Annotated in this window: 51 protein-coding genes and 1 riboswitch (1 of these 52 running past the window's edge); of the genes, 13 read left to right on the top strand and 38 right to left on the bottom strand. The window is 59.9% G+C overall.

Annotated features, from left to right (window positions below):
* Window positions 1-727: the 3' portion of a 2-oxoglutarate dehydrogenase complex dihydrolipoyllysine-residue succinyltransferase gene (gene odhB, locus RBI05_RS06810; RefSeq protein WP_310550534.1), read on the top strand. The gene continues 563 nt to the left of window position 1, outside the view; only the last 727 of its 1,290 coding nucleotides appear in the window; its start codon lies off the left edge, out of view; the stop codon is at window positions 725-727.
* 126 nt (window positions 728-853) lie between these two features.
* On the opposite strand, the gene RBI05_RS06805 is transcribed toward odhB, so the two are convergent.
* Window positions 854-1,693: an alpha/beta fold hydrolase gene (locus RBI05_RS06805; RefSeq protein WP_310550533.1), complete on the bottom strand. Its 840-nt coding sequence runs from the start codon at window positions 1,691-1,693 to the stop codon at window positions 854-856.
* A gap of 245 nt (window positions 1,694-1,938) precedes the next feature.
* Here RBI05_RS06805 and RBI05_RS06800 point away from each other — a divergent pair, with 245 nt between their 5' ends.
* Window positions 1,939-2,898, top strand: a complete 960-nt coding sequence (locus RBI05_RS06800) for a helix-turn-helix transcriptional regulator (RefSeq protein WP_310550532.1) — start codon at window positions 1,939-1,941, stop codon at window positions 2,896-2,898.
* Window positions 2,899-2,953: 55 nt separating this feature from the next.
* Entirely contained in the window at window positions 2,954-3,541 is a 588-nt protein-coding gene (locus RBI05_RS06795; protein ID WP_150458878.1) for a GNAT family N-acetyltransferase, read from the top strand.
* Between the two features lie 108 nt (window positions 3,542-3,649).
* Here RBI05_RS06795 and RBI05_RS06790 read toward each other — a convergent pair whose 3' ends face one another.
* On the bottom strand, window positions 3,650-5,080 hold the full coding sequence (locus RBI05_RS06790) for an NAD(P)/FAD-dependent oxidoreductase (protein WP_310550531.1): 1,431 nt from the start codon (window positions 5,078-5,080) through the stop codon (window positions 3,650-3,652).
* A gap of 48 nt (window positions 5,081-5,128) precedes the next feature.
* Window positions 5,129-5,228, bottom strand: a riboswitch (purine riboswitch).
* A gap of 213 nt (window positions 5,229-5,441) precedes the next feature.
* Between RBI05_RS06790 and RBI05_RS06785 the strand changes: the two genes are divergently transcribed.
* Window positions 5,442-6,536 (top strand): GGDEF domain-containing protein, encoded by a 1,095-nt coding sequence (locus RBI05_RS06785; RefSeq protein ID WP_310550530.1) that lies wholly within the window; start codon window positions 5,442-5,444, stop codon window positions 6,534-6,536.
* A 92-nt stretch (window positions 6,537-6,628) separates the two neighbouring features.
* On the opposite strand, the gene RBI05_RS06780 is transcribed toward RBI05_RS06785, so the two are convergent.
* Window positions 6,629-9,745, bottom strand: a complete 3,117-nt coding sequence (locus RBI05_RS06780; RefSeq protein ID WP_310550529.1) for an EAL domain-containing protein — start codon at window positions 9,743-9,745, stop codon at window positions 6,629-6,631.
* A 300-nt stretch (window positions 9,746-10,045) separates the two neighbouring features.
* Between RBI05_RS06780 and RBI05_RS06775 the strand changes: the two genes are divergently transcribed.
* Both RBI05_RS06775 and RBI05_RS06770 read left to right on the top strand, forming a co-directional pair.
* Window positions 10,046-10,186, top strand: a complete 141-nt coding sequence (locus tag RBI05_RS06775; protein ID WP_191089590.1) for a hypothetical protein — start codon at window positions 10,046-10,048, stop codon at window positions 10,184-10,186.
* Window positions 10,187-10,331: 145 nt separating this feature from the next.
* A complete protein-coding gene (locus RBI05_RS06770) occupies window positions 10,332-12,656 on the top strand; it encodes a TPM domain-containing protein (protein WP_310550528.1) in 2,325 nt (774 codons plus the stop codon).
* Between the two features lie 109 nt (window positions 12,657-12,765).
* Here the strand turns inward: RBI05_RS06770 and RBI05_RS06765 are convergent, their stop codons facing one another.
* Window positions 12,766-13,632 (bottom strand): LysR family transcriptional regulator, encoded by an 867-nt coding sequence (locus tag RBI05_RS06765; protein ID WP_310550527.1) that lies wholly within the window; start codon window positions 13,630-13,632, stop codon window positions 12,766-12,768.
* A 157-nt stretch (window positions 13,633-13,789) separates the two neighbouring features.
* Here RBI05_RS06765 and RBI05_RS06760 point away from each other — a divergent pair, with 157 nt between their 5' ends.
* Window positions 13,790-14,245: a rhodanese-like domain-containing protein gene (locus tag RBI05_RS06760; RefSeq protein WP_310550526.1), complete on the top strand. Its 456-nt coding sequence runs from the start codon at window positions 13,790-13,792 to the stop codon at window positions 14,243-14,245.
* A gap of 107 nt (window positions 14,246-14,352) precedes the next feature.
* On the opposite strand, the gene RBI05_RS06755 is transcribed toward RBI05_RS06760, so the two are convergent.
* From RBI05_RS06755 to RBI05_RS06710, 10 genes are all read right to left on the bottom strand, one after another.
* Window positions 14,353-15,141 (bottom strand): formate/nitrite transporter family protein, encoded by a 789-nt coding sequence (locus RBI05_RS06755; protein ID WP_150458871.1) that lies wholly within the window; start codon window positions 15,139-15,141, stop codon window positions 14,353-14,355.
* Between the two features lie 112 nt (window positions 15,142-15,253).
* Window positions 15,254-15,991 carry a TerC family protein gene (locus RBI05_RS06750; protein WP_150458870.1) on the bottom strand — a complete coding sequence of 246 codons (738 nt, stop codon included), beginning with the start codon at window positions 15,989-15,991 and terminating at the stop codon, window positions 15,254-15,256.
* A 171-nt stretch (window positions 15,992-16,162) separates the two neighbouring features.
* Entirely contained in the window at window positions 16,163-16,885 is a 723-nt protein-coding gene (locus tag RBI05_RS06745) for an amino acid ABC transporter ATP-binding protein (RefSeq protein WP_150458945.1), read from the bottom strand.
* 12 nt (window positions 16,886-16,897) lie between these two features.
* Window positions 16,898-17,545, bottom strand: coding sequence for an amino acid ABC transporter permease (locus RBI05_RS06740; protein WP_150458869.1), 648 nt, complete (start codon window positions 17,543-17,545; stop codon window positions 16,898-16,900).
* A 12-nt stretch (window positions 17,546-17,557) separates the two neighbouring features.
* The gene (locus RBI05_RS06735; RefSeq protein ID WP_191089588.1) at window positions 17,558-18,382 is read right to left on the bottom strand and encodes a basic amino acid ABC transporter substrate-binding protein; all 825 of its coding nucleotides are present in this window, start codon (window positions 18,380-18,382) and stop codon (window positions 17,558-17,560) included.
* Window positions 18,383-18,647: 265 nt separating this feature from the next.
* Window positions 18,648-19,523: an N-carbamoylputrescine amidase gene (gene aguB, locus RBI05_RS06730; RefSeq protein WP_150458868.1), complete on the bottom strand. Its 876-nt coding sequence runs from the start codon at window positions 19,521-19,523 to the stop codon at window positions 18,648-18,650.
* A gap of 47 nt (window positions 19,524-19,570) precedes the next feature.
* The gene (locus tag RBI05_RS06725; protein ID WP_310550525.1) at window positions 19,571-20,599 is read right to left on the bottom strand and encodes an agmatine deiminase family protein; all 1,029 of its coding nucleotides are present in this window, start codon (window positions 20,597-20,599) and stop codon (window positions 19,571-19,573) included.
* Window positions 20,600-20,712: 113 nt separating this feature from the next.
* On the bottom strand, window positions 20,713-21,258 hold the full coding sequence (gene yfcE / locus RBI05_RS06720) for a phosphodiesterase (RefSeq protein ID WP_310550524.1): 546 nt from the start codon (window positions 21,256-21,258) through the stop codon (window positions 20,713-20,715).
* Window positions 21,259-21,486: 228 nt separating this feature from the next.
* Complete coding sequence (locus RBI05_RS06715) at window positions 21,487-22,971, bottom strand: glutamate synthase subunit beta (protein ID WP_310550523.1); 1,485 nt, start codon at window positions 22,969-22,971, stop codon at window positions 21,487-21,489.
* 176 nt (window positions 22,972-23,147) lie between these two features.
* Complete coding sequence (locus RBI05_RS06710) at window positions 23,148-25,505, bottom strand: bifunctional diguanylate cyclase/phosphodiesterase (protein ID WP_310550522.1); 2,358 nt, start codon at window positions 25,503-25,505, stop codon at window positions 23,148-23,150.
* Window positions 25,506-25,853: 348 nt separating this feature from the next.
* Between RBI05_RS06710 and RBI05_RS06705 the strand changes: the two genes are divergently transcribed.
* Window positions 25,854-26,651: a helix-turn-helix transcriptional regulator gene (locus RBI05_RS06705; RefSeq protein WP_310550521.1), complete on the top strand. Its 798-nt coding sequence runs from the start codon at window positions 25,854-25,856 to the stop codon at window positions 26,649-26,651.
* Between the two features lie 61 nt (window positions 26,652-26,712).
* Here the strand turns inward: RBI05_RS06705 and RBI05_RS06700 are convergent, their stop codons facing one another.
* The 7 genes from RBI05_RS06700 to RBI05_RS06670 form a co-directional block, all read right to left on the bottom strand.
* Entirely contained in the window at window positions 26,713-27,153 is a 441-nt protein-coding gene (locus RBI05_RS06700; protein ID WP_310550520.1) for a hypothetical protein, read from the bottom strand.
* A 563-nt stretch (window positions 27,154-27,716) separates the two neighbouring features.
* Window positions 27,717-28,061 (bottom strand): hypothetical protein, encoded by a 345-nt coding sequence (locus RBI05_RS06695; RefSeq protein WP_310550519.1) that lies wholly within the window; start codon window positions 28,059-28,061, stop codon window positions 27,717-27,719.
* A gap of 388 nt (window positions 28,062-28,449) precedes the next feature.
* Window positions 28,450-30,444 (bottom strand): type I pullulanase, encoded by a 1,995-nt coding sequence (gene pulA, locus RBI05_RS06690; RefSeq protein ID WP_310550518.1) that lies wholly within the window; start codon window positions 30,442-30,444, stop codon window positions 28,450-28,452.
* 101 nt (window positions 30,445-30,545) lie between these two features.
* A complete protein-coding gene (locus RBI05_RS06685) occupies window positions 30,546-31,163 on the bottom strand; it encodes a C39 family peptidase (RefSeq protein WP_150458861.1) in 618 nt (205 codons plus the stop codon).
* A complete protein-coding gene (locus RBI05_RS06680) occupies window positions 31,160-34,162 on the bottom strand; it encodes a PAS domain S-box protein (RefSeq protein ID WP_310550517.1) in 3,003 nt (1,000 codons plus the stop codon). Before RBI05_RS06680 ends, RBI05_RS06685 begins: the two co-directional genes overlap by 4 nt.
* 188 nt (window positions 34,163-34,350) lie before the next feature.
* Entirely contained in the window at window positions 34,351-35,307 is a 957-nt protein-coding gene (locus RBI05_RS06675; protein WP_310550516.1) for a glycosyltransferase family 2 protein, read from the bottom strand.
* Between the two features lie 117 nt (window positions 35,308-35,424).
* Complete coding sequence (locus RBI05_RS06670; protein WP_150458858.1) at window positions 35,425-36,192, bottom strand: YheC/YheD family protein; 768 nt, start codon at window positions 36,190-36,192, stop codon at window positions 35,425-35,427.
* A gap of 176 nt (window positions 36,193-36,368) precedes the next feature.
* Here RBI05_RS06670 and RBI05_RS06665 point away from each other — a divergent pair, with 176 nt between their 5' ends.
* A complete protein-coding gene (locus tag RBI05_RS06665) occupies window positions 36,369-37,520 on the top strand; it encodes a glycosyltransferase family 4 protein (protein WP_310550515.1) in 1,152 nt (383 codons plus the stop codon).
* A gap of 129 nt (window positions 37,521-37,649) precedes the next feature.
* On the opposite strand, the gene RBI05_RS06660 is transcribed toward RBI05_RS06665, so the two are convergent.
* The 3 genes from RBI05_RS06660 to RBI05_RS06650 form a co-directional block, all read right to left on the bottom strand.
* Window positions 37,650-38,891: a DUF445 domain-containing protein gene (locus RBI05_RS06660; protein ID WP_310550514.1), complete on the bottom strand. Its 1,242-nt coding sequence runs from the start codon at window positions 38,889-38,891 to the stop codon at window positions 37,650-37,652.
* Window positions 38,892-38,988: 97 nt separating this feature from the next.
* The gene (locus RBI05_RS06655) at window positions 38,989-41,544 is read right to left on the bottom strand and encodes an FtsX-like permease family protein (protein WP_310550513.1); all 2,556 of its coding nucleotides are present in this window, start codon (window positions 41,542-41,544) and stop codon (window positions 38,989-38,991) included.
* 4 nt (window positions 41,545-41,548) lie between these two features.
* Window positions 41,549-42,262: an ABC transporter ATP-binding protein gene (locus RBI05_RS06650; protein WP_310550512.1), complete on the bottom strand. Its 714-nt coding sequence runs from the start codon at window positions 42,260-42,262 to the stop codon at window positions 41,549-41,551.
* A gap of 205 nt (window positions 42,263-42,467) precedes the next feature.
* Here RBI05_RS06650 and RBI05_RS06645 point away from each other — a divergent pair, with 205 nt between their 5' ends.
* Both RBI05_RS06645 and RBI05_RS06640 read left to right on the top strand, forming a co-directional pair.
* The gene (locus RBI05_RS06645; RefSeq protein ID WP_191089650.1) at window positions 42,468-43,376 is read left to right on the top strand and encodes an ArsR/SmtB family transcription factor; all 909 of its coding nucleotides are present in this window, start codon (window positions 42,468-42,470) and stop codon (window positions 43,374-43,376) included.
* A 20-nt stretch (window positions 43,377-43,396) separates the two neighbouring features.
* The gene (locus tag RBI05_RS06640; RefSeq protein ID WP_310550511.1) at window positions 43,397-44,614 is read left to right on the top strand and encodes an MFS transporter; all 1,218 of its coding nucleotides are present in this window, start codon (window positions 43,397-43,399) and stop codon (window positions 44,612-44,614) included.
* Between the two features lie 128 nt (window positions 44,615-44,742).
* Here the strand turns inward: RBI05_RS06640 and RBI05_RS06635 are convergent, their stop codons facing one another.
* The 9 genes from RBI05_RS06635 to RBI05_RS06595 all read right to left on the bottom strand — a co-directional run bounded on the left by RBI05_RS06635 (window position 44,743) and on the right by RBI05_RS06595 (window position 51,707).
* A complete protein-coding gene (locus RBI05_RS06635; RefSeq protein ID WP_310550510.1) occupies window positions 44,743-45,195 on the bottom strand; it encodes an AraC family transcriptional regulator in 453 nt (150 codons plus the stop codon).
* Window positions 45,196-45,284: 89 nt separating this feature from the next.
* Entirely contained in the window at window positions 45,285-46,055 is a 771-nt protein-coding gene (locus tag RBI05_RS06630; protein ID WP_408638314.1) for a DUF6492 family protein, read from the bottom strand.
* A 178-nt stretch (window positions 46,056-46,233) separates the two neighbouring features.
* The gene (locus RBI05_RS06625; RefSeq protein WP_408638313.1) at window positions 46,234-46,449 is read right to left on the bottom strand and encodes a DUF6953 family protein; all 216 of its coding nucleotides are present in this window, start codon (window positions 46,447-46,449) and stop codon (window positions 46,234-46,236) included.
* 167 nt (window positions 46,450-46,616) lie between these two features.
* On the bottom strand, window positions 46,617-46,796 hold the full coding sequence (locus RBI05_RS06620) for a hypothetical protein (RefSeq protein WP_150459794.1): 180 nt from the start codon (window positions 46,794-46,796) through the stop codon (window positions 46,617-46,619).
* A 137-nt stretch (window positions 46,797-46,933) separates the two neighbouring features.
* Window positions 46,934-47,704 carry an ABC transporter permease gene (locus RBI05_RS06615; RefSeq protein ID WP_150459795.1) on the bottom strand — a complete coding sequence of 257 codons (771 nt, stop codon included), beginning with the start codon at window positions 47,702-47,704 and terminating at the stop codon, window positions 46,934-46,936.
* Window positions 47,701-48,516 (bottom strand): ABC transporter ATP-binding protein, encoded by an 816-nt coding sequence (locus tag RBI05_RS06610; protein WP_150459796.1) that lies wholly within the window; start codon window positions 48,514-48,516, stop codon window positions 47,701-47,703. The genes RBI05_RS06615 and RBI05_RS06610 overlap by 4 nt, the downstream gene beginning before the upstream one ends.
* A gap of 36 nt (window positions 48,517-48,552) precedes the next feature.
* Complete coding sequence (locus RBI05_RS06605; protein WP_310550508.1) at window positions 48,553-49,608, bottom strand: ABC transporter substrate-binding protein; 1,056 nt, start codon at window positions 49,606-49,608, stop codon at window positions 48,553-48,555.
* 59 nt (window positions 49,609-49,667) lie between these two features.
* Window positions 49,668-51,119, bottom strand: coding sequence for an aryl-sulfate sulfotransferase (locus tag RBI05_RS06600; RefSeq protein ID WP_310550507.1), 1,452 nt, complete (start codon window positions 51,117-51,119; stop codon window positions 49,668-49,670).
* Between the two features lie 45 nt (window positions 51,120-51,164).
* Window positions 51,165-51,707: a MarR family winged helix-turn-helix transcriptional regulator gene (locus RBI05_RS06595; protein WP_150459799.1), complete on the bottom strand. Its 543-nt coding sequence runs from the start codon at window positions 51,705-51,707 to the stop codon at window positions 51,165-51,167.
* Between the two features lie 382 nt (window positions 51,708-52,089).
* On the opposite strand from RBI05_RS06595, the gene RBI05_RS06590 reads away from it, so the two are divergent.
* Both RBI05_RS06590 and RBI05_RS06585 read left to right on the top strand, forming a co-directional pair.
* On the top strand, window positions 52,090-53,058 hold the full coding sequence (locus RBI05_RS06590) for a DUF4183 domain-containing protein (protein ID WP_310550506.1): 969 nt from the start codon (window positions 52,090-52,092) through the stop codon (window positions 53,056-53,058).
* Window positions 53,059-53,217: 159 nt separating this feature from the next.
* Window positions 53,218-53,613, top strand: coding sequence for an SUI1 family translation initiation factor (locus RBI05_RS06585; protein WP_310550505.1), 396 nt, complete (start codon window positions 53,218-53,220; stop codon window positions 53,611-53,613).
* 68 nt (window positions 53,614-53,681) lie between these two features.
* Here RBI05_RS06585 and RBI05_RS06580 read toward each other — a convergent pair whose 3' ends face one another.
* The 5 genes from RBI05_RS06580 to RBI05_RS06560 all read right to left on the bottom strand — a co-directional run.
* Window positions 53,682-54,464: an ABC transporter permease gene (locus RBI05_RS06580; RefSeq protein ID WP_310550504.1), complete on the bottom strand. Its 783-nt coding sequence runs from the start codon at window positions 54,462-54,464 to the stop codon at window positions 53,682-53,684.
* Window positions 54,461-55,378 (bottom strand): ABC transporter ATP-binding protein, encoded by a 918-nt coding sequence (locus RBI05_RS06575; protein WP_150459803.1) that lies wholly within the window; start codon window positions 55,376-55,378, stop codon window positions 54,461-54,463. The genes RBI05_RS06580 and RBI05_RS06575 overlap by 4 nt, the downstream gene beginning before the upstream one ends.
* Entirely contained in the window at window positions 55,375-55,578 is a 204-nt protein-coding gene (locus RBI05_RS06570) for a PLD nuclease N-terminal domain-containing protein (RefSeq protein WP_310550503.1), read from the bottom strand. The genes RBI05_RS06575 and RBI05_RS06570 overlap by 4 nt, the downstream gene beginning before the upstream one ends.
* Window positions 55,578-56,696 (bottom strand): helix-turn-helix domain-containing protein, encoded by a 1,119-nt coding sequence (locus RBI05_RS06565; protein ID WP_310550502.1) that lies wholly within the window; start codon window positions 56,694-56,696, stop codon window positions 55,578-55,580. Before RBI05_RS06565 ends, RBI05_RS06570 begins: the two co-directional genes overlap by 1 nt.
* 819 nt (window positions 56,697-57,515) lie before the next feature.
* Window positions 57,516-57,671, bottom strand: a 156-nt coding sequence (locus RBI05_RS06560; protein WP_310550677.1) for an IS3 family transposase, incomplete at its 5' end; no start/stop codon positions are given.

Raw genomic sequence — 57,671 nt, 5'->3', positions numbered from 1 at the left:
GGAGAGCGCAGCGCCGTCCGGCGGCAAGGAGGCCGAGCGCAAGCGCATGTCGCGACGCCGGTTGACTATTGCGAGCCGGCTCGTCGAGGCGCAGCATACGGCAGCCATGCTGACCACCTTCAACGAGGTGGACATGACGGCCATTCTCGACATCCGCAAGCGGCGCAAGGACAGCTTCAAAGAGAAGCACGATGTCGGTCTGGGCTTCATGTCCTTCTTCACCAAGGCGGTAATCGGAGCCCTGAAGGCGTACCCGCTGCTTAACGCGGAGATCGACGGCGAGGATTTGATTATCAAAAAATACTATGATATCGGCATCGCCGTCGCCGCCAAGGAAGGCTTGGTCGTTCCGGTCGTACGGGACGCCGACCGGCTCAGCTTCCCGCAGATCGAGCGGGAGATTGGCGAGCTGGCCGCCAAGGCCCGCAGCAACACGCTCAGCCTCTCCGAGCTTCAGGGCGGTACGTTCACCATTACCAACGGCGGCGTCTTCGGCTCTCTGCTGTCTACGCCGATTCTGAACACGCCGCAGGTCGGCATTCTCGGCATGCACAAGATCCAGCTTCGGCCGATCGCGCTCGATGAGACGACAACGGTCAACCGGCCGATGATGTACATCGCGCTCTCTTACGACCACCGGATTGTCGACGGCTCCGAAGCCGTCAGCTTCCTGGTCAAAGTCAAGGAGCTGCTGGAAGATCCGGAATCGCTGCTGCTGGAAGGCTGAAGTACGCAGAATAGACACGAAGCCAGAAAGGGGCTGTCCGCGAGGACGCCCCTTCTTGCCGTTGCTGCATGGCCGCAGCAGTTCTTCCCTCCGCCTCTTCGCTAAGGCTAGTCTGCCTCCCTAAGGCTAGTCTGCCGCCGCCGGGCCGAACTGCTCCCGCTCCACCCGGTCCAGCCATTCGTGTACCAGCGCCTCGAAGAGCTCCGGCTGCTCGAATTGGAGATTATGGCCTGCGGTGTCCAGCACCGCATAAGTCAGGCGCGGATAACGTTCCAGCAATTCCAGCGCGTCCCGGTAACCGACAGAGGCATCCTGGCGGCCGGCCACCAGAAGTCCGGGCTTGTCCATGACCGCTGTCTCCAGCGGAAAGCTGAAGCCGTAGCGCTCCCGAATCCCGTCGAGGAACCGGGTGTCCCCGAGGCGCAGGCCGGGTAACACATCCTCTATGTATCGGCGCCATGTCCGGGCGTTCGCCACAACCGCCATCTGGCGGAAATCGTCGAAGTCCGGTCCGGCGGCCGATTCCGCAAGCGACACGTCTTCGCGGAGAATCCGGTGCTCCGGCAGCTGCCGATCGTCGTGAGCGGGCAGGATCATCGGACAGATCAGCCCGAGGCCGGCCACCGATTCGGGGCTGCGCTCGGCAATTCCCCGGGCAAGGTAGCCGCCGTACGATTCGCCGGCCAGACAGAACGGTTCGCCGCCCGGCAGCCATTGCCGGATAGCCGCCAGCACAGCGTCCAGCATACCGTCCGAGTCCGTTATCCCTTCATAGCTTCTTGTGCGTCCCATCCCGGGCAAATCAAGATAAAGCCGCTTCCAGCCCGGCCGGGCGGCAAATACAGGCTCCATGCAGCCCTTCATCAAGCGATGGTCGATTGTGAAGCCGTGAAGCAGCACAATCGGACGCCCCTCCCCGATTTCTTCATAATACAGCTCTGCCGTTTCTGTTCTGAAGTAAGGCAATTCAATCCCTCCTCAATTTACCAAGGCAGGAACACAAGTTCCCTTTCTCCTATCTTATCAGCTGCCGCTCCGATCCCAAAGAGCCTATTTAAGAAGAATAGGTGACGGATTGCAGCGATGCCTCCACAAGATGCCCGCAAGACGGATCGGCAGAGCGTTATCCGCTTCGTTCGTATTGAACCCCCGGCTGAATTATGTCATGGTTAGCTGTAGAACTTCCATATCCGGATTTAGGGGGGAGCAGCGTGAAGACCGACCGGCTGTTAGGCATTGTAATCTACTTACTGAACCGCGAGCGGGTGACCGCCCGGGTGCTGGCCGAACACTTTGAGGTGTCGGTCCGGACGATTCAGCGGGATATCGAGTCACTGGGCATGGCGGGCATTCCGGTTGCCGCCGCCCAGGGAGCCGCGGGCGGGTACTATATTCTGGACGGATTCCACCTAAGCCGCCAGCCTCTGGGCAGCGAGGATTTCCGCTGGATTGCAGCCGCTGTGAAGGGATTGGAGTCCGGGTTCAGCCATTCAGGGCTGGAGGCGGCGGCGGAGAAGATGACGGCGGCCTTCGGCGGCATAGAACCGCCGCCCGTCCAGTTCGACCTTGGGGCGTACCGCGAGGGACGGAGCATTCAGGAAGTTCTTCCTCCGCTTGTTCAGGCGGCGCTGGCCCGGCTGGCCGTCGAGTTCGACTATTACAGCGCTCAAGGCGTTCTCTCCCGCAGATGCGCAGAACCGGTCCAGCTTCTGATGAAGTGGAACGCCTGGTACATGCTGGCCTACTGCCGCCGGCGCGAAGACTACCGGCTGTTCCGTCTGTCCCGGATGCGGAATCTTCGCCCTACGGCTTCGCCGTTCTCCCGGAGCCACCCCCCGGCCGATACACTCTTGAAGGATCGGCCGGACGAACGGACTTACCTGGACGTCCGGCTTCGCTGCCCGGCACCGTGGCGGATACCCGCCGAGGAAGCTTTTCCGAATGCATCGGTTACCGAAGAGCCGGACCAGGGAGCGCTCCTCTCCTTCAGCGTGCCGGAGGAAGAGAGCGGATGGTTCGGGCGCCTGCTGGCGCTTGCGCCGCATGTGGATATTCTGGGTCCGCCGGCCCTTCAGCGGCGGATTGCCGACCACGCCCGTTCGATCCTAACCCGCCAATCCGCAGAAGCAGCAGGCAAAGACGACATACAGGTGTCGTCTTTCCTCCGTTAAGATAGAGTCAGTCCATCCGGCCAAGAGCCGATAACCAAGGAGGAATTCGATACTTATGCAGCTGCCATCCGCCCATCCGTCGCCCTATGTTCAGAGTCCCGTCTATGAAACCGCACACTTCCGGTACCGTCTGGTCCGGCCGGAAGACGCCGCCGAGCTGCTTGACTGCTATTCCGATCCCGCCGCGGTTCCGCTGTTCAACAGCGACAACTGCCACAGCGACTTTCACTTCCGCACCGAGGAGGAAGTAAGCGCCTGCATCCGCTGCTGGCTGGACGCTTACAGCTGGCAGGCTTATGTCCGCTTCAGCGTGATAGACAAAGTCCTGCAGAAGGCGGTGGGAACGTTAGAAATCTTCGTCAGAAGCGATGCTCCCCAATCAGAGGATGGAGCGGAAATCCCTACCGCCGTTCTCCGGCTCGATCTGGCTTCCGCCTATGAGAGAGAAGATCTGCTTGAAGAAATCGCCGGGCTGGCCGTTGCCGGGCTCTACGAAGATTTCCCGGCCGACCGGATGATTACCAAGATCGTCCCCGCGGACGCGCCAAGAATCCGCGCCTTCATGAAGCGCGGATTCGCGGAGGTTCCGGCAGGGTCGCTGCCATTCGATCATTATTATGTCCATATCCGGCCAGGTATCTAGGCGGCGGTTCTCCGTTCCTGGGGACGCGCCTCTGCCAGAGGAGCGTCCCTCAGTCAGAGGCGCGTCCCTCAGCGAGGGGAGCGTCCCTTACAGGCTGAGGAGCGTCCTTTAGGCCCGCTCCAGCATGCCCCGGGCGATCCAGACGCCGGCTGCGCCGGCCTGGGCCAGACCGCGCGTGATGCCGGCTCCGTCGCCGCCGCAGTACAACCCGGCGATCTCCGTCTCAAGCGAAGCTGTCAGCTTCGGACGGGCGGAATAGAACTTGGCCTCTACGCCATAGAACAGCGTGTGTTCGGAGGCAATGCCCGGCGTTACCTTCTCCAGCGCTTCCACCATTTCGATCAGACTCTTCATCGTGTTGTAGGGAAGCACCAGGCCGAGATCGCCCGGCACTGCCTCCTTCAGTGTCGGCTCCAGGAAGCCTTCGTCGATCCGGCTTCGCGTTGAGCGCCGCCCCCGGAGAATGTCTCCGTATTTCTGAACAATGACGCCGCCGCTCGACAGGTCGTTCGCCCGCTTGCAGATTTCCCGGGCATATTCATTCGGCTTGTCGAACGGCTCCGTGAATTTATGGGAGACCAGCAAGGCAAAGTTCGTATTCTTGGAGCCCAGCTCGGGGTCCTTGTAGGAATGGCCGTTCGCGGCCATGACGCCGCTATGGTTCTCTACCACGACATGTCCCGACGGATTGCTGCAGAAGGTCCGCACCCGGGTTCCGACTGAAGTGTTGAAGATGAACTTGCCCTCGTACAGATTCTCGTTGATCTCCCGCATCACGACATCCGAAGTCTCGACCCGTACGCCGACATCCACCTGATTGTTGTACATCTTCAGCCGCCGCTTCTTCAGCACTTCCGTCAGCCAGGCAGAACCGTCCCGTCCGGGAGCGATCATGACCCGGTCGGATTCATACACTTCCCCGCTCTTGAGCATGACGCCTGTTACCCGGTGTCCTTCCTCTCCCTTGACCGTCACGATGTCCTGAACCTCGCTCTTGAACGCCATGTCGATCCGGGTCTGCAAATATTCATAGATGGATTTCAGAATCTCCAGGTTCTGTTCGGTGCCCAAATGCCGCACTTCGGCTCTCAGCAGCTTCAGTCCGGCCGCGTAGCCGCGCTGCTCGATCTGCCGGATATGCTCGGTGGTCGGGTCGGTGACGGCTTCGGTTGCGCCATGCTTCAGATTCAGGGCGTCGACATAGCGGATCAGTTCCAGCACTCTGGAAGGCGGCATATAGTCGGTCAGCCAGCCGCCGAACTCCGTCGTAATATTGAATTTCCCGTCGCTGTAGGCTCCTGCCCCGCCGAAGCCGGCGGTGATGGAGCAGGCCGGAAGACAGCCGGCGAATTCCTTGCGTCCGCTTGCAGGGGGACAGAGCTGAATCTTCTCTTCCAGAATCGGACAGCGGCGTCGATAAATATCATGCCCCTTATCAAGCAGCAGCACCTTCCAATGCGGGGCTCTCAGTGTCAGTTCGTAACAGGCGAAGATACCGGCCGGACCGGCCCCCACGACAATTGCATCATACTTGCTCATCGCTTCCTCCTTAATGAATGACAAAAAAATTCCCGGCTCTACACAGGTATGCGAAAGCACCCTGTCCGTAGCCGGGAATTTAAGGTTCCCTGTAGAGACCCCCGTCCCATATTGCCGGGGATATACGAACAATTCTTGCCGTTTTTTCACGGCCATTAGCGATTGTACCTAAATCAGCCGAACGAGTCAATGATAATCCTAATAATCATTCGTGTTTTATTTCATTTTTCGCAGATTTATTAATAAATATTGACTTCGTGTATGCAGAATACGAACATTTTTGCATTGGTTAATTCGGGAAGGAATACCATGTTTTTTGGCGAATATAGTAGATATCTGTCTTTGAAATGAGGCACTTCTTATGTCCAAGTCACCTCCCGCTCCTCGTCAATTGAATTGGAACCGGTTGCTGATCAACGCGCTCTGGGTTGTCATGTTCGTCCAGCTCTTCATCCAGCTCTTCATTCTCTGGTCAGTCTGGGGGCAATCCGCTTTTCACAACGGCAATTCCGTATCCCGCAGCCATGCGCTCCTGACCGATACGCTGCTCCTGGCTCTGCTGGTCCTGCTTGAGTTCATCAATGCGCGCAGACCGGATCTGTCCGAAGGGGCTATCGCGGCAGGCAGCCATGTATTTGCCATCCTTCTAATCATGTTCATGAGCCCCGATATTCACGCCAAGCCGCTGCTGCTGCTGCTCCCGATGCTGGTTACGATTCTGTACATGCGAATGGGCTATTTGGCTGCCTCCGCCTGTGTCTGCCTGCTGTATATGCTGTTTCTGTTCGGCACGTCTTCCCAGTATGATTACGCGCTTAGAATCGAACACTTGATTTATACGTTTGTTTTTCTTTTGTCCGCGCTTACAGGCTATGCCGTCATCCTCCGCGAGCGCGATCTGACCCGTTCGCTGGCCAATTCGGTCAAGGCGGAGCAGGATCTGCGCATCCAGAACATCATCATGGACCGTCTGTCCAAGATCGACCCGCTGACGGATCTCTATAACCACAAGACCTTTCATGAATATTTCGGCTGGCTGATTGAACATCAGCAGTCGAATCCGTTTCCGATGCAGCTCGCCATTCTGGACATCGACAACTTCAAGAAGGTCAATGATACATACGGCCATTGGGTGGGAGACATCGCTCTGAAGCAGGTCGCCGCTACCATTCTGAAGCACATCGACTCCGACGATTTCGCGGCAAGATACGGAGGCGAGGAGTTTGTCGTGATCCTGACTTCCAAGAGCCTGGATCATTCCCGGCTGCTGATGGAGAGCGTCCGCATCGGGATTATGGAACTGCCGGTCGATGAAATGGAAGGCAAATCCGTCACCGTCAGCATCGGCATGCATGATTTCAACGGCTCCGACTCCAAGAGCTTTGTCTTCCAGAAAGCCGATGATGCCCTCTATGAAGCCAAGAAGACCGGCAAGAACAAAATCGTGGTGCTTTGACCGATCCGTCAACCGTGCAAGAGGGGCACTTTCCCGGCAGACAGCCGTCCACCGGGAAATGCCCCTCTTTTCTTCTGGTAACCTATTACCGCTTAGCAAACCTTGCCGTTCCCAGGGCCATTCAGCAATTCGAGCGCATGTTTCTCCGGAACGGGACGGCTGATTAAATAACCCTGTACTTTGTCGCAACCGGTGTGCTCCAGAATCTCGAGCTGGCTGGACCGCTCTACCCCCTCGGCGACTACTTCAAGTCCCATATCGTGTCCAAGCGCCACAATGGTCCGGATGAACGTCTGGCTGTAGGCATCCTCGGTCAGCGGATCAATGAATGCCTTGTCCACCTTCAGCGTGGACAACGGAAGCTGCTGCAGATAACTCAGCGAAGAGTATCCTTTGCCAAAATCGTCAAGAGCGATCCGGAAGCCCTCCGCCTTCAGGCGTTCCAGCTTGCCTACAATCCGTTCGTAGGACTCCATGAATACGGATTCAGTAATCTCCAGCTCCAGGCAGCCCGGCTCAATTCTGCTCTCCTGCGCGGCATCCAGCACGATCTCCACAAAATCATCCTGCAGCAGCTGAATCACCGAAATATTGACCGAGATTTTGTACGTGCAGCTCTTCTTTGCCTGCACATCGCCGAGAAAACGGCAGGCCTCCCGGAGCACCCACTCGCCGATAGGAACAATCAGACGCGAGTCCTCCGCGATCCGGATAAAGGCCAGCGGGGAGACAAAGCCGAGCTCGGGACTATTCCAGCGAATCAGCGCTTCAAAGCCGGAAATCTGACCGCCGGCAATATCGACCTGGGGCTGATAGAACAGCTCGAACTCCTTGTTCTCCAGCGCTCCCCGCAGATGCTTCTCCAAATGAAGCCGTTCGTTGAATTCGGTATGCATCGTCTTGTCATAGACAACATACCGGTTCTTGCCCGAATCCTTCGCCCGGTACATGGCGACATCCGCATTCTTCAGAATCTCCTCGGTCGTCCGCCCGTCTTCCGGGTAGAAGGAAATTCCGATGCTGAGCGAGACATACAGCCGGGTTTCTCCGATTTGGAACGGCTGCTTGAAGCTCTCCACAATCGACTCGGCAAGATTCAGCACTTCTTCCCGCCGGTAGATCCGCTTGCACAGAATGACAAACTCGTCGCCTCCGAGCCGGCAGAGCATGTCATGGTCCCGAATGAGCTGCTGCACACGTTCGCTGGTCTTGACGAGCAGCGCATCTCCGAACCGGTGGCCCATGGTATCATTGATGAATTTGAAATTGTCCGTATCCAGGAACAAAAGCGCAGCGCGGCCTTCCGTACCCTGGAAGCAGCGTTCCAGGGTCTCCAGCAGCATCAGCCGGTTCGGAAGGCCGGTCAGCCCGTCGTAATACGCGAGCCGGTGCATTTTCTCCTGGTTGTCCAGCAGCACCTCGTACTGATCCATCAGCTCTTCCTGGGTCACCGTCAGCTCTTCATAAGTCGCTTCCAGTTCCTGATAGCTCCGGCTGAGCTGAAGCTCCGTCTCTTTGCGGCCGGTAATGTCGATCAGCGATCCCAGGAAGACGACGGCGCCGCTCTCCGGCGAACGTGAAGCCTTGCCTCTGACGCCGAACCAGAGATACCGGCCTTCCTTGGTCCGCATCCGGTATTCCGTTTCGTAGAACGGCGTTCTCCCCTCCAGATGGGCGCGGCGCGCCCGCTCGGCCGCCTCGATATCATCGGGGTGCATCAAGTGGAACGGAGCATCGGATCTGCTGTAGAATTCTTCGGGGGTATACCCCATCAGCTCAAACCAGCGTTCCGAAATTTCGTACCTTCCGGTCGTGATGTCCAACTCCCAAATGTAGGCTCCCGAACCTTCGGATGCGGCGCGGAATCGCTGCTGGCTGAGCCGAAGCCGCTCCATCTGCTCCTGAAGCTCCTCCTGGGCCATCTCCAGCTCGCAATGCGCCGATTCCAGATTCTCGTAGCTGGACTGAAGCTTGAGTGCATTCTTCTTCAGATCATCGACGTCGATACCGACCAGCACCGCAACGTTCATGCCCCGGCTTATTTCTACCCGCGGACCCGGGATCGTCTTCAGCAGAAAATAGCGCCCGTTCCGGGGAATCCGGGCCTCCACCCCCGGCGAATATCGTCCTTCGATCGCCTCCAGCAGCAGATTCCGCAGCTCCTGAAGGCCGGGATCGGACAGCTCCAGTTCCTCCAGCCTCTTACCGGCCAGCTCAGATTCTTGCAAGCCGGTCGTCTCCTCGGTGAACGCGGTCATCCGCACCGTTCTGCCGTCAGCGGCTGCCGCCCAGACGAGAATGCCGGCATGACCGACCACGTTGCTGAACAGGCGCTGCTCGGCCTCGATCGTTCTGCGAAGCCGCTGGATATACATCCGGATAAACACAAAGCCAAAGGCAAGCAGACAAGCGCCAATCAGAGTGCCGAGCATCACCCGCTCGCGCGTCATCTGCCGGTAATAGTCGGAGTGGCGAAAGAAATATTGAAGATGCAGTTCTTCGAACGCGCCGGAACGGCGCAGTTCGTCGAGACGTGCATTGATGTAGGGCACTAGTTCGGAGGAGCTTCGGCTGACGCCGTAGGCGACATCAACGGGGTATAAATTGCTGAGGCGGTGGATAATGGCATTGCTCCACCCCTGCTCGATAATCATATGGTCGATAACCGCCTGGTTCTCCAGCAGCACATCGATCTCTCCATGCCGAAGCGCTTCCAGCGCTTCCGGAAGGTCTTCATAGGCCGCATAGCCGGTAAGTCCCAGCTTGTCCCGCACGACATCCTCGGAGTATTGGCCGCGCCTGACGCCTACTTTGTACTTCCCGAGCGTCTTCAGCGTCACTCCCTCCGCTCTGCTCTGGAGCGAATAGACAGATAAATAGGCCCGGGTCACTTTCTTGGAGAACAGTACTTCTTTCTGCCGTTCTGGAGTAACGGCCATCAATCCGGCCGTATCAATCTTGCCGTCCACCAGCTTCCGGTAAAGGGCATTCCAGTTGCCTCCAGAATAGAAGACCTGGTAGGACTGCCGCTCGAACACCATATGCGTCAGATCCACGTCGAACCCGGTCAGAAAGCCGTCCTGTACATATTTATAAGGAGGATAATTCAGTTCGGCCTCATATCGGATTTCCCGACGCTCGGCTAACACGGTAGATGGAACAAGCACAAGGAACAGGATGATTCCCCATATCGGCCGTAGCTGCTTCATCGCAATGTCTCCTTTAATTTCATTCCTCGCCCGTCTTAAGCGATACAGTAGATTTTCGACAGAAAGCGCCGAATATCCTTCCTATTCCTCCCATAGAAAATGCTTTTGCTCCATTTTTTCCTGAATATGAATCCTTTCTTAAAATTGTAACATTCCAAATTAAAAACTTGTGGTTTGCATATTGCTTTTCTCATCCATAATGTTCATAATAGCAGTATCAAACAAATGATAATGATTATCATTATTGCACTTAACCGGCTCACACCCTTATTCATTCTGGTTCAAAAGGAGACTGACTGTATGAATACCGCCGCCAAACGGACTTCGCTTCAAGTTGACGATTACCTGGATCTGCTTAATCTGGCCGTTAAGGTCGGAGACCTTAAATGGCAGAAAGAAATCAAGTCCCGCCTTCAGTTTCTGCTGTGTCTGGAAGCTTAGGCCCTGTTCTGACGATCCTCTGCGGCTCCGGCCGATTCCAACCGCGTCTTCCTCTTCCGGGAAAGGCGCGGTTTTTGCTTGGAAAGGGTTATTATATAATAAAGGTATTGACGGGCAATCCTGCCCGAGAATGGAGCGTGTCCGTTTGAGAAAAAGCCTACTTGCACTGTTGCTGTCTACCCTGCTCTTCCTTCTTGGCGTTCCGGCCGCGTCGGCCGCCGCCATCCCGTCTCCCGGCGGAGCCGTAGTCGACCAGGCCGGCCTGCTCGGTTCCGGCCAGGCCGATGCCGTCGCCAAGCAGGCTGAGCAAGGCCCCTACGCCTTCCGTATACTCATCCTGCCTTCGCTGGATGGGGAATCCTCCGAGCAGTATGCCTATGACGTCTATGAGAGCTGGGGACTCGCGGAGAATGAACTGCTGCTTCTGATCGGCAGCGAAGACCGCACCGTCGATCTGCATTTCATGAACCCCGGCCTTCAGGCCGCCTTGAACGCCTGGTCCGCCAATCAGGGCGGGGGCAGCGGTTCCGAAGCGATCAAGCAGCTGCTGGATACCTATTTCATCCCCTATGCCAAAGAGGGGGACTTCGGCAAAGCCATCCTCTCGGTGATCGGGGCAACCCATGCCATCGGCGGAGACGCCGGCGCAGAATCCGGCGCGTCCGGCGGCAGCGGGCCCGGCGCAGGCGCTGCGGCCGGTTCCTCCGGAGGATCGGATTCCGGCACCCGCGGAACCGGAACGTCCGCAGGCTCGCCGGCGGCTGCACCCCGTCCGGGAACCGGTACGGATGGTTCCTCCCGGTCTCTCGTCTACCTCCTGGCCGGGGCCGTTCTGGCCGGCCTCATTCTGTATGTGACGGTGACCGGCATTCGGCGGCGCAAGCAGCTTCGCGCCTCGCAGGAAGCGATCTCCGATCTGCTCGTTCGGGCGAACCGGGGCCTGGAGGCGCTTCAGCCCTTCCAGGGCATTGTTCAGGGCAAGACCCAGCAGCTGGCCGATACCGCTTCCCGGACGCTCTCCGACCTGCTGGTCAAGCTGTCGGCCCTCTCCTCCGAGCAGCAGAGCGGTTCGCTTCCGGCCTTCTACCGGCTGGGAGCGTTGTCTGCGGCCAATCGCCAGCTCCAAGGCGCAGAGAGCGAGCTGCGGACGGCGCTGGAGGAGCAGGAGAAGAGCATCGCAGCAATCAGCGAGGCGGACCGTACGGTGAAGCAGCACATCAACGAACTGAAACAGGCGGCGCCTGAACTTCAGAGCGAATTCCAGGATGCGCTTCAGGAGACCGGATACGGCCTGGAGGACATTGCGGACGATCTCAAGGAGCTGGCCGAGCAGACAGCGGAGGCCGACAAGCTGGAGCTGTTCGATCCCATTGCCGCCCAGACGGTCAGCGCACAGGCCAGAGAACTGCAGGAGCAGATCAGCCGGGATGTGCAGGATGTCGATGTGTATCAGGACAAAATCCACGGCTTCCCGGCCGCGCTGGCGGCCGCCCGCTCCGAGATTGCCGCGCTGATTGAACAGAACGCGCTGCAGAATATGAAGGTCAAGCCTTACGAGCTGCTGAAGCAGGCGGAAGCCGATGTCGCCCTGCTGGAAGAGGAGCTGCGCGGCGGGGACCTGAATGAAGTACGCCGGATCGGCGCGGAGATGGACCGGCGGATGGAAGACGCCGTCTCCATGACGAAACGCCAGGCCGAGATCCGGCTGGCCAACCGGCGGGATCTGAATCAGATCCGCGAAGGCTGGAAGGAGCTCGGGAGCGCCCAGGAGCGGCTCCGAAGCCTTATCGCTTCGGCTTCCGCCCGCTATGCCCGCAGCCATATCGAGCCCGCGGAGGCCGCGCTTGCCGAATGGAGCCGCAGGCTGAGAGAGGCCGAGGCCGGCGTGCCGGAGATTGAAGCCTGGACCGCCGATGAGCGGGGCGAATTCGACAAGGCCCGCGAAGGGCTGGACCGGCTGCTCGCGCTTCAGGACGAGGCCCGCCGCCTGCTCGGCGAAGCGGCCGGGGACTTGGGCGAGCTCGACAACCGGCTCGCCCGGGTGGAAGCGGCGCTCCGCCAGGGCGAAGCGGACGCCGAAGCGGCCCGGCGGCTGCTCCAGAGCCGGGGGCTGCATGCCCGGGACGGTCTGGCGGGACTTCCGCCGTACCGGGACCTGCAGGCCGGCCTCTCCGCCGGCCCGTATCAGCTCGACGCGCTGGAAGCGTCGGCCCGGGCCTTCCTGGCCGGCGTAGCCGCCTACGCCGAGGAGGCGCAGCGGCTGGTCCGCCGCAAGGAAGAGGAGGAGCGGCTGGCGCAGATGGCCGCCATGCAGGCGCAGATGCGCCGCGAGGCCGAGCGCCGCGGCGGTCCGGGCGGCTTCGGCGGCCCCGGCGGCGGCCGTTCCGGCGGGGGCGGCGGCCACTCTTCCGGCGGCTCCTCCTGGGGCGGCGGAGGCAGCGGCCATTCCTCCGGCGGCTCCAAATGGTAGAGCCCGGCACCTAACGGCAACCGGGCCATCGAACCGCGAACCAGAAGCTCTGCCGCAGCTGCGGCAGAGCTTCTTTGGCGCGCGTAACAAGCAGGCTCCGGGCCCCTCCTTACTCCGTCATCAGCCCGATAAACGTCTCGCAGCCGGCCGGAAGCGCCCCGGGCCGGGTGACGAGCTGCACGCTGAAGCCGCTGTCCCCGTCTTCAAGCGGCACCGCAACCAGTTCGCCCCGCCCGACCGGCCCTGCGAAGGCATAGCCCGGCAGATAGGCCGCGCCGAACCCCTGTCTGGCGGCCTGGAGGATGCCCTCCAGATGGCCCAGCTCCATCTCGATCCGGGGAGCGGCCCCCGCCGCCCGGCACAATTCCAGAAGACGCTCCCGGTAGGTGCAGCTCTCATCGGTCAGCACCAGCGGCTCCCCGTCCAGTTCGGCGGGAGCTATGCGCTCCCGTCCCGCGAAGCGGTGGCCGGGAGCGACGACCAGACAGAGCGGTTCCCGCCGGAGCGTTCTGGCAACCAGTCCCTCGCCCGAGAAAGGGCGGTCAAAGATCAGGCCGATGTCGGCGGCACGGCTTCGGACCGCCGCAATAATCTCCGGCTCCGAACCCGGAACGACCTTCAACTGAAGGCCGGGATGGCGCTCCCTGAACCGCAGCAGCCGCTGGGGGAGCAGGCAGACGGCAATGGTCTCGATGGACGCGACGACCAGGGAACCCGACGCCTCTCCCGCCACGGCCGTTCTGGCTTCCTCCCGGACCGCCAGCATCTGCCGGGCGTACGGCAGCAGCGTCCGGCCCGCAAAGGTCGGAAGCATGCCTTGACCGGCCCGTTCCAAGAGCGCCGTGCCGTAGATCTCCTCCAGGCGGGTCATCTGCGCCGTTACACTCGATTGGGCGTACCCCAGCTTCTCCGCCGCCCGCGTCAGGCTGCCGCTGTCGACTACCTCGCAAAATGTCCGCAGATAGGTCAGTTCCAATGCTTGATCCCCCTGCCTTCCGAATGCCCGGAGCTCTTCCGGGCCGTTATCGAAATCTTCGATAATCCTTATCCAATACTATAGATAACGGGCCGTCGGGATTCAAGCTACAATAGGAACATCTTAACCACCCCATCCACCGAAGGAGGAACTCTCTATGACCGTTCGCCCCAAATCCCAGACGTCCGCCAGTCCCGCCGCCGATCCGGCGGCAGCCGCGGCTCACTTTCAGGCCAGAGCCGCTTTTGAGACCGACGTCGCCGACGTCGCCTACGATCTTCACCACGGCGTCCAGGACTTCATTCTTCTGGATGTCCGTGACGCGCAGTCTTACGAGGAAGCGCATCTGCCGGGAGCCCGCTCGCTTCCGGGCGGCTTCCTCCGGGGCGAAACGCCGCCCTTTGGCAAGGATGACCTTCTGGTCGTCTACTGCTGGGGTCCGGCCTGCAACGGCGCCACCAAAGCGGCGGGCCGGCTGGCCGCAAAAGGCTACCGCGTCAAGGAAATGCTGGGCGGCATCGAATACTGGAGGCTGGAAGGCGGCGAACTGGAAGGCACCCTGCGCGAGGCCGCCCCGCTCCATTACCGGATGCCCGCTCCCGGGCGGGATTGACGCCCGTTAAGCCGAACCAAGCCGCCATCCGCCCCTCAGGGCGTACGGCGGCTTTATTTGGGACGGGGAAGGTTCGGGAACGGCATCCCCTGCGCATGGGACAAGGGTCAGTGCGGCTCCTCGTCCAGAAACGGCTTATTCACATAGTAGTACATCACGCCCATCAGTACGCCGCCGCCGATCAGGTTGCCGATCGTGACGGGAACCAGGTTATGGAACACCCCGTTCCATGAGATCGTCCCCGGATGATTCAGCACCAGCGCAATGGCGAAGGTACACATGTTGGCGATGCTGTGCTCGTATCCGGAGATGAAGAAGCAGAAGACAAACAGCATCATGGCGAACATTTTGGCCCCGTCGGTCTTCATGGACATCGGGACAAAGAAGGCGAGACAGACAAGCCAGTTACACAGAATCGCCCGGAAGAACAGCTCCAGCGCAGGCGCTTCCATCTTGTGCGCGACCACGCTCAGAAGGAACCCGTTCACATCCGGCGAATCGAACAGCCCCGTCAGATAGATCAAGAGCGCAAAAGCGGTGGCGCCGAGAATGTTGCCGATGTAGCTGATTACCCACATGCGGCCGACCTCGGTCCAGCGCAGCTTGCGGCGGAGCGCCCCGTACGTGTAGTAGAACGTGTCGCCGGTGAACAGATCACCGCCGCCGTACGAGATCAGGATGATGGCCGCGCCGAAGGTCACGGCTGCCATCGGATAGGTCAGCGGCGAATGCTCCATGTAGAAGAAGTTGCCTGTCTTGAAGGCCACGATAACGCCGAATCCGATGAACATGCTTGCCAGCATGGCGCGGGCAATGTACCGAAGAATACTGTTGCGGTAAATCTTCTGTTTCTTGAGGGCAAGCCGTTCGACTTGCTGCAGCGCTTCAGTCTCCATAGAACCTCCGTGTCGGTTGTGTATTTCGCCCCAGCGGGCAATCCGGCAGATACTACCAGTTTATTATACCCAATAACCCGGCAAAATTCCGTTGAATCACCCAAGCGCCCCGTTATCCTTTCTTGCCCTCCCGCCGCCGCTTGGCCCGGCTGTAAATCAGCGTACCCGCGAACATGGCAATGAGGACGGCAAAGAATACGGTATGCGGCAGCTCGTAGCCAAAGGCGCCGGCGAGCATCTTGCCGGCAATGATGGCGATGAGCAGGAAGGCTGTCTGCTCCAGCTCCGGGAACTTGTCGATCAGTCTCAGGAAGAGCTGGGCGACGCCGCGCATCATCAGCACGCCGAGGATGCCGCCCATGAACAGCACCCAGACCTCGTCGCTGAGGCCGAAGGCCGCAATGACACTGTCGATGCTGAAGGCGATGTCCATCAACTCGACGAGAAGCACCGTTCTCCAGAAAGAAGCGCCGCGGTTGACCGTCTTCTCCTCTCCGCCTCCCCGGAACAGCCCTTTATACGCAATGTAGAATAAATAGAGCGCGCCCAGAACTTTGACCGTTGTGAACTTGATTAAGTACGTTCCAAGCCCAATGGCAATGAAGCGGAACAGATAGGCACCTATAATCCCATAGAACAGCGCCTTCTTCTGCTGCTCCTTCGGCAGGTGCCGGACCATGACGGCCAGAACGAGCGCATTGTCGGCCGACAGCAGGCCTTCCAGCAGCACAAGACTGCCTATGATGCCCCAGCTGACCGGATCGGACAAGGTGGCGGCGATATCACTCCACGAGAAGAAATGGCCGTAATTCTCGCTGATGCTCCGAAAAAAGTCGGCAAACCAATCCATTGATGTTTAACCCTCCGGCTGCAAATTATTAAGCGGATAACCCGTTCTACTATACTCTTTTTTATACGTCTCGGCCAGAAAGAGGTTCCCTGCACGCCGTCTTCGCCGAACGCAAAACCGCCGCGGCATGCGCCCCGGCGTTCTTGACCTCTGCGGAACAAGCGGCCTCTCTTACAGCACTTTGGACAAAAACTCCCGCGTCCGCGCCTGCTGCGGCTTCCCGAACAGTTCCTCCGGCGTCCCTTCCTCAACAATGTCGCCGCCTTCCATGAACAGCACGCGGTTGCCGACCTCCCGCGCGAAGCCCATTTCATGCGTCACGACGACCATCGTCATTCCTTCGGATGCCAGATTCTTCATGACGGCCAGCACTTCGCCGACCATCTCCGGGTCCAGGGCAGAGGTGGGCTCGTCGAACAGCATCATCTTCGGCTCCATCGCCAAGGCCCGGGCGATCGCCACGCGCTGCGACTGGCCGCCCGAGAGCGACGCCGGATACGCGGCAGCTTTGTCCGCCAGCCCGACCTTCTCCAGCAGCTCCATTCCTTTGGCCCTGGCCCGATCCGGCGTCCAGCGGCGGACCTGAACCGGAGCCAGCATCAGGTTCTCGATCACCGTCTTGTGCGGGAAGAGATTGAACTGCTGAAAGACCATGCCCACCTCGGTCCGCACATCGTGAATCCGCGTCTTGGGGTCCGTCAGTGAGATGCCTTCAATGACAATCTCTCCGCCCTGCGGCCGTTCCAGCAGATTCAGACAGCGCAGGAAGGTGGATTTGCCGGAGCCGGACGGACCGATGACGACCACGACCTCCTGCGGATAAATCTCGACGTTCACATTGCCGAGCACCACATGGGCGCCGAACGCTTTGCGCAGATGCCTGACGGCAATAATCGGTTCCATCGGTTACAGCCTCCGTTCCACTTGCTGCAGCAGCTTGTTGAGCAAATAGGTGAGGATAAAATACAGCACCGCCGCCGTCAGATACGGCTCCCAGATGCGGTAATACTGGCCCTTCATCGTATTGCCCCAGTACATAATCTCCGGCATGGCGATGACCGCCAGCAGAGACGAATCCTTGACCAGCACGATGAACTCGTTGCCAAAAGCAGGAACCATCCGCTTCACCGCCTGCGGCAGCACGACGAAGCGCATCGCCTGCCTCCCCGTCATGCCGAGCGACAAGGCCGCTTCCCGCTGTCCGCCGTCAATGGACTGAACGCCCGCCCGGAAGATCTCCGCCGAATAGGCGGCCGAATTCAGCGAGAGCGCTACGACGCCGGAGACCAGCGCATTCGTGCTGCCGTAGAAGACCGGCACGATGCCGAAGTGGACGATCAGGATCTGTACATAGAGCGGCGTTCCGCGAAAAATATTGATGTAAGCATCGAACGGCAGCCGCAGCAGCCGGCTTCGGAGCATTTTGCCGAACCCGATACCAAGGCCCAGCACCGAACCGATCAGGATGGAAGCGGCGGAGACCCCGACCGTGTACAGCATCCCCCGCATGAATAAAGGCAAATAGTGCATGACCAGATCCATTCTGAAATCCATCGCCGCATCCCCTTACTTCGCCTGCTTCAGATTCTCCAGATTCGGCGCTTCCCCGAACCATTTCTTGTAGATCTCTTCATACTTGCCGTTATCCAGCACCTTCTGGATGGCCGGGTCCAGCTTCGCTTTCAGCTCGCTGCCCTTCGGATACAGAATGCCGTAATACTCCGAGGTAAAGTTGGTGTTGTCGGTGATGCCGACCAGCTTCTGGTCCGGATTGTTCTTGATGAACTCGCGCACGATGGCGATGTCCGCCACCACCGCGTCCGCGCCGCCCCCTTGCAGCTCCATCAGTGCAACCGCATTGCTGTCGAACCGCTTCAGCTTCGCATTGTCCATGCCCATGATGCCGCTCATCAGCGTATCGGCTGTCGTCGCCGTCTGCACAGCGACCTTCTTATCCTTCAGATCAAGCGCGCTCTTGATGTCGCTGCCCTCCTTGACCATAATCATGTTCGTCGACTCAAAATAAGGGATGGAGAAGTCATACGTCTCCTTCCGCTCATCCGTAATGGATACGGAAGACAGGCCGGCCTGATACTCCGTTCCCTGCTTGACGCTCTCAAGCATCGTATCCCAGCCGGTATTGGAGACCTCGTACTTCATTCCGGCTTCCTCCATTACCGCCCGGATAAAGTCGATGTCGAAGCCTTTGATCTTGTCTCCGTCCATAAACTCCATCGGCGCATAGCTGGCGTCGCTCGCGAACTTGACGGTCTCTCCGCCGCCCGAACCCGAGCTGCCGGAGCCTTCCTTGTTGTTGGAGCCGCATCCCGCTGCCGTCAGCAGCATCAATGCCATAATAGCTGACATAAAAATCGCTTTTCTCTTCTTCATCCCCTGACCCCCCAAAATATAGTCGCTAAACTTAAAGAGATTTTATCAGATCAAAGCAACGGTGACAATTATATTTCTGTGTTTATGTTATATTATATAACATAATATGTTGTGAGAGTCGGAATGCATAGAAGGCAATTCAGTCTGTATGGGAAATGGAACTTCTCCTCTTTAGTGCAGCGGATCAATTGGATGTAACACAAAAAAACAGCAGCCGGGAGTTGCCTCCTTGCTGCTGTTGCATTCTGTCCGTTTCTCCATTCAATCAGAACGTCAAATCCCCGTCATAACTCGCGATCATCCGGTACAGCTCCGGACGGCGGTCGCGGAAGATGCCCCACTCGATCCGGCCGACCTCAAGCTGGTCCAGATCGAACTCGGCGGTCAGCACCGCCTCTTCGCCGCGTCCCGCTTCGGCAATCATATTGCCCTGCGGACCGGCGATGAACGACGAGCCGTAGAAGTCGATGCTCGACTCCTCATCCTCTTCCCGGCCGATCCGGTTCGATGCTACCACCGGGATCAGGTTGGCGGCGGCATGGCCGCGCATCGTCATCTGCCAGTGGTCCTTGGAGTCGATCGAGCCGTCCTGCGGCTCCGAGCCGATGGCGGTCGGATAGAACAGAATCTCCGCGCCCATCAGCGTCATAACGCGCGCCGCTTCCGGGTACCACTGATCCCAGCAGACGCCGACGCCGATCTTGGCGTACTTCGTATTCCAGACCTTGAAGCCCGTATCGCCGGGGTTAAAGTAGAACTTCTCTTCATAGCCCGGTCCGTCCGGAATATGGCTCTTGCGGTATTTGCCCAGCACGGTTCCGTCGGCGTCGATGACGGCGAGGGAGTTGTAGCGGGCATAGTTCTTTTTCTCATAGAAGCTGATCGGCAGCACGACCTTCAGCTCCTTCGCCACTTCCTTGAAGTGGTTCACGGCGCGGTTCTGCTCCAGCTCGGTGGCGTAGGCGTAATAGTCCGACTTCTCCTTCTGGCAGAAATACGGCGTCTCGAACAGCTCCTGCAGCAAAATAATCTGCGCGCCCTGCGCCGCCGCCTCGCGCACCAGCTTATCCGCCTTGCGGATGTTCTCTTCAATATCGCATGAGCAGCTCATTTGTGTAGCCGCTACCTTCACTTGTCTCACGATGATGTCCCTCCTCGCTCTGCGGCCTTAAGCCGCGGCTCTGATCGTCAATGCCCCTTCGGCATCTGTTGGGTCGTGCAGTGCACGTTGCCGCCTTCCGTGATAACAGCCAACCCGTCTATGGTGCGGATTACACGGTCCGGGAAAAGCTCCTGCAGCTTCGCTTCCGCAAGCCGGTCAGCCGCTTCCGCCGCCCCGCCGAATACCGGCAGAACAATCCCGCCGTTCACAAAATAGAAATTCAGATAGCTCAGCGTCAGCCGGCTGTCCTCATGATCGGCGCGCGGCGGCTGCTGAATCGTGTGGATCTCCAGCTTCCGGCCCCTGGCATCCACGGCCTCTTCCAGGATGCGCAGATTCTCCTGCGCAATGGCGTAGTTCTCGTCGGCCGGGTCGTCGCAGATCTGGATCAGCACCTTGCCGGGACCGATGAAGCAGGCGATGTTGTCGACATGGCCGTCCGTCTCGTCGCCGCTGAGGCCACGCTTCAGCCAGATGACCTTCCGGGCTCCGGTGAATTTATGCAGATACTCTTCGATGTCGCCGACTCCGAGACCGGGATTGCGGTTCGGATTCAGCAGACATTCCTCCGTCGTCAGCAGCGTGCCTTCGCCGTCGGTGTGGATCGAACCGCCTTCCATAACAATCGGCGCATCGAACCGGTCGATATGCAGCCGCTCCAGAATCTGCGGCGCGACCTTGTCGTCAAGGTCCCACGGCGAATATTTGCCGCCCCAGGCGTTGAACTTCCAGTTCACGCCCGCAAGCTTGCCCTCCGGACCGGTCAAAAAGGTAGGCCCGTTGTCGCGGAGCCAGGCGTCGCTGTGCTCGATCGGCATCAGCTCAACGTTCGGGAAGTCCAGCAGATGCCGGACCTGTTCGGCTTCCTCGGGATTCACGATGACCGTAACCGGCTCGAACTCGGCGATGGCCCGGATAATGCCGGCATAGCCTTCGCAGACGGAGGCGTAGCTGCCGGGATAACATATGGAAGCCTGTACCGGCCAGGAGATAAAGGTGCGCTCATGCTCGGCCCACTCGGCCGGCATGCTATAGTTGAGGTCAATTGGATTCATGGCTTGGATTCCCGCTTTGCTGAAAGATTTGGATAAAGCGCAGGCTGGCCGCGATTTACCTCACCTATCATACAATATAATACCCGTCAACAAAAGCGCCGTTCTTGCCCTTCTTATTGGAAAGCAATCGACTTAATCACAGAGCCGTCGAATCCTTTGACGGCAAAGCCCGACGGCTCAAGAATGCCGTACGAATTCGGATAGTTCTCTTTGGGCAGCGAGATCGAGCCGGGATTCAGCACATAGATCCCCTCCCGGATGTCCGCCACCGGGACATGGGTATGTCCCTGGATGAAGATATCGCCTGCATTCAGCGGCGGCAGGGCCTCCATGCCGAAGACATGCCCGTGCGTAGCGAAGATCCGCCGGCCATCGGCCCAGAGCTGAATATCGTCGCCCATCATCGGGAACGCAAGGAGCATCTGGTCCACCTCGGCGTCGCAGTTGCCGCGCAGCCCCAGCAGTTCGGTGCTGCGCTCGTTCAGCAGCTCCGCCACACCCTGCGGATCATAGCCCTCGGGCAGCGGATTGCGCGGACCGTGATACAGATAATCCCCCAGGAACACCAGCCGGTCCGGCCGCTCTTCATCGGCCTTGGCCAGCGCTTTCTCCAGCCAGTACCGCGAACCGTGAATATCGGAAATAAACATCAGCTTCATGAATTCTTCGAGCCTCCTTCTCATTCCATAAGCTTCTTGCCTGTAAGCCTCTTGGTCCCATCATAATCCTTCCCCGCCTCCCCTACAACCTGAAGCGGCGGGACGGTCCCGTCCCGCCGCTTATCGCCTGCACACCGAAAAGGACGCCCTCTCGGGCGTCCTCGTTTCGGGTTGTTATCGGTCCTTGATCCGGATTGATCCGGTTCGTTGAGGGTCGCTTCGGGTCGTTCAGGGCAGCTCCGACGCTCCCATCAGGTAGCGGTCGACTTCGCGGGCAGCCTGGCGTCCTTCGCTGATCGCCCATACGACAAGGCTCTGGCCGCGGCGCATATCGCCGGCGGCGAACACGCCGTCCACATTCGTCGCCTGGAGGCCGAATTCCGCCTTGGCGTTGCCCCGCTCATCGCGCTCCACGCCGAGCTGGTCCATCACCTGCTCTTCCGGACCGGTAAAGCCGAGCGCCAGAAGTACCATCTGCGCCGGGAGCGCTTCTTCGCTTCCCGGAATCTCGACGGCCATCATCCGGCCGTCCTCCGAGCGCTTCCATTCGATGCGCACGGTATGCACTTCGGTCAGATGTCCTCTGCCGTCGCCGCCGAACCGCTTGGTGGACACGAGATAGCGGCGCGGGTCTTCGCCGTATACGGCCGCCGCTTCCTGCTGGCCGTAGTCGACCTTCAGCACCTTCGGATACTCCGGCCACGGATTATCCGCCTGCCGGCTCAGCGGAGCTTGCGGCATAATCTCAAGCTGGACGACGCTCTTGCAGCCGTGGCGCAGAGCGGTAGCTACGCAGTCCGTACCGGTATCGCCGCCGCCGATGACGACCACATCCTTGCCGGCGGCCGACAGATAGCTTCCGTCTTCCAGACCGGAATCCAGCAGGCTCTTCGTGTTCAGGGTCAGGAATTCCATCGCCTGATGGATGCCTTCCAGATCACGTCCCGGTACCGGCAGATCGCGCGCCTTTGTCGATCCGGTGCACAGCACAACGGCATCGTGGCGGCTGCGGAGCTCTTCGGCGCTGACGTCTCTGCCGATCTCCACGCCGGTTACGAATTCGACGCCTTCGGCAGCCAACAGATCAACCCGGCGCTGAACCTTGCTCTTCTCCAGCTTCATATTCGGGATGCCGTAGGTCAGAAGGCCGCCGATCCGGTCCGCTCGTTCGTATACAGTAACCGTGTGGCCGGCCTTGTTAAGCTGCGCGGCGCAGGCCATACCCGCCGGTCCCGAGCCGACGACGGCCACCGTCTTGCCTGTCCGCAGAAGCGGCGGCTCCGGCACGATCCAGCCTTCTTCAAATCCGCGGTCGACGATCGACTTCTCAATATTCTTGATGGTTACCGGACTGCCGTGCTTGCCTACCGTACAGGCCCCCTCGCAGGGAGCCGGGCAGACCCGGCCGGTGAACTCCGGAAAGTTATTCGTCTTGTGAAGGCGGCCCAGCGCCACCTTCCAGTTGCCCCGATAGACCATATCGTTCCATTCGGGAATCAGATTGTGCAGCGGGCAGCCCGAAGCCATACCCGACAGCAGCCGGCCGACGTGGCAGAACGGCGTTCCGCAGTCCATGCAGCGGGCCGCCTGCTCGCGCAGCTTCTCCTCTTCCAGCGGAACCGTGAATTCGTTCCAGCCGCCGATGCGCTCCAGCGCTTCGCATTCGCCGGGCGTCCGGCGCGCATATTCCAAAAATCCTGTCGTCTTGCCCATGTTCTTCTCCTCCGTCTCCGTATAACTCTCGCAATGATAATTATGCCGCATTAAAGCAGAGAAGCCCAAGCCTGCGCCGAAGCGCCTCTGCGGGATACTTGCAGGAAATAACCTGATCTTATCATCCGGTCAGAGCGCGCGGCGTGAGCAATGTCACCTTTTGGAGGATGAAACATTCATTTTGATAGAAAAAGATCATACTGCCGGTTGAAGATGAATTCTTCCAGCTTCGCAGCCGGAAGCGGACGGCTGATGTAGTAGCCCTGAAGCTCATCGGTGCCCAGATGGCACAGCAGCTCGAACTGCTCCTTAAGCTCGACCCCCTCGGAGATGACGCGCAGTCCGAGATTGTGGCCCAGCTCAATCACCGTCCGGACCAGCGTATCATCGGTCGCTCCCGGCCGAATGCCGGAGACGAAGGACCGGTCAATCTTGATGAGGTCGACGGTGAAATGCCGCAGATAGCTGAGCGAGGAGAATCCGGTTCCGAAATCGTCGAGTGAAATGCGGAAGCCCAGCGAGCGCAGCTCTTCAAGCGCTCCGAAGACGGATTCCCCCGACATCAGCACCGTTTCGGTGATCTCCAGCTCCAGGCAGCCGGGCTGGAGCCCGTTGGCCTTCAGCGCCCTCGCGAGCTCTCCCGGCAGTCCGGGATGCATGAGCTGGAGGCCCGAAATGTTGACGGCCGCCGTCAGCTCCACGCCGTTCTCCCGGAACCGGCGCAGATCGGTACAGACCCGCTCGATTACCCAGGTTCCGATGCCGAGCATCGAGCCGCTGGCTTCCGCGAGCGGGATGAATTCGGCGGGCGAGACCGGTCCGAAGGTCGGGCTGGTCCAGCGCAGCAGCGCTTCCACTTTGACGACCTCACCCGTTGAAGCGGACAGAATAGGCTGGTAGTGCATCTCCAGCTCCCCGTTTTCGGCGGCCGAGAGAAGCTGCCGGCCGAGCACTTTTTTGCGGCTGACCCTCTCGTCCAGCTGGGAGGAATAGCGAAATACGTTGTTCCGGCCGTTCTCCTTCACCTGGAACATCGCCAGATCGGCGGCCTTGACCAACAGCTCGGCGCTCTCTCCGTTCTGCGGGTACACGCTGACTCCGATACTCGCCGTACTGTGGAACACCTGTCCGTTCAGAAGATACGGCTCGGACAGCACGCGCTGAATCGGGAAGATGCGGGCCTGTATATCCACGGGATCGGACAAATGCGCCAGCAGAATCGTGAACTCGTCTCCGCCCAGTCTGGAGACCAGGTCTTCCGGTCCGACCGCCCCCGAGAGCCTGTCGGCAATCTGCTTCAGGATCGCATCTCCGAAGTCATGCCCCCAGGTGTCGTTGATCGCCTTGAAGTGGTCCAGGTCAATGAACAGCAGGGCAATCTGCCGGCCGCTGCCGGCCGCCTGACGGATGGCACGGTCCAGCGTCTGAAAGAAGTACGCGCGGTTGGGCAGCCGGGTCAGCGGGTCCAGCATCGCCTTGCTGTGCAGTTCCTGATGGGTGCTCTCCAGCGAGGACACCAGCCTGTTGAATTCCTTCTCGACTTCACCGAATTCGTCCCGCCCCGTTAGACCGATCCGCACGGTCAGATCGCCGCTCTGCCGAATGACCCGGATGCTGCGAACCAGCGCCGCCATCCGGTTCAGGATCGTGCGGTTGATAAACAGCAAGCTGAGCAGGCAGATGCCGGTTGTCGATATAACGAAGAACAGCGTGAAGTTCGACATGGCGTTCTGGCCGCTCAAATAGATATGGCGCTCCTGCTCCATCGAGAGGATAATGCCCGGGTTGCCGAACAGGTCATAGATTACGCCGTGTCCCGCCAGGAAATGTCCCGAGAGCTTCTCTACCCAGATATTCTGTCCCCCGCTGCCCGCCAGCCGTTCGCCCGTAGCGCTCTCCACTGTAATTCCGGAGGGACTCAGGCGGCCGATCCGGCCGATCTCTTCCCGGTCCAGCATGCGTCCGGCGACCGCCATTCCGGCAACGGGGCCCGAACGGTCGTTGCGAACAATGGGCTGGCAGGCGATCAGCATCGGACCTTTCTCCAGCATCACGAGACCCACGAATCGGTCGCTCGCCTCCGTGAATACGGCCAGCCGCTGGCGGATGGACGACAGCAGTTCCGTCACCTCGGGCGTTGCCGGCACCGTCTTCTGGCGTCTCTGATTGTACATGCCGCTGTAGACCAGGTCGCCCCTCCGGTTCGTCAGAGCCATCAGGTCAAAACGGTTGCTCTCAAAGGTAGCCTCGTCAAAATTGCTTTGAATATAAGGATTCTCCGGGTCCGGCGCCGTCCGTTCCCGGACAAAGTCATACGTCTCGTCCCAGACCGAGTAATTGAGCATCGTTTCGTTAATGCCCTGAAGCTCTGTATGATAGGTATTCACGATATCGGACATGCGCGATTCCACCGCCTCGCGGTCCAACTTCGCGAACCGGTCCAGAAATATCGTATTCGAGAGAATATATGTAGACGACAGCGCAAGCACAGCGACGGCAAGAATATACAACAGAATCTTGGTACGCAGTTTCATTGTGGTCTCCCCGGAAGTCGATTTCAGGTGAATAATCAAGTCATTAGGCAAAAAGTCCCGCAACCATTGTATCACGGCTTCAGGACCCCCGATACCGTCCGGGGGGTCCAAATCTTCCCCAGAATCCAATGGGATTCATGCCGGGACCAGGCTCCAAAAAAGCTTCCCCTGAACGTAAGCTTTCTCTCTTTTTACTATCGACCAAATCCTCTGAATAATCGAGAGCCCGCGCCTAGGCGCAGGATGCCGGATGAACGGCTGCAACCAATTATATATCATTGAAAAATATGACTTAATAGGATATATTCCCTTTTGTATTATTTCTCTGTCATGAGGAGGAGGTCTTCGATGTTCAGCAGTCTTGCAGAGAAGAAGAGCTGGTTCACCCCGGATGATCTGGTTCCTGAAAGGAGAGCCCGGTTCGGCAGCGCTCTGTCCGAGGGCGTTTCTTTTTCTTTTGTTGACTCCCCTTCGCAACCCAGAATGAGCGATGTGCCGGAGAACAGCCTGTTGTCCTGTATTCATTCCGTCACAGCCCGCTCCGCGGCGTCGGTCGTCCTCCCCTTCACCTTGATGGCCGTATCGGCGGAAGGACGGGTGCTTGAACTCATTCACTCCAACGAAACGCTGCGCCGGGAAGCCGAGCAGGCGGGGCTGCGCCGCGGATTGATGCTGGACTCGCTCCATGCCGGAATGAATGCGGTTTCACTCGCAATGGAGACGGGAGGCCCGACCGTAGTTCGGGGGGTGGAGCATTCCCACCCCGTATTCCGGCAGTGGAATTGCATCTGCGCTCCGCTTGTGTTCGAGGATCGGCGATACGGATTTCTGGACCTGTCCTTCAGCGTGGCCCGCGAGGTCGAGTTCGCGGTTCCGTTCGTTATTAAGCTGGCGGAGGATATCTCCGCCCAGGTGCAGGCCTGCGACCCCTGTATGAGACGCAGCCGCATTCAGGAGCTTTTTCAGGAATTCGGACTGACTCCAAGAGAACGCGAGGTTGCCGAGCTGTGGATGAACAAGAAGGGGGCGCTGCATATTTCCAGCCAACTGGGAATCAGCGAGGGAACGGTACGCAATACCGTCAAACGCATCTACGAGAAGATGAAAGTAAGCGACCGGGCGGAAATGATAGGGCGGCTTCTCTGAAGCCGCTTTTCTTATAGGATCAAAGCAAGCAGACTCATGACGGGAACGGATTCCCTCTTAATTAGCAGCGTTTCTCGCCCCGTGACAAAATCAGCCTCTTCCTGCGATTAAATGACTTGCTGTCGTTCTGAATCCGATTTAAACACGATACGTAAAACTCCAGCGAAACGCCTTCCGCCAAAAGGAGAGCGTCGATTTTATTGGTGGCATAATTCTCAAAAAGGTAGCGTTCCAACAATAGGACCGTTATCATAGCTGCCGTAAAAACGGTGATTCTCTCCATCCCTGCTGCATTGGGGAAATAACAAGCTCCAACGACCGTGATGAATAGTGCAATGAGCAGGATGAGCAGCGGAGCAAAAAGCCGGGCGACCGCAAAACCCTTTTGAATCCTCAAAGCTTCGATTGCAACCAAAGTTAGCAGCTCTTCAGCCGGCAGTTCCGCTAGAAGAACCTGATCGATAATTATCTGGGGATGAAGAATCCCCGCAGATACAATCATAGGTTTCCGGTTTCTTGGAATGTCCCACACCTATAACGGCCTTCGGATGAGACCCATCGCCTCAATCTTCGCATCAAGTTCTTTCTTTATCGGGCCTTCCTCTATCTCCCTCACTCCACGCAGGTAAATATACCCATTAAATTCCCCATGCCGGGATCACAATCAGAGATGCAACAACGAAGCTGTACGTTAAAGATAAATCGATGAAATAATCCACAAAAAGGATGGAAATCGCAGCGACCGCGAGATAAACGGCCGATCGATAGCGAAGAAGGCTTTTCAAGGCGTATGGGAAGATTTATGGGTGAGGAGTCCAGTGCTCATTCTCGTTCCTCCTTCCGTCAATAATGACAAGGCGGCTTCTCGGAAGCCTCCCATGATTGTATTTTCCGCTACAAGATAACTCCGCTGCAATAAATACTGATAGAGCAAATCATTCTGGTTCATTCTATGCCTCTTGCTGCGTCTGTCTGGCCTTATCCCATTCCCTACGTGATATCCTACCTTTTATGTATAAAAGATTCGCATTCCTTTTCATTAAAATCCCCCCCATTAAATGGTATTTATAATTTTTTTACATTAATTATATTTAGCGCAATGATTATAACAAGGATAAAAATAATAAAACTCACGGAACCCCAGATGTCCATATAACTTTTTTTGTGCATTCTTATTACTAAAATTAAAGCTGAACATGCCAAGGAAAAACAAGATCTCCATATCCCTGAATTATTAGATCCAAGCCTTGCATGGCTGAATTCTCCCCAGGCGTAAAAGCTCAAAGCTACAATTGTTCCAAGAACAACAAAAGTTGTGCCTTCAATATCCCCTTCTAAGTAATAAATAAAGGAGAGTACTGAAAAAATAAGTGTAAGCATAAAACAAAAAAATGTAATTTTAACTTTCATAAATACTCCTTTACAAAGTGGATGGATTTATCCCACATAAATGGATGTTATTTGTTGGCAATCTTTGTCGCTAATATCATCCAATCGATAAGAATAAAACCTATAACTTTCCTTTACTATTATACAAACCATTATTTCAAGCTACCTTATCCCATTGGGATATTTACACCTGTCAAATCACGTTTGTTTCAATAATGTACGCAGACTAATTCCTCGCACTGAGTCATAAATCGCAGGAATATCTTAAAGCAATGCGGCCCTTTGTCCATATCTTTCTATATGTTATACGTGTAATAGAAAAAACCTCCTGAAGTTCGCCGGAATACGGACAGTTCAGGAGGTGCGTTTTGGATACGATATTGAAAACAGTCAGCCGTGAACCGCCGCCTCAGTCGTGCGTCGCCAGTCCGCTCTGCGGCAGAACCGCGACGACGGCCATGCCGGCGCCGGTCAGCGTAAGCTGGCTGCCGGAGAGATCGCCGAGAATCTCGTCGCCGAAGATCGGCTTCCAGTCGCCGAGTTCCGGGAGTTCAAAGACGGCGCCTTCCGGCTTCGGGATATAGGCGACAAAAAGGTGTTCGGCGGCGTCCCCGCCGGCATGTCCGCGCAGCGTGTAGGCGACCGTGCCGAGCGGCGCCGGCTCGAAGAACAGGTGATGCCGGATGTCTTCGGCTTTGCGCAGCCGGAACGCCGGATGGCGGAGGCGGAGCGAGATCAGCCGCTTCATGTAGGCAACATCGTCCTGGCGTTCGGCGCAGCGCTCCCAGTCGAGCCAATTGACTTCGTCCGGCGACTTATAGCTGTTCTCCACGCCGCCCTTGGTGCGCATGAACTCCTGTCCCGCATGCAGGAAGGCGATGCCCTGGCTGGTCATCACCATCGCGGAAGCGAGGCGGTGCAGGGCGCGTAGATGTTCCTCGCCTGCGTCCTCGTTGGAGAGAACGAGCTTATCCCAGAGCGTATGATTGTCATGGCACTCGACATAGTTGACGCTCTGATCCGGTTCATGGGCAAAGCCCGCCAGACCCGGAGCGAACGGAATGCCTCCGGCTACGACGGTCTTGACCTTCCGCTCAAAGCCGCGGGCTCCGCTGACGAAGCCTTTGCGGTCGAAGATGAAGATGTCGCCCTTGACCGTGTCGCGGAAATCATCGCTGAACTGGCCGATCCGCGGCATCTCCTTGCTGTTCTTCTGATGGGCAAGCCGGTTCGTGTCCAGCTCGGTATCAATGATCCAGCCTTCTCCGATGGTCATGATCGTCGGGTCGATCTCGTCCAGACGGCGGCGGACCTCGTTGATGGTGTCATAATCCATCAGACCCATCAGGTCAAACCGGAAGCCGTCGAAATGATATTCCTTGGCCCAGTAGAGCACGGATTCCACAATGAAACGGGACATCATTATGCGTTCGGTGGCGTTGTCGTTGCCGCAGCCGGAGCCGTTGGAGAGCGTTCCGTCTTCGGCGTAGCGCAGATAATAGCCCGGCACGAGCTTCGAGAAGTTGGCGCGGTAGCCGTCATAGACATGGTTATAGACCACGTCCATAATGACGCGCAGACCGCGGCGGTGCAGCGCCTGGATCATCTCTTTCAGCTCGCGGATGCGGACTCCCGGAACGTACGGGTCGGTCGCATAAGAGCCTTCCGGGACATTGTAGTTCTTCGGGTCGTAGCCCCAGTTGAACTGCGGCTCATCCAGCCGGCTCTCATCGACGCTCTCGGTGGAATAATCATAGACAGGGAGAAGCTGCACATGCGTTACGCCCAGATCGGCAATATGGTCCAGACCGGTCCGAATACCGCCCGGACCCCGGGTTCCGCTCTCGGCCAGGCCGGCGAACTTGCCTTTGGCCGAGATGCCGCTGGCCGGATGAATCGACAGATCGCGGACATGCAGTTCATAAATCACGGCGTCGGTCGGGGCTTCCAGCGGTTCGGCATCGACGCGGTCTTCCGCCCAGCCCTCCGGGTCGGTTCCGCGCAGATCCAGGATCGCACCCCGGTCTCCGTTGACCCCGACAGCCCGGGCATAGGGATCGGCCGCTTCCTGCCAGCGGTCCTCCTGAAGCCGCACCCGGAAGGTATAGAAAGCGCCTTCGAGATTGCGGTTAACGGCAAGACTCCACACGCCGCGCGCTTCCCGGCTCATGGCCAGACGTTCCGCCGTTCCGCCCGTTCCGGCATCGTACAGCGCGACTTCTGCTTCCAGCGCCGTTGGCGCCCACAGCTTGAAGGTTGTCGCTTCCGGACTGTAGCTCACTCCCAGATCCCCGCCGTCATAGGCGAACATTTCGTCAAATGCGGGATCGAATACGGACACGCCGCCGGTCGCCGCCGGGTCACCGTAATAGAGGGGTTCTTCCATCTCTCTTTGTACCGACATGGATTCATGCTCCTTTGAGGGTATGCGCGCATACCTGAATAATGTAGCGAATCAGAGAATTGCAGGGTGTGCAAACGTTTGATTTCCAGTTATCCCCGGCATTATACACCCCGGTTCTCCGGGGTGTCAATGCGAAGGCTAACCATCGTGAGAACGGGCCGGTTGGCCTCATAGGCGATGCGCCGCTCCCGTCCCGGGACGGCCTCGCCGCTGCGCTTGCGCCCCCCGTTGTCATGCAGCAGCAGGAAGCGGTTCTTCCCCTCCACTTCATAGCCGATGCCGACCGTCCAGTGGTAATCGAACGCATAGTCTCCCCGCCAGCGCAGAGCCGACCAGCGGTCGAACTTGACGGCAACCGGACGCCCCGCGTCGATCTCCTCCCGATACCGCTCAAAATCCCTAAACACCGCAAGGAAGACGCGGGCCCCTTCCGGCGCATGCCTCTTCCAATAGCGGCGCAGGCCCCGGACCAGTCCGCCGGCGCTCATGCCCCAGGGGCGTCCGCCATAGCGCTCATACATATGGTTGATCCGGGCAGGGGCGGATTCCGCCGCCCCGCTTCCGGGCAAGGCCAGGCCGGCCCAGTAGTCGGCCAGGGCGGCCATGGCCGCGGGTCCGCAGGCCGAGGCCGGGCGCGAGACACCCGCTTCCCACTGGGAGAGCGGGGCAAGATTCAGGCGGCGGGAGAAGCGCTCCGCCCGCCCGTCCGCTTCGCTCATTCTTCCGCTCCGGCCTGTACGGGAAGCGTGAAATAGAAGTCGGAGCCGACTCCGTGCACGCTGTCGACGGCGATGGCGCCGCCCATCAGCTCGACGATTTTTTTGCAGATGGACAGTCCAAGGCCGGTACCGCCGTACTTGCGGTTAATGAACGGATGAAGCTGGGAGAACGGCTGGAACAACAGCGCCTGCTTGCCGGCCGCGATGCCGATCCCCGTATCCCGGACATGGAAGCGCAGCGTCATGCCGCCCGGTCTGGAAGATGCGGCTGCCGACACCTCCAGATGGACGCTGCCCTCTTCGGTGAATTTCACCGCGTTGCTGACCAGGTTGACCAGCACCTGGCGCAGCCGGGCGCCGTCGCCGTTGATAATGGAAGGAACCTCGTCGCCGATGCTGGAGGTAAGCCGGATGCCTTTCTCCTGGGCTTTGGGACCGAACAGATCGGTCACCCCTTCGATCATATCCCGCAGCGCAAAGGGCTCGCAGAGCAAGGTCATTTTGCCGGCTTCGATCTTGCTGAGGTCCAGAATTTCGTTCAGAATCTGCAGCAGGGAGTGGCTGCTCTGATTGATAATCTCGGCATATCCGCTCTGCTCTTCATCCAGCTCGGTCTGCAGCAGCAGATCGGTCATGCCCATAATCCCGTTCATCGGGGTGCGCAGCTCATGGCTCATGACGGCGAGGAACTCCGACTTGGCCCGGTCGGCCTGCTCCGCCGATTCCTTGGCCTTGATAATCTCGGCTTCATTCGTCATATCGCGGAATACGACCACGGTCCCCTGGCGTCTTCCCTGATCGAACAGCGGCGTAACCCGGTACTCCGCGATGAAGCTGGAACCGTCGGCCCGCCACAGCACCGCTTCCCTGCCATGCGAGGAGTCTCCGCTGCGCACCGCTTCCAGCAGCGGCGCCGACATCGGATCGTAGACCATCCCCGACAGCGCAGTCTGATGCAGCAGGTCCTCCACCCGCCGTCCCCGCAGTTCTTCGTTCGGATAACCCAGCATCCGGGAGGCGGAAGGATTGATGAACATGACTCTGCCTTCCTGATCCAGCCCGAAGATACCCTCGGTCACCGAGTTGAGAATGAGCGTATACTCGCTGCTGAGACGCTCAATCTGCTCGATATAGCGCGTCCGCTCGGTAATATCGCGGGAGATACCGTAGACGCCGACAATTCTCCCGTCCACAATGATCGGGATGTTGACCGTATTGATCTCGATTTCGTATCCGTCCCTGTGGATGATCGTCAGGTCGTAGCTCTGCGGTTCCCCCTGGGCCGCGAGATTGAAATGATGCAGCGTTTTGTCCATATCCTTCTCGGCTACCAGAGGGCCGAAATACATGCCGATCAGCTCGTCCAGCGTATAGCCGGTCAGCTTCTCCAGATTCTCGTTGGCGGTCAGATAGTCGCCCTGCAGATTCATGGAATAGACCGCAGACGGATTGTATTCGAATATTGACTTGTACCGCTGCTCGCTCTCCTTCAGCTTGAACTCCATCTGCTTGCGCTCCGTAATATCGCGGGCGATCGCAACGACTTCCTGCGGATAGCCGTTCTCCCCGTAGACAAACCGGCAGCTCGTCTCTATCCAGCAGAACGACCCGTCTTTGCGGCGGTACCGGAATTGGAGGACCGGAATATTGCCCGTTAACCGGGCATGGCTTACCTGCTTGAGCATTCGCATCCGGTCATCGGGATGCAGATGCTCCGCCGTCCGCAGCTGCTGCACTTCCTCCGGCTCATAGCCGAGCAGCGTGCGGCTGGCAGGCGAACAGTAGACGACCCGGCTCTCTTCAAGCGAATAGCGGACAATGAGATCAAGGGAGGTCTCCGAGATGAGCCGGTAATTCCGCTCGCTCTCCCGAAGCTGCTGCTCCATCTTCATGCGTTCCGTGATATCCTGCATCATGCCGACCAGCTGGCCGGGACGGCCGTCCCGGTCAGGTATCACTTCCCATTCGACATTCACGGTGATCCACTCTCCGGGTGGACCGATCCGGTAGACGGTCTTGCCGGAGCGGCCGGCAAAGGCGCGCTCGGCCACGACATTCACCCGGTCAAGATCATCGGGATGGAGATAACGGGCGAAGTCCTCATACGGAATCAGCGGACCCAGACAGTAGGACACCATCTGACGGATCTCGTCGGAGAAGGCGATCAATCCCGTCTTCAGATTCCAGGACCACGAGCCGATCCGCGCAACGCGCTGGGCGACGGCCAGTTCTTCCTCGCTCCGCTTGCGGTCGGTTACATCATGGCCGATGCCCATGATCCGTTCGACCTGCCCGTCATCGCCCGTAATGATCTGAAAAGAAATCTCGAACCAGCGGTAATGTCCGTCCTTGTGCCGCAGGCGGCGGAGCCGGCTTGCGCCGGAACGCGCTTCGCTCACGATGTCCGCAGACGGTTCGCGGTCCTCCGGATGGTAATAATCCCAGCGGTTGGTCCCGATGACTTCATGGACCGCATATCCCAGAATCGTCTCAAACGACGGAGAGAGGAAGGTAAGCGTCCCGTCCGGCTGGCTGACGGAAATAATATTGTGTTCGCTCTGAATGAACAGGTCGTACAGATCCCGGCTGTTGATAGTAATCTGGTCGGCAATTTTGCGGTCCGTAATATCCTGGGCATACAGCAAAACGGCTTCCTCGCCGTTCTCCCGGACCTCCCAGACATAGCGCAGACCGAGCCAGACGTGACGCCCCGGCTCCGGCGCGAAGCGCCAGTCCATCTCATAGACTCTGCCGGAGGCTGCGAGCAAATGGCTCAGAATCGAGTCGAACGGAGGAAATTGCCCTTCCGGTCTCAAGAGTTCCGGGCAAGAATCCAGGCCTTCGGCCCACTGCGGGCGCTCCCCTCCTGTCAGGATGTCGCGCATGGCGGCATTCGCCTGCATCCACCTGCCGTCCGCAGGGCGCAGCAGCGCAATCCCGAACGGGGCTTTGTCGAATGCCATATCCATCCACTCTTGCTGCAGTTGAACATTATCCATCTAGGGAGGCTCCTCCTTTGCTCTAGCCGCTTGTCCATTCATTCGTTTGTATGTACCAGTATACGCTAAAACCTCTCCCCGAAGAAGCGGGGAGAGGATGGAAAAGCACCCGCCGCCGGCCGCTCCAGCCGGCGAATACGGGTGCACGGGCCCTGCGGGCGGCCGGCTGGGCGCCTCAGCGCTGCGCTCTAGTCGGCAGGCAGCTTGCTTCTCCCTGCCCAGGAGTCCGATTGTCCGCTCATGACGGCTCGCAGCCGTTCCAGTCCCCGGCGGTAGCCGCGGCTGGCTTCGGCATCCCTCCGCAGCCGGGTCTCCGCGTACAAGAAGCCCACGGTCCACAGCAGCATTCCGTAGCGGAGCCGGGTCATGGGAGTGCGCAGCCGAAGCAGCTCATAATGGTTCACCACCTTGGAATAGGAGACCTGCTCCCGCCGGTCCCTGGAAGCCGGAGATCCGTGGTGCAGCAGCCGCATGGCCGGGTTGACCAGCATCGGGCCGCTACGCCCGGCGATGAACGACAGATACAAGTCTTCTCCCAGACTGTAGCCGGTGAGCCATTCCTCCGCTTCGGCCCCGCTCAGCGCGGAACGGCGGAAGCACATATTGCAGCCGTGAAGAAACTCCGTCCGGAACGTCCGCTTCTGGCGGTTCCACAGATTCATGGAGGAGGCAAATCCGCTGTAGGACAGCTTGCCCGGGGACAGGCGCCCTCTTCCGCTGAGCAGCATGAGCATTCTGCCCTTCAGCGAACAGGAGAATCCTTGATCCACGCCGCCGACTCCCACCGCCTCCGGGTGAGCGGCCAGCGTCGCCCGAAGCTGGGACAGATAATCGGGCGCCAGCTCCACGTCGTCGTCCAGGAACAGCAGCATTTCGTTGCGCGCGGCGCGAACGGCGTACAGCCGGGACCGGATCAGACCGGCCTCGGCCGGATTTTTGCGGTAATAGATCAGATCGACCCACTCCGGAGCTTGCTCCCGCGCCCCATCCAGCCAGGAACGGGACGTTTCGCCGTCGTCAATCAGCATCAGTTCGATGCGTGCGTCTTCGATCCGCTGGCTGTAGAGAGACTTCAGGCAGCGAAGCAAATCGTCATGCCGATTCCGCGTGCAAATTGCGATGGATAATCTCCAGAAGCCATCCATAGTTCTTCTACTCCCGCCTTTCTTCAACTTCCACGTCCATCCTGATGCCTAACAGATGCCACTACTTACCCCGTGATGCAGGTAATGAATCAGGAAATTTTTTACTTTATCAGGATTTCAATGGCCGTTCCGGAGCCGGAATCGCCGGTATGCCATGACTTTCCGGTACATGGATTTGTCGTGAAGCTGATTGAAAATGTACGGGTCCGGGTTCGTGTTGACCTCGATAATCCACGGGGTCAGCGCCGGGTCCAGCCCGATATCAATTCCTAATTGATGGAAGCCGGGGTAGTGCTTGCCGTAAAACCGTCCGATCCGCTGCCCCAGCCGCTTCAGCTCACGGACCAGTTCCCGTTCCCGGGCCTCGCTCATATGCGGAGCCAGCAGGGTATGAATATCCGTAGGCTTGCCGCCGCTGTGATAATTCGTAACGGCCTTGCCTTTGGCTGCCACCCGGCCAATCAGCCCTGTGGTCTCCCAGCGTCCCTTCGGACTGAGCTGGACCATAACCCGCAGATCGAAGCGGCGGCCGCCGTGCTTCAGCAGCGGAATGCCCCGCTGAACGAGATAGCTCCGCTTGCCCGCCCGCTGCCGCAGCGACCGGTAGAGGCTGTCAAACCGGTCGAACCGGTAGATCCGCGTTCCCGACTGGTACTTGTATCCCTGGCCGAAGGGCCCCCGTTCCATTTCAACCCGCATCACGCCGTTGCCGTAAGTTCCCCTCTCCGGCTTCACATAGACCATCCCGTAACGGTGCAGCATCCGCTCGACATGTCCTGCCGTCATCCGGCTAGTCTCCGGAATGAGCGGCGCGACTTCCGGGCTCTTCATCAGAATAACGGTTTTGACCCATTTGCTGGTCATGGTTGTTCGTCTTTGTCTCATGCCCACTGCCCTCTCTGCTTCTGGCGGTATTCGCTTTTCGCCAACAGAATATGCGAGAGGACTGCGGAAGGCATGGGATAAGGGCCTGCTCACCCGTGTCTGGCCGCGCATCTTCCGCATATGCTGAAGCGACAGGCCGCCGCCCGTCTGTCGGCGGCCAGGGAAGGAGTGAGTCCATGCGAATCTGCTTCATCGCGCCGCCGCGGTTCCCGCTCCCGGGCAGCGGTTCCGTGGAGATCAGCATCTGGGCGGCGGCCCGGCGGCTCGTGCTCCGGCATGAGGTGACCGTGCTCAGCCGCCGGGCCCCGGGACTGCCGGAAGAGGAGATCCGCGAAGGCGTCCGGCTGCTGCGGCTTCCCGCCGCTCCGTCCTTCCGTTACGCCGAAGGAATCGTGGAGGCGATCGCCGCCGGGAACTTCGACCTCATCCAGGTCGATAACCGGCCGGCGCTGCTGCGGGCAGTCAAAGAAGCCTATCCTGCACTTCCGGCAGTGCTGTACCTGCATTCGCTGACGTTCGTGCCGGCGGGACCGCTTACCGCAGCCCGCCTGTATCCCGCAGACGCCGTCATCGTCAACAGCGCTTCTCTTGCCGACCGGCTCCGCCGCCGGTTCCCCGGCATGGGCCTCGCCCCGCAGGTCGTGCCGCTGGGCGCCGATCTGTCCCGGTTCGTCCCGGCAGACGAAGCCCTGCGGGACCGCATGCGCAGTCTGTACCGGATTTCTTCCCGCCGCTACGTCCTTCTCTTCGCGGGAAGGGTGATCCCGCGCAAGGGCCTGCCGGTGCTGATCCGCGCCGCCGCACGCGTGAACCGGTTCTATCCGGTTCAGCTGGTCGTTGCCGGAAGCGGAGACGCCCGGTATATCCGCCGCCTCCGGAGTCTGGCCCGGCGGCTTCGGCTGCCGTTCCTGTTCCTGGGCCCGGTACCCCATGGCGACATGCACCGCATCTACCAGGCGGCCGACTGCTTCATCTGCCCCTCCCAGCGGCATGAGGCCTTCGGGCTCGTGAATGTGGAAGCCATGGCCTCCGGGCTGCCTGTGATCGCTTCCGCGATCGGCGGTATAGTAGAGATTCTCGGCTCCGGCCGAACCGGGATGCTGGTTGCCGACTACCGCCGCCCCTCGGCCTTTGCCCGGGCCATCCGCACCCTGATCCGCCGTCCCGACAGGGCACGGGCGATGGGCGAAGAGGGGCGGAGGGCGGCTGTCGACCGTTACGGCTGGGAAGCCACGGCCCGGAGACTGGAGTCTCTGTACAGACAGACACTGGAGTCCCGGGCCGTCCCGGCTTCTTCGCCTCCGGTATCCGGACAGAGCAGATGCTGATAGATATGCAGCCTCTCGCCGCCTCTTGCCGCCTTTTACCTCTTGTGCCGCAGGGCGCACGCCAAAAAGCAGGGCTCCCCTCCCGGGGGGCCCTGCCTGTTCTTCGCTTCTTGAAATCGGGGCAGCCGTTTAAATCAGCTGAATCACGGTCAGAACCAGGCCGACGGCAAAGCCGCAGATGGCTCCGTTCACCCGTATCCACTGAAGATCCCGGCCGACTTTCTCTTCGAGCATGGCAACCAGGCTGGCGTCGTCCATCTGATCCAGGTTCTCTTTGACGAGCACCCCGATCCGGTAGTGATTCTTCTCGACCAGGCCGACCAGCGCTTCGGTAACCCGGGTCTCCCACTGCGCAATGAGCTCCGTCTCCTGCCCGAGCCGCCGAATCAGCAGCGCGTACAGCGCCCATACCCGCCGGCCGCCGGCCGCCCGGTCCTCGTCGATCATCCGCAGCACACCGCCGCGGAGCTCTTCCGCCCGGGCAAGCAGGAAGGCGGCGGCCGCCTCGCCCTGCAATTCGGCGGCTCCCCATTCCTTGAGCCGCCGGATCCGCTCTTCGTCCTGAATGAGACTGTAGAGGGCAATGCGGATCTCCTGGAGGATGCTTCCGCGGTAGCTGCTCTCTTCATCCTGCAAATCCCGCACCGCCGACAGCAGCATGTTCTGGAGCAGATCTCCCAGCATGCTCTCATCGACAAAACTGACAAAAGCCTGGAACGCCATGCCTTTCAGTCCGCCGAGCTTAACCTCGGCCAGCTTGGCGGCGGCGATGGAGCCGAGCATGGCCCGGGTCTCGGGACGTTCTGCCCAGCCGGATACCTGAGTCAGCGCATAATCCATCGCTTCCCGGTCCTTGCCGTCGCCGATCATCCGGTCCAGCACGGTCTCCGCCGCCTTGTCCAGCTGCGCCTCCTTCAGATAGGCGGCCAGCGCCGCTTGCAGATGCGGCACCGCCTGCTCTGCCGGGAGGCGGCGGACCAGCATCTCCGCCTGGTCCAGCAGCATGCGCCGGCGCTCCCGTCCGGCGAAGAAACGGGTAAGCTGGCGCGATGCCAGCGGCACGAACCGCACGGTCCGCAGCTTCGCCCGGATGCTCTCCTTGTTCAGCAGCTCGTTCTCCATCGCCGAGATCAGCGACTGGATGATTTTGTCCCGATTCTTCAGCAGCAGCGACGTATGCGGAATCTTCAGACCCAGCGGATGCCGGAACAGCGCCGTCACCGCGAACCAGTCCGCCAGGCCGCCGACCAGACCGGCCTCGAAGCCTCCCCGCAGCAGCTCCACTCCTGTATAGTCAGGCAGAAACAGCGTGGCCAGAAAGCCAAGCGCCATGACCGCCAGCGAAATCGTAGCCAGATTCCTGGACTTCATCTCTAACAACCTCCCGCCAATGTCACCTTCCATTCGGATTCTTTCATTGTAGCATGAACCCGCAGCAGGCTCCAAAGGGCGTGCGGCTTGCTCCGGTCTACTCCATCCCCCGCAGCAGCTCCGCCGGCTTCGTCCGCAGGGCAGGAACAGCCGCGATCCAGGCGGCGGCCAGAGTCGTGAGGACGCACAGAGCGATGCCGTAGACCACTCCTCCGGCATCGAGAGCCGCCGGCAGCTTGAACATGAACTTCAGGGCAAGCTCGCTCAGCAGCAGGGCCGCTCCGGTCCCCGCCGACCCGGCGATCAGCGACAGCAGGAGATTCTCCAGCAGAATGGCTCTCAGGTTCTGGGGGTTGGACATGCCCACTGTCTTCAGAATCGCAATTTCTCTTCTGCGGCGCAGGAGATGGATCACCATCTGGTTGCCGATGGTCAGAACCGCCGTAATCAGGGAGAAGAGAGTAACAACCGAGAAGAAGGCGCCGATGACCCGAATCATCGCGTTCAGACTGGCGGAGGCCGTCCCGGAGACGGAATAGGCCATGGCCGAAGCCGGCAGCGCCTCATTCAGCTTCTCCAGCACAGCATTCGTCCGGCCGCCGCCGTCCAGCGCGAACATGACCCGGGAAGGAGCGCCGTACAGGGACAGCGCAGTCCGGTCCACTCTCATGCCCGCCGTCTTCACAAAGCCCGATTGAAAAAAACCGACGACCGTGAAGGATACCGGCTTGTCGCCCAAGAGAACCTCCACCCGGTCGCCCGTCTTGATGCCGAGCAGCCGGTAATCCTCCAGCAGCAGGGCGCTGCTGCGGGAGGAATCCGCGGCATTCAAATCGCGGCCGCCGGAGAGAGAGTAGGCCCTGAACCCGGCAGCCGGGTCAATCCCTTCGATATTCAGCTTGTTGGAAGCAAAAAAGGTACGGCCGGCCGAGAGCTCCCGGAGCCGGGGAACTGCATCCTTTCCGTTAATGGCCCGCAGCATCCCCGATACCTGGATACTCTCGGTCCAATCCCGGATTGAAAGGGAGCGAAAGGCGGCACGCGCCGCTTCGGCATCGGCTGACGAGCTTGTAACGAGCACATTGCCCCGGGCTTCCGCCTCCAGCTGCCGATTGACCGAATGGGTCAGGTTCTCTTCCAGCATCCGGCTGGAGACGGCGGCGCATACGCCGATGCTGAGAACCACCAGCAGCCACCCGTAACGTCTCCGGTCCGCCGACAAGTGATGGAACGGTACATACCAGCGGGAAGGAACCCTCCTTCTCGCCGCTCCGATTCCACGGAGCAGCCCGGAGAACAGCGCAGCGCCCCCTCTCGCCATGAAGGCGGCCAGAGCGAGAAGGCAGCCGATAGCCGCCCCGATTCCGACCAGGCGGATATCGGGCAGACCTGCCGAACCCGGAAGAAGGGTCGGCTGCAAATAGAAGGCCGCAGCCAGAGACAGCGCCGCTCCGATGGCTCCCTTTCTCCGGATTCCCATCCCGCTGGGCGGAAGCGGGAATTCCGCGCCTTCCCGCAGAAGCGGAAGCGGTGAGAGCGGCCTCATGGCTCTCAGCGGGATACGGACCGAAGTCCAGGCGGACAGCATCCCTGCCGCAGCGGTCATCGCCGCCGCCTTCCGGGAGAACTCCCAGGACAGAGGCACGTTCAGCAGGCTTCCCAGCTTGCCGGTCAGCCAGAGACTGGCGGGAACAGCCGCCGCCAGCCCCCCGGCTGTTCCCGCCAGGCCGATGAGCAGACCTTCGGCAAGGAACAGGCCTTCAATGGACCGCAGCGGCATTCCGGTTGCCTTCATGACGGCGATCTCCCGCATTCTTGAACCCAGCGCCTGCTTCATCGTATTCGATATCGCCATGGCGCTGATCGCCAGCGTCAGCAGGCTGAACAGCTGGAGCAGCAGCAGTACCATGCGGACCCGGCTCTTCTCCCGCTCGGCCTGCGCCCCGGTATCCGTAAGGGACGCATTCGGGAACTGCCGCTCCAGAGACGCCCCCTTACCGGCGGCCGACGCCGCCGGACTCCACTTCACCGCCAGCTCGTTGACGCTTCCGGCCGGCGCATTCAGCAGGCGGACGGCCTGCTCCCGGCTGATGTAGGCGGTGCCCAGAATATCGGCGTCGCCATACGATTCCTGCACCTGCCGGACCAGTCCTTTCACTTGGTAGACATGCAGATTTCCGTCGGAACTGCTCGGCAGGCTGACCCGGTCGCCCGCCTTGACCCGCAGGCGGCCGGCAGCTTCGTCCGTAAGAAGAATTTCGTTCGCTTTCAGGCTGCGGATACCGGGATACCGCTCCGCTCCGTACAGCGGATACCGGCCGGGATCGATGCCTTTCAGAATTATGCTGGTTGTTCTCTTCTCCGACCGAATCATGCTTTGTCCGACATAGGAGGCCGCGATGGACGCGCCCCTGTCCGTCTGCCGGACCCGGCGGCTGGCCTCGCCCAGCTGCAGAGGCTCCAGATAGGACTCGACCCGGATGTCGCCGCCGAGCATCAGGCGGGCCGAACTTTCGATCGAGCGCGGAGCCAATTCGGACACCAGGAGCATGCAGAAGAGACTCGCGCTTCCGATGACCAGAGCCAGAACCGTGAACCCGGTTCTGAATCTGCTGCGCCACAAACTTCGGATTGCAGAACGGATAGCGATCATTCCCTCACCGCCCTTCAACCGGCCGCCGCTGATCCGCTTCGACCTCGCCGTCCCGAATGCGGATAACCCGGTCCGAGAGGGCGGCCACCTCGGGATCATGGGTGGCAATGATGAACGTCATGTTCAAGGTCTCCTTCAGGCGCAGCATAAGGCGGAGCACATTCAGGCCGGATGCGCGGTCCAGATTTCCGGTCGGTTCATCGGCGAGAACCAGAGCAGGACGGTTAATCAGAGCTCGCGCGACCGCCACGCGCTGCTGCTGGCCTCCCGACAACTGATGCGGAAGATGCTTGAGGCGGCCGGCCATCCCTACAAGCTCCAGCAGCTCTTCAGCCCGGCGGCGCATTTCATTGCGCCGGACACCCCGCATGCCAAGCATAGGCAGCATGACATTCTCCAGCGCGGTCATGGTCGGAATCAGGTGAAAAGACTGGAAGACAAATCCGATTCGGCGCGCCCGGAATTCCGCCAGCTTCCCCTCCGCAAGTTCGGAGACCGCCTCGCCCTCGAGCATAATCCGTCCTCCGCTCGGCTTCTCCAGCGTTCCCAGAAGACTCAGCAGCGTCGACTTGCCGCTTCCGCTCGGACCCATCAGACTCACCATTTCCCCTCGGCTGAACTTGAGGGTCATCGGTTTCAATACCGGCACCGGCCCCGCTTCGGAGGCGTACTCCTTGTGAAGATTTTCGATGAATAGAACCGGAGATGTCGCTGCCACCTGAACGTCCCTTCTCTCTCCCATAATATACCTTTCAGACTGTAGGACGACGGTCCTCCGGCCATCCCTGCAATTTCTTCCGGCTTTTAAGGGGATGCGCCTCTTGACTTTCTTAATTAATTTCATTAAATTGGAATTATAATGATGTTCTATAATTATAGAACAAATAATTAGTTCTAATTTTATTAAAGGATGGTTGATGATAATGGACTATCGGGTGGAAGTCGATTTTGCCCCTATGTATGAGTGCCTGTCCAGTACGATTGCGTTCTTCCACAAGCAGAATCACACCAGCATGGACAGCGGGAAGGAATGGGTGCGCCGGGTCCAGGCCGACTTCGCTCCGTCGCTGCTCCAGCGAATGAATGAGGTTGTGAAGGTAACTGAAGATTTCGCGCTGTCGCCGTTTATCTGGCGCTGTCCGGGCGAACGCACCGTCTCTTCATTCCTGGACTGGTTCGACGGACTGTCTTCCGGTGATCTGTATGAGCTGACGGCTTCTTTCGGCTCTCCCGTCCCTCCCAACCTGACCGAGATGCGCGACCGGGCCTCCGACATGCTGCGGGAATGGGACAACGGCTACTTCCGAAGCATCGACCCGGCCATTCTGCAAGGCCTTGAGCAGGAGGCAGAGGCGCGGAGGGCTCTTGTAGAACAGGCGGCTCCTCTGGAGGCGGTCGAAGACGCGACCCAGGGAATGCGGTTCTATTCCACCGGCCGGATGAAGCTCGTCGTGCTGACGCCCCAGTATCATACCCGGCCGCTGGTGACAAGCGCGATATACGACGAATACGCATTCATCAACTATTCCTGCGATGTTCTGCCCCCCGCCAACGGGCGGCCCGAAGCCCCGCTGCTGCGGCTGACCCGGGCGCTGTCCGACGAGACCCGGCTGTATATTCTCCGTCTGCTGTCCGGCAGGCAGCTGAGCTTCACGGAGATCGTCAAGGAAGTCGGCCTCTCCAAAAGCACAATTCACTACCATTTGATCGCCCTGCGCGCCGCCGGGCTGATTATCGTTCATTCCGGCGAGAAAGCCTCCGCTTCCTACAGCCTGCGGCCGGAAGCGCTGAAAGTTCTCACCGAGCGGATCGGCGCCTACCTGAAGCCTTAACACCCCAAGGAGGGACCCCTATGCGCACACGCAGTTATTACGGTCTGCTGGCCACCGTCTCGCTCAGCACCTTCGGCGATGCCTTTGGCCTGCTGGCTATGGAATGGCTGGTCTATGATCTGACCGGCTCCAAGCTGGCCATGGGCGCGCTGGCGCTGAGCTCCGGCATCCCCGAGCTGCTGGTTCGCCTTGTCGGCTCGCCGCTCTCCGACCGGCTGCACCGCGTCCGGCTGATGGCCGGTCTCTCGGCCATCCGGCTGCTGGCCGTCCTGCTGCCGCTCGCGATGGGCCTGGCCGGCGAGCTGCGGCTGTGGCATCTCTTCGCCGCGGCCGCTCTGAGCGGCGTCTGCTCCGCCCTGTTCCTGCCGTCGGCGATGGCCTCCATTCCCGGGCTTGCGCCAAGCGGCGGGCTGGTCCGCGCCTTCGCCCTCGCCGACGGCCTGAAGGGCATGGCGGCCTTGCTGGGTCCGGCGGCGGCAGGGCTCGTTACGGCGGCTGGCGGCGCGCTCCCCGCGCTCGGGGCCAACGCCGTCTGCTGCGCGGCCGCCATCGCCGCGCTGCTGGCCATCACGGGAACGGAGCGCCCGGCCGCTTCGGGCGCCGTCTTTTCCATCAAGCTGTATCTTCATGAAATCGGCGAAGGATTCGCCTTCTACCTCCGGACGCCGGCCATGCTGACCATTATGCTCATGGCTGCCGTCAGCAACCTGAGTTCCGGCGCCATCTGGACGATGATGGTTCCTTACGTCCGGGAAGTGCTGCACCAGGACGCGGGCGCCGTCGGCACGCTGTCCACCGCTTCGGCGTTCGGGTATCTCGCCGGGCTTGGTCTCGTCTCCTGGATGGGAGACGTGTCGCACCGGCGGCTGACCATGCTTGGCAGCCTAGCCGGAATCGGGGTCATCAACATGCTGTGGAGCCAGCTCCCCTTCTATCCCGCCGCCCTCTTCGCCGCCGGCGCCGCCGGGTTTCTGAGCCCGTTCTTCAGCTCGCTGAGCTCCTCGCTGCACGGCCGCCTGGTACCCGCCTCGCTCCAGGGCCGGGTGAACTCCATCCGCTTCCTCATCGGCGGCGCACTTCAGCCGGTCGGCGCGGTTGCAGGCGGCGCCTTCGCTGAACTCTGGGGCGTGCCCGCCCTGTTCCTCGCCGCCGGACTGCTTCCCGTCCTCTTCTGTGCGGCTGCGCTGCTGCTGCCCGGACTGAAGACGCTGGACGGCAGGCTGCCGGCGGCGTCCTAGACGGCGAGGAGGCGCCGTTCCGTTCCCCGGGTTCTGCCGCACCGCCTGGGCATCCCCAAGCCAACAAGCCGCCCGCGTCCGGACGACGCGAGCGGCTTGCTCAAGTTAGAATGACGGGTCGATTCGATTCAAGCTTCAATCGGGACGCACAGCTCGCAAAGGCCGTTCTGCAGCAGCCCGCCCTCATACCGTTCCACAATCGGACCGGCCGCAGGTCTCCATCCCCCGGCGGCCACAGCCCCGGCGATCTCGCTCCAGGCCCGCGCCACTTCTTCGGCCGTGTGGCCGATCCGGCAGACCGCATACGTTCCTCCCGGCCAGAACCCTTCGGTTACAGAACCGTCCAGCTCCTGCTCCGCACCCACCAAGAGGCAGACGTCATAGCGGCACTCCGCAGGCGGCGTTGACGCCGGGTCATCCTGCGCAATGCCCAGAATCACCGCCCGTTCATCCAGAAGATTCCGTTCTTCGGCCCAGCGCTTCAGCTTCTCCATCCATTCTCGGGCCGCGGGCCCGTAAGCCCCCGTCCGGCGCATATAGGCGATCCGGCAGGGAGAATAAGTTACAAGGGTCAGATTCACTTCTCGTTCTCATCCTTTCGCTCGTACAGGTATTGCCGCGGCTCCTTGAATCTAACAGAGTATAAAATGAAATGCACCTTTTTTCTCCGCTACTCCTTCTTCCGGCTGTAATCCTTCCGCTTGTGAAAAGACAGCGACCGGCAGCGCTTCGCCAGCGCCTTCCGCCGCTCCGGCGGCAAGGCTTCCGGCGATGTGTTCAGACTGCGGTTGCGGGCCGGACGGAGGATCATGCCGGACCGGTCCGTCCGGTACATATAATTGCCGTAGGTCTCGAATTCGGAAAAGGCGAACGGACGCTTCCGGTCCATGCTCTTGAGGACCGCCCGGTACCACGGCAGGCCGTGCCTCGCCTCGATCTCCCGCTTCATCCGGGCCAGCGCCGCCCGCTCGAACAGCATGTAATGGGTGACAAAGGAGACCCGGGCCGGACGCGGATGGCCCATCAGCCGGCGGTAGGTGCGAAAATATTCCGGCTGGCTCCAGTTCCGGGTGTAGAAGACGGTCTTCCCGTCCTTGCGGAAGCGATGCGGCGCGATCAGTACCGTGTCGGCGTCAATCACCAGAAAATAATCGGCGGTGCAGATCCGGTCGCCGCCCAGCTTCAGCAACTGCTGGAACAGCCAACCCGACCGTTCCCAGGTCTGCGAGCGGTAGACCACACCCTTCTTGGTCAGCGGCAGCACCGTGTTCTCGTCCACAAACGTGCAGCCTTTGCGGCGGCAGAACGCCAGCAGGCGGGGCTTTCTCGGGGCCACAATTAAGATGCGCCCGATTGAATGCTTCACCTGGGCCCGCACCCCGTCCACCACGGCCCCGAGCGTGGATAAATCCTTCTCGATGGCCGGAATCAACACATCTATGCGCAAAGTAGGTCATCTCCCGTTATCCGTTTCCCACAGCTTATGACAGGGAACGGCAAAAGGGCCGGGCGGCGCAAGCGCAGCAGCGGGTTCCGTCTGCCTTGAAGGATCGCGGCCAAGCCGAAGAAGGCCGCCCGGGAGCCGGACGACCTATCTTCCATTTTTTACCTTCCCGTTCTTACGTCCACGCCCACAGGAAACCGTCGCGGTCCCAGGCGATCCGGCCGCGATGCAGCTTCCGGAACGCCTTCTTGACTTCCTTGTCCAGCGAGAGGTTGCCGTTCTCGCCGACAAAGACAAACGACTCGCCGTAATGCGAGCGGACCAGCGCAATGGCATCCTCCTGGCGCAGGGCGCCGGTGAAGCGAATCTCTTCGACCATCCATTCTGCGATATCCTGCGCGGAAGCTTCGCCGCCATCGGCCGGCTTCGGCTGGACGTTCGGGCGGTAGGAGCGCTGCTCCGCCGCCGGGGCCGACTGTGTCGGTCTCTCTTCCTTGGAATCCATAGCTACCTTCTTTCCGGGCCCGTCCTGTCTTGCCGCCGCCGGGCGCACCGTTCTTATCTTACCAGATCGGCCGCCCAGTACAACAGCACGCAGACCGCGCCGGTCGCCAGCAGGGCAACCAGGGCATTGCCCATTCCCAGGGCAGACCCGGAGCGCACCCGCTCCCCGATCCGCGCCTTGCGGGACCCGAACTCTAGGCTGCCGTCCTCTTCTTGCCATTCCTGCGGAAGCATGGAAGATCCTCTCTTTCCCCGCGAGCGCCGCCGCGTTCAAGGCGGCGGCGCTTCGCGGCAGGGTAAACCTCTGCATCCAATATTTTACCAGAAGTTTACCAGCCTTCCATCGGTCTTTCGTCCTTATCGGGGAAGTTCTACTTCCGTCCCCCGCCGATAACTCCGTACCGGTACAGCACCTTGCGGCCGAACAGGCCGAGGAGACGGTCCGTCGTGAATCCCATAAATCCGAGGCAGAACAAGCCGACAAAGATCCAGTCTGTCCTGAAGAACAGCCGCGAGTTCCAGATGAGATAGCCGACGCCCTCATTGGAGGCAATCATTTCCGCGCCGATAATGGCCATATAGGAGGTCCCCATCGCCAGCCGGACACCGGTGAAGATATATGGCGCTGTGGCCGGAACGATAACGTGCAGCAGAATTTGCCATTCACTTGCCCCCATGCTGCGTGCCGAACGCAGCTTATCCTCTTCTACGGCCAGCACGCCGGTAAAGGTGTTCAGCACCACGATAAAGAAGGTCGCATACAGGATAAGCGCAATCTTCGACTGCTCGCCGATGCCGAACCAGACCAGGAACAATGTGATGAAGGCAATGGGCGGGATGAAGCGGATGAAATTCAGCAGCGGTTCGGCGAACAGCCGGATGACCCGGACCTTGCCGATGATCAGGCCTGCCGGGATCGCCAGCAGGCTGCCGAGGCTCCAACCGGCCAGCACGCGGAAGAAGCTGATTCCGATGTACTGTCCAAGCGTCCCGTCCAGCAGCAGCTCCCGCCCGCCTTTCAGCGTCGCCCAGGGTCCGGGAATGACATCCGGTCCGTAAGCCCAGGCGCCGAGCTGCCAGACCAGCAGCGAGCCGAGCCACAGAAGAACGAGCGAGACTCCTTTGGTCTCCAGCCATTTCATAGGCGGTCTACCTCTCCTTCCTCTTCCTCAAAATGTCCCTGAATCGCGTTGTACAGCTCCCCGAAGCCCGGGGCCGCAACATCGCGCGGATAAGGCAGCGGGTTGTCGTAGATATGAGCGATGTTCGACGAAGGCCCCCGGGACATAATTCCGATCCGCTGGCCCAGAAGCAGCGCTTCCTGAATATCGTGGGTGACGAAGATCACCGTCTTGTTCGTCTCCCGCCAGATGCGCACGAGCTCCTTCTGCATCGTGCGCCGGGTCATGGCGTCGAGCGCCCCGAACGGTTCATCCATCAGCAGAATCGCAGGGTCGCCGGCCAGCACGCGGGCAAGCTGGACCCGCTGCTTCATCCCTCCCGACAGCTCCTTCGGGAACTTGCCGCCATGCCCCGCCAGACCGACAAGCCCGAGATAGCGGTCCGACACCTCCCGGCGCTCAGCCTTGCGCATTCCTCCCATTCGGAGCCCGAACTCCACGTTCCCGCGCACCGTCAGCCAGGGAAAAAGCGAGGAATCCGCCTGCTGGAACACCACCGCCCGGTCCCGGCCCGGCCGCTGCACCTCGGCGTCGCCCACCGTCAGCTTACCGCCGGATTTGGCGACAAATCCGGCAATCATGTTCAGCAGCGTAGACTTGCCGCAGCCGCTCGGGCCGAGCAGGATGAAGAACTCTCCGCTCCGGACGACCAGGTTCACATCCTTGATAATATAATGCAGGTCTCCGGGCGAGGCAGACCCGTAGGTTTTGCGCAGCCCTTCAATCTGAATAGTATGAAGGCCCTCGTCCTGCGCTCGCTTCAGGGATGACATCACGGCATTCCTCCCGATCAATAATAATGGTAATGCCTAATTGCCGCTTCCGTACGTAACGGATTCGGGCAGCGCCTGCTTCAGCGGCTCCAGGCCGAGCTTCGTCTTCAAATCAAAATCCTGCCGGATAATCTTGGACTGAACCATATATTCCTTTTGGTTCTCCAGGCTGTCGTAGGCCGCCTGCGTGAAGCCGATATTCCACGGATTGTTCGGCAGGTCCTTCAGCGTCGCTTCCTTCGGCTGTTTGACTTCCCGGTACATCAGGTCTGCCGTCTCGTCCGGATGGGCCTGCGAATACGCCGCCGCTTCGTCAACCGCCTTGAGGAACCCGGCCACCGCTTCCGGCTGCTTCTCAATCAGCTCGTTGCCGGCCACCAGGCCCGTTCCGAGCCGCACGCTCGTCTTGGACATGTCGCCCAGCTCATGCACGCTGTCCAGCGCAACCAGTTTGTCAATCAGCGCCGAGCCCGTGAACCAGGCGGCATCGACCTCGCCCTGCTTGAGAGCGATGAACGCCTCATCGAATGCGCCCTGTCCCACCAACTCCGCATCCTTCACGTTCAGGCCGTTCTCCTTAAAATAGACATCCCACAAATACGGCAGGAACGTGCCGCGCATGAAGCTGAGCTTCTTGCCCTTGAGGTCGGCCGCGCTTTGAATATCATTGCGGACATAGAGCTTCCAGACCGAAGCCGCCTGGTCGGTCGCCTGTCCCGCCGAGGCGATAATGCTGTACTCTCCCTTGGAGACGGCGTTCAGCAGCGGGAAATCAGCGCCATATGCTATATCCACCTGTTTGATGAACAAGGCATTCACCCCCTCCGCCGGCGTGCCGAAGTTGACGATGGTCGCGTCGATCCCGTTGTTCTTGAAAAAGCCCTTGGCCTTCGCCACCTTGAACACCGGATTGGTGTTCGTGTCGGCGATGTTCAGCTTCACGAGCGCCTTCTTCGACGCCGCTCCGCTGCCGGACGCTGCGGCATTGCCGCTGTTCCCGCAGCCGGAGAGCGCCGGCAGCAGCGCAAGCAGCAGGAGAAGCGCTGCTGCGCGAGGAAGACGAGCCGGGGTTGACGGATATTTTCTGGACATGAGAATCCCACCTTTAGCTTATGGATAAGTAATTCCGGTACTTGCCCGGCAGCCAGCCCTTAGCGCCCCTTGCGTTCCGACTCCTCCGAGAAGGCGACGCAGGCGGCGCCCTCTGTGAACGGCAGGGTCAGCGCCACCTCCGCGACGGAATCCGTTCCCTTCGGAGCAGCGTCCGGCACGCGGAAGTTCGCGGCGTCGATCGGCTCGATCGCCGTCTCGGCCGGCGTTCCCGCCTGCGGCACCCATTCATAAGGCACCCGGTAGGACCGGTAGACCATGTTCGTGTTCCTCTTGTCGGTATAAGGCGAAATATATTCCCAGACGAGCTCATACTCCGGCGTCACCTCGAACAGCCGGCCGTTCGATCCTTCCGTAATGAGGGTGTTGCCGTTCGGCAGCCGCTGGGCCGAGCTGATGTACGGGCTGTAGAACTTGTAAGAGTCGGTCGGGACGGAGAAGCCGGCCTCGGCCGCCGTGTATTCCCAGACGACTTCAAGCGTCGCGGGATTGATCTCCAGCACGCGGGAGTGGTCGCGGATGGCGTTTTTTTGCCCGAATGGAGAAGCCGGGTTCGGCAGACCGTACCCGCCCCAGCCGCCGTTGTCGAATACGAGCAGATTGCCCTCGCCCGGCAGGCCGCGCGGAATGATGTGGGCATGGTGCTGGCCGATGATCCAGCCGATATGCTTCACTTCCGGCAGCGAATAGTCCGGACCCAGACGCCAGACAATTCCGCCCGTCTTACGGTCGGTGATCGCTATAATATTGGCTTCGCGCGCGTCCCAGATAATGTTGTCCGGGTGGAAGCGCTCGTCGCCCGCGTCGTAGAAGCGGTTCGGGCCCACATAGGAAGCCGAATTGATATGCAGCCAGTCGCCTACGCCGCCGCCGAGATGGCCGAAGGACCGGGTGTTGGGGTCGCGGAACAGGACGTTCTTCGCCGCCTCGTCGAAGCCTAGCTCGTCGAAATGATCGCTCGGCTTCCACTGCCAGAGAATGTTCCCTTCCCAGTCCACCTCCAGAATAATGTCGTCCAGCAGCTCCTTGTCGGAGATGGCCGGGTTCTTCAGATTGGTATGGCTCAGAATCAGCGTTCTGCCGCCGTCCGTGCGCGGTTCCTGACCCGGCGCATAGTAGCCGACCGGACTGCCCTCGCGCTGGTAGTCGTGGTGCTGGCGGGCGTACCACAGCGGCTCGAAGCCGGGGTCCGCAATATGCTCGAAGCCGTTGTACTTCCAGACAATGTTGCCGTCCCAATCCACCTGCACCAGATCGACGTTGTCCTGAATTCCGAATTTCGGGTCCCGGCGTCCGGTGCTGCCGAGCACATAGCCGCCGGGAAAAATCTTCGCCGGGAAGCCGATCAGCCCTTTCCACAGCCGCACCTCGCGGCCGTTCATGTCAATCAGCACGACGCCCTCGTTGCCGGCCTGGTAGACCGTGTAGCCGCTCCAGGCCTTCTGCGGATTATAGACGGTGGCTCCCGTCGGATATACAGTTGGATAACCCATGATCTCTGTCCCCTTTGGTATGAAATGGTAACCATTGAACGAAGCTCAGTAACCGAGATAGCGGCTCCGGGCCGCACGCGGCCGCTTCTGCCCGGGAACCGGAACCGGCGCCTCGGCGTTCTGCCGGGCCAGCTCCATAATGGCGGCGGAGAAGCCGTCCAGCCGGTCCGTAATCCGGCGGAACCCCCGGCCCAGAAGGGCCAGCTCTTCTTCCGTGAAATCCCCGAACAGAAGCGAAATACACGCTTCCCCCACATTCCGGTTGCGCTCCATCATGCGGCGTCCCGCCGGTGTAATGTCCAGCAGCACCGTTCTCCGGTCATCCTCCTTGCGCCGGCGCGCTGCGAACCCCGCGGCATCCAGCTTGTCGCACAGCGCCGTGATGGCGCCGGAGGTGAAATCAAGCCGGTCTGCCAGATCGCCCAGCCGCTGCTCGCCCTCCCGGATAATCAGATTCAGGATCATCAGGCCGGGCAGCGTTACGCCATCTACCGAGACCCGGTCCCGTTCCTTCACGAAACGCCTCACCATCCGCCGGAACAGGAAATCCGCTTCCTCCAGTCCTTCCAATCTGCGGTTCTCATCCATTGCCGCCCCTCCTTTCTTGGTGTTCTCCATACCGCCGGCATGCACAAAAAAGACTCTTCGGCGCACCCCTGGCAGGGAAGCGTTCGAAGAGCCTTTGGCGGTCCAATCAGCTCTATATTCGGCTTGCGGCTTACGGTATCAGCTTCATTCTTCAGTGTTCATTTAATGAGCAGTGAAGATTATCCCCATCATAAACCCATAAAACCTACCCGTCAAGTATGAATTTAAAGCTTCCCCTTCTCTCCGCTGCCGCCGTGTCCGCTTCGCAGCAGTTCGAATAGGCATGCAAATAGATCATTCCCGGTCCGCATCCGGGAACCGGGCAAGAGGAAGAGGGAGGTCCATGAACAGAGTTCCAGGGACGGGAAAGGAGGCGCGTGGCTTGAAGCGCCGCTCCGGGAAGAAAGGCGCGGCGCGCTCCGGGAGGGGCGCGGCGGACCGGCCGAAGAACCCGGCGCGGGCGGACCGGCATAGAGAAGCGCGGCGGCGCACGGTGCCGGCACGGCGCACCTCTGCATCCGCAGGTAGACGCCGGGGCGGCAGGAGAGCCGGACTCTTGAAGGCCAGAGCGGAGTACTATGTCGCTGCCGCAGGAGAAGGACAGCGCCTCTATACCGCACGCGACGGCAACGGCGTTCCGCTCCGCTCCCCCTCCCGGATTACCCTGGCCCGCTTGTACGTTAACGGCATTCTTCAGCCGCCGGACCGCTACCGGCTCCGCCGGGGCCGGCTGATTCTGCTGTCTGCGAATACCCCCGCCGCCGGAGCGCCGATCGTGCTCGAGATGGTCGCACTGCGGCTGCCGCGCTCCGGCCTGGCTGCTCTTCCGCCTGTCCGCCCTTGCATCATACAGGCTAATCCCGTGAACAAGCCGTTCTCTTCTTCATATGCTGAATTATCTGACAAGAAGGGAGTGGAAAGACCCATGCCTCCATCTCTGATCAAGTCCTTCATGGCTGCTTCGAGCGTCGTCGCCGGCACCGTCACGACCACCACGACGACCAGCGTCGTCGATACGACGCTTCGTTTCGATACGGTGGTTACCGGAGAAATGATTGATACGGTCGGCGGGAATACGATTATTCCCGCCGCCAGCTTCCGGACCTACACCGGCGATGCCTTGACGACAACCCTGCCCGTAGTAAATCCGGGCGGCTACTACAACGTCTACGTCAACGGCATTCTTCAGGAAGGCGCCCTCTCCTCGCTGACGCCGACCGGACTGACCATCGCCTCCGATGCCATCCTTCCCGGAACTCCGGTCAACCTGGAGATCCATGACTATACCAGCACCTCTTCGGCCTCCAGCTCGGTTCCGTCCCTGACCGTAAGCACGACGATCGCTACCTGATTGTTCGGTCCGCACAGTAAGGCCTGCATTCTCCGGAAGAGGAGGAAGCGGGCCTTATTTTTTAAGGTTAGCATAAGCTTCGTCTGTTACCATGAACATAATCGGTTGGAACCCGGCTTGGTCCATGGACGTAACTTAACCAGGAAAGAGGGATGCAGAATGTACATCAAACGAGTGATGATTGTAGGCACGATGATGGTTGCCATGACGTTCGGAGGGAACCTCGGCGGAGCGGCCGCCGACAGTGCCAGCCCTGTGGCCAAGATTGCCTCGGGAGCGCCGCTTGCCCCGGCGGGCGACGGCAGCGTGACCTCGCTGCTCCGGTTGTCCTCCAAAGAAGAATTGTACGAGGCCCTGTATGACGGCCGCTCGCTGGCCGACATTGCAGACAGCACCGGCGCCAGCATCGGCCCGGTTATCGACCTGCAGGTCGCGCAGCTTGCCGGGCAACTGAAACAGCGGCTGGACAGCGGCTCCATCAGTGAGCGCCAGTATCGGGACCATCTTGCCGAGCTGCGGTCCGTTTTGACCGAGAGCGCCCTGCGCAGCTACTAGGCCGGGCCACGGCCGATCGTCTCTATCTATCTGGACCGCCCGGCCCTAGAGAGTCCGAAGTGCGGCCGCTAGGTCAGCGGCCGACGCTTGAACACAGCCAGCGCCGCGGCCAGCAGCAGCGCCGCCCCGACGCCTGCCGTAACCGCCGCTCCCGTCAGCTCCGAGGCTGCGGCCTCCCCGCGCAGCAGCGGCATGCTCAAGGCGGCAAGGTTCAGCGGATTATATGTCTGCGCCTGCGGAATCAGCTTCGCGACCAGAAGCAGCGCCAGCCCTCCGCCGGCAATCAGCAGCGTCCCGTACGCGCTCTTCACCCATACGCCCGCGAACACGAGCAGCGCCAGAAGGAAGAGCCCCAGCAGCCACAGGCCAAGAACGGCCGGGCCCAGCGAGGATATGCCGGTGCCTGGGAACAGAAAGGCTGTGTACCCGTATGTCACTGCAAAAGCCAGACCGTAGCTGACCGTCCAGAGCAGGGACATGACCAGATACTTGGTCAGAATCACCGTCGCCCGCGGCAGTCCCTTGGCCAGCAGAACGAGCAGTGTTCCTTTGGCCGTCTCTCCGCTCACTCCCCCGCTGAACAGGATTACGGTCACGAACAGTCCCATCTGGGAGATGTTCTTGAAGAACTGGGCCCAGGAATCCACAGCTGCCGGCTCCGGCAGTGTGATGCGAATGCCATTGCTCTCCATTCCGGACAGCAGATCGGGCAGCAGCTTGGCGCTTAAGGGACTGAGGATGCCGAGAATCAGGAAGACGGTCAGCAGAATCAGCAATTTATAGGTGCGCACACTTTCCAGCCATTCCTTGCGGAACCATGCCCGATAGCCTTGTATGACCTGCCTCTTCATTGCACCGCCTCCAGAAACAGACTTTCGAGCGAAGGCTCCAGACGTTCCAGCTTCACCGGCGCCCACTGCCGCTTCGAGAGCAGGTCGATCAGGAGCTGCCCGCCGGATTCGGCGGGCAGCTTCACCGTTACGGCGCTTCCGCTCCGCTCCGCCTGAGCCCCGGCGCTGCGGAGTTCTTCGCATGCCGCCAGCGCCTCCGCCGTCCCGTCATCCGCGAACTCCACCCGGTATCCATCCTGCGTTCCGCGTCTCCGAATATCGCCAAGCGCCCCCTCCAGCACAATCCGGCCCTGATGCAGCACCGCGACCCGGTCGCAGATGCGTTCCACATCCGAGAGAATATGCGTGGACAGCAGCACCGTGGTGCTGCCCCGGGCGGCCGAGAGCAGACCGAGAATGTCTTTGCGGCCGATGGGGTCCAGCGCCGAGGTCGGCTCGTCGCAGATCAGCAGCCGCGGCTCGTTCAGCAGCGCCTGGGCAATTCCGAGCCGCTGCTTCATGCCCCGGGAGAAGCCGCCGATCCTGCGGCGTCTGGCTTCCCACAGGCCGGCCGCCTGCAGCAGCTCCTCGCTGCGGGCGCGCAGCCGGTCCGGCCGCATGCCCGTAATCTCGCCGCAGAGCCGGAGATACTCCAGCGGGCGCATGTAGGCGTAGAATTCGGGCACATCCGGCAGATAGCCGATATGCCGGTTGGCGGCGGTCTCGCCGTAGACCGCCCGTTCTCCGCATACGGAGATGGTGCCGGAGTCCGGCTTGAGCAGGCCGAGCACCATCCTCATGGTTGTGGTTTTGCCCGCCCCGTTCTGCCCCATCAGTCCGAACACGGCGTGTTCGGGGACCGAGAGATTCAGGCCGTCGATCACCGGGTGATCGCCGAAGCTTTTGCAGAGCTGGTCAATCTCCAGAACGTTCACTTTTCCTCCCCCCTCCCGAAGACAAAATAGACCACCGGACCGATAATCTGCAGCAGCAGCACGACCGGTATCCACACCGCCCGGCTGCCGAAGCGGTAGCGGGGATGGCGCAGCACATGCGTAAGTGCCGTCAGGGCGAGGACCAGCTCCAGCACAATCAGGGGAACCAGAAACCGCCAATATTCCTGAAACGTCTCCATTAGGATTCCTCCCCTGCCAGCTGCTTCAGTCTGCCGATAAGGGCCTGGAATTGCGGGTCTCCGGCAAGCGCCGCGAATCCCGGATTGCCCGCCACCGCCTCCAGCATGCTGCGGCGCACCGTCTGTTCATCGCGGGGAAGAGCCGTTCCCAGCTCATTCTCCTCCAGCCACGCGTCCAGCTTGTCGAAGAACTCATCCCCGTGCAGACGCATCGGATAGATGTCCGAAGTGACCAGGTCCGCATAATCCCGAAGCATCGCCACTGCCTCTCCGGTCCGGTTCTGCAGCACATAGCCCTGGGCTGCGGCCAGATAGATGCCCATGTAGACGGCCGGGTGCAGGCGTCCGAGATCGAAGGCCTCCCCGACCGCCAGGGCGCGGCGGAGCGTCTCGTCGTACCGGTCCGGCGCATCGGCGCACAGCATCAGATAGGCCGGCAGGAAGTTGAACATCATCACCAGATTCTGATACATGCCGACCTGAAGGACGGATTTGGCCTCCTCCCTTCTCCCTGTCGACTGATACGCCATCGCAAGGAGCGACTCCGGCGGCATCGCCGGAGCGAGAGAGCCCTCCAGCAGTACCAGCGCAGATTCGGGATCGCCGAGCGTAATCCGGCAGAGCGCCTCCATATACAGGGCCTGCTTGGCAAGCAGCGCATCCTGGCTCTCCGTCCGGACCCGGACGAACAGCTCCTCCGCCTCCCGGATGACCTGATCTGCCGCCTCTTTGTCCCCTGCCAGCATACTGTGGTTCACCAGCAGCACGCCCATCTGCTGCAGCAGCGGGAAGCAGGAGTAATACTTGCGGATGATCTCCCGGCAGCGCCGGGCGACCTCTTCAAACGGACAGCAGGCAAAATCCTTCGACAGCTGCACATACAGCTTGCGGATGTCGGCTGCCGCCATTTGGGGCTGATAGTCCAGCAGCTCGTCGATGCTGATATTGAAATAAGCGGCCAACTGCGGGAGGAACGTAATATCCGGGTAGCTCTGCCCGATCTCCCACTTCGACACGGACGCCTTGGATACGCCGATGTACGCGGCCAGCTCCTCCTGGGTGATGCCTTTTTCCTTGCGTTTGCGGACCAGCACCCGGGCCAAATTGATTTCTTTCATGCCAATCACCTCTGCTCTAGTTGTACCGCAGAACCGGGAGAGTCCACAATGGATTTAAAGTTGAATTTGGTTGATAAAATCAACCGCAGGGAAACTCTCATTCCCAGCGATAGACCCTCTGTCTGTATCCTGCATCCCAGACCGTCTCATCCCCCTCCACCCTGATCGCAAGCTCCTTGCCGGGCGGAAGGAGGATCGAGGCCATTTCCGGCTCATGCTGTCCGGCCTCTGCCGAGAGCCCCACCGGAAATTTTTTAACGAATTCCCGTCTATAAGTAGAGGGCAAAGTGGCTAGCCTTCACGTTACCTTACCTGTATATGTCAACTGGCACGTTACCAGATTGTTCTCTCACAATAACCATCGCTCTATATTGACGTTAGTTGCGGACTAAAATGATAGTTGACTGCTTTATATCCCACACACTATAAAAGTCGGGCTATGTATCTGAATAGTTGCGATTATTCTTTCTCGTCCTCCCTATCGTGTCGGTAATGCTATTTGTTGCGGATTTATTTGCATTTGCTCTTTATTTCAGAAAAACGGGAGAAAACGAAGATAAGAAAATTCCGACTATATACGATGGTTAACTGATGATTTTGGGGTACAAACGAGGTCAGAAGATAACTGAAAAGGGGTATAAAATTCAAGCTAACTGAAAGAAACTGTGGGGGTTTTGAGAATATCTCCTACGGGGGATAGTGGACGTTAAGTTCAGCATGTCTTAGCAGCCGGATTCATTCGGTACTGGGTGAGGGTAAAAGAAAGACCTTGAGGATTGCATGGTCAAGACCCCATTTAGTGGACATTGAAAAAAACACCTAGGCTCCAAGCTGGCGTCGGTACTCTACTGGCGTCAGTTTGTTTAATTTACGCTGTGGTCGTCTTCGGTTGTAAAACCGTATGTATTTCTCGATTCTTCTTTGTGCCTCAGCCATTTTTCGGATATCATAAGGATAGAGTCCTTCCGTTTTGAG

Origin of the sequence: Paenibacillus glufosinatiresistens, assembly GCF_031470375.1 — a bacterium.
Taxonomy (GTDB): domain Bacteria; phylum Bacillota; class Bacilli; order Paenibacillales; family Paenibacillaceae; genus Paenibacillus_AQ; species Paenibacillus_AQ glufosinatiresistens.
The sequence above is the reverse complement of the archived record's forward strand: the minus strand, read 5'-3'. Positions and strand labels throughout refer to the sequence as shown.

Bases quoted from the DNA above. Each gene is read 5' to 3' on its own strand.
- RBI05_RS06760 (WP_310550526.1), top strand. From the start codon at position 13,790: ATGACCGTTCGCCCCAAATCCCAGACGTCCGCCAGTCCCGCCGCCGAT.
- RBI05_RS06645 (WP_191089650.1), top strand. From the start codon at position 42,468: ATGGACTATCGGGTGGAAGTCGATTTTGCCCCTATGTATGAGTGCCTG.
- RBI05_RS06680 (WP_310550517.1), bottom strand. From the start codon at position 34,162: ATGGATAATGTTCAACTGCAGCAAGAGTGGATGGATATGGCATTCGAC.
- RBI05_RS06660 (WP_310550514.1), bottom strand. From the start codon at position 38,891: ATGAAGTCCAGGAATCTGGCTACGATTTCGCTGGCGGTCATGGCGCTT.
- RBI05_RS06705 (WP_310550521.1), top strand. From the start codon at position 25,854: ATGTTCAGCAGTCTTGCAGAGAAGAAGAGCTGGTTCACCCCGGATGAT.
- RBI05_RS06780 (WP_310550529.1), bottom strand. From the start codon at position 9,745: ATGAAGCAGCTACGGCCGATATGGGGAATCATCCTGTTCCTTGTGCTT.
- RBI05_RS06750 (WP_150458870.1), bottom strand. From the start codon at position 15,991: ATGGATTGGTTTGCCGACTTTTTTCGGAGCATCAGCGAGAATTACGGC.
- yfcE (WP_310550524.1), bottom strand. From the start codon at position 21,258: ATGAAGCTGATGTTTATTTCCGATATTCACGGTTCGCGGTACTGGCTG.
- RBI05_RS06570 (WP_310550503.1), bottom strand. From the start codon at position 55,578: ATGGAGACGTTTCAGGAATATTGGCGGTTTCTGGTTCCCCTGATTGTG.
- RBI05_RS06790 (WP_310550531.1), bottom strand. From the start codon at position 5,080: ATGAGCAAGTATGATGCAATTGTCGTGGGGGCCGGTCCGGCCGGTATC.
- RBI05_RS06615 (WP_150459795.1), bottom strand. From the start codon at position 47,704: ATGAAATGGCTGGAGACCAAAGGAGTCTCGCTCGTTCTTCTGTGGCTC.
- RBI05_RS06600 (WP_310550507.1), bottom strand. From the start codon at position 51,119: ATGGGTTATCCAACTGTATATCCGACGGGAGCCACCGTCTATAATCCG.
- RBI05_RS06725 (WP_310550525.1), bottom strand. From the start codon at position 20,599: ATGAATCCAATTGACCTCAACTATAGCATGCCGGCCGAGTGGGCCGAG.
- RBI05_RS06785 (WP_310550530.1), top strand. From the start codon at position 5,442: ATGTCCAAGTCACCTCCCGCTCCTCGTCAATTGAATTGGAACCGGTTG.
- RBI05_RS06640 (WP_310550511.1), top strand. From the start codon at position 43,397: ATGCGCACACGCAGTTATTACGGTCTGCTGGCCACCGTCTCGCTCAGC.
- RBI05_RS06735 (WP_191089588.1), bottom strand. From the start codon at position 18,382: ATGAAGAAGAGAAAAGCGATTTTTATGTCAGCTATTATGGCATTGATG.
- RBI05_RS06565 (WP_310550502.1), bottom strand. From the start codon at position 56,696: ATGAAAGAAATCAATTTGGCCCGGGTGCTGGTCCGCAAACGCAAGGAA.
- RBI05_RS06605 (WP_310550508.1), bottom strand. From the start codon at position 49,608: ATGTCCAGAAAATATCCGTCAACCCCGGCTCGTCTTCCTCGCGCAGCA.
- RBI05_RS06695 (WP_310550519.1), bottom strand. From the start codon at position 28,061: ATGAAAGTTAAAATTACATTTTTTTGTTTTATGCTTACACTTATTTTT.
- RBI05_RS06715 (WP_310550523.1), bottom strand. From the start codon at position 22,971: ATGGGCAAGACGACAGGATTTTTGGAATATGCGCGCCGGACGCCCGGC.
- RBI05_RS06795 (WP_150458878.1), top strand. From the start codon at position 2,954: ATGCAGCTGCCATCCGCCCATCCGTCGCCCTATGTTCAGAGTCCCGTC.
- RBI05_RS06700 (WP_310550520.1), bottom strand. From the start codon at position 27,153: ATGATTGTATCTGCGGGGATTCTTCATCCCCAGATAATTATCGATCAG.
- RBI05_RS06775 (WP_191089590.1), top strand. From the start codon at position 10,046: ATGAATACCGCCGCCAAACGGACTTCGCTTCAAGTTGACGATTACCTG.
- RBI05_RS06655 (WP_310550513.1), bottom strand. From the start codon at position 41,544: ATGATCGCTATCCGTTCTGCAATCCGAAGTTTGTGGCGCAGCAGATTC.
- pulA (WP_310550518.1), bottom strand. From the start codon at position 30,444: ATGTCGGTACAAAGAGAGATGGAAGAACCCCTCTATTACGGTGACCCG.
- RBI05_RS06670 (WP_150458858.1), bottom strand. From the start codon at position 36,192: ATGAGACAAAGACGAACAACCATGACCAGCAAATGGGTCAAAACCGTT.
- RBI05_RS06595 (WP_150459799.1), bottom strand. From the start codon at position 51,707: ATGGATGAGAACCGCAGATTGGAAGGACTGGAGGAAGCGGATTTCCTG.
- RBI05_RS06610 (WP_150459796.1), bottom strand. From the start codon at position 48,516: ATGTCATCCCTGAAGCGAGCGCAGGACGAGGGCCTTCATACTATTCAG.
- RBI05_RS06620 (WP_150459794.1), bottom strand. From the start codon at position 46,796: ATGCTTCCGCAGGAATGGCAAGAAGAGGACGGCAGCCTAGAGTTCGGG.
- RBI05_RS06685 (WP_150458861.1), bottom strand. From the start codon at position 31,163: ATGAGCGAAGCGGACGGGCGGGCGGAGCGCTTCTCCCGCCGCCTGAAT.
- RBI05_RS06585 (WP_310550505.1), top strand. From the start codon at position 53,218: ATGTACATCAAACGAGTGATGATTGTAGGCACGATGATGGTTGCCATG.
- RBI05_RS06675 (WP_310550516.1), bottom strand. From the start codon at position 35,307: ATGGATGGCTTCTGGAGATTATCCATCGCAATTTGCACGCGGAATCGG.
- RBI05_RS06740 (WP_150458869.1), bottom strand. From the start codon at position 17,545: ATGGATTTCAGAATGGATCTGGTCATGCACTATTTGCCTTTATTCATG.
- RBI05_RS06580 (WP_310550504.1), bottom strand. From the start codon at position 54,464: ATGAAGAGGCAGGTCATACAAGGCTATCGGGCATGGTTCCGCAAGGAA.
- RBI05_RS06755 (WP_150458871.1), bottom strand. From the start codon at position 15,141: ATGGAGACTGAAGCGCTGCAGCAAGTCGAACGGCTTGCCCTCAAGAAA.
- RBI05_RS06665 (WP_310550515.1), top strand. From the start codon at position 36,369: ATGCGAATCTGCTTCATCGCGCCGCCGCGGTTCCCGCTCCCGGGCAGC.
- RBI05_RS06710 (WP_310550522.1), bottom strand. From the start codon at position 25,505: ATGAAACTGCGTACCAAGATTCTGTTGTATATTCTTGCCGTCGCTGTG.